This window comes from Arthrobacter mangrovi (assembly GCF_026011795.1).
In the GTDB taxonomy this organism is placed as follows: Bacteria; Actinomycetota; Actinomycetes; order Actinomycetales; family Micrococcaceae; genus Crystallibacter; species Crystallibacter mangrovi.
On sequence record NZ_BRVS01000005.1, the window covers coordinates 225716 to 280880 of the forward strand.

Consider the following 55165-nt stretch of genomic DNA (forward strand, 5'->3'; position numbering starts at 1 on the left):
CGGAGATCTGGTAGGCGGCCACCGGAACCGGGGACATCTCGGCCACGTCGGCCAGGATGTCCAGGTAGCTCATGGCCGGCTTGACCATGACCATGTCGGCTCCCTCCTGCAGGTCAAGCTCGACCTCCAGGATCGCCTCGCGGCGGTTGGCGGGATCCATCTGGTATGTCCGCCGGTCCCCCTTCAACTGCGAATCGACGGCTTCCCGGAAGGGTCCGTAGAAGGCGGACGAGTACTTGGCCGCATAGGCCAGCACGGCGGTGTTCTGCAGGCCGGCCTCGTCCAGGGCCTGCCGGATGACGGCGACCTGGCCGTCCATCATGCCGGAGGGACCCAGCACGTCGGCGCCCGCCTGGGCCTGCACCACGGCCATCCGGGCGTAGACCTCCAGGGTGGCGTCGTTATCGACGGAACCGTCCGGGGCCAGCACGCCGCAGTGGCCGTGGTCGGTGAACTCATCGAGGCACACGTCGCTCATGACCACCAGGTCATCGCCGACTTCGGCCTTGACGTCCGCGATCGCGCGGTTGAGCACCCCATCCGGATCCACCCCGGCGCTGCCCGTGGCGTCCCGCACCTCGGGCACACCGAAGAGCATGATTCCGCCGAGCCCCAGTTCGGCGGCCTCGGCCGCCGCCTTCCGCAGGGTTTCGGGCGTGTGCTGCACGACGCCGGGCATGGACTTCAGCGGCACCGGCTCGCTGATTCCCTCACGCACGAACGCGGGCAGGATCAGTTGCGATGGCTCGACCCGGACCTCGGCGGTCAGCCGCCGCATGGCGGGGGTGGTGCGCAGGCGGCGGGGACGGTGTTGGGGGAAACTCATGAGGCTCCTTCAGCGTCGGTTCGGTCGTTGTTCGAGTGCTGCGGCCAACGCGTCGGCAATGCCCTGCGGCGTGGGCTGGGCGGCCGTCGCCGCCAGCTGCAGGCCCAGCCGCCGGGATTCAGCGGCGGTGCTGTTACCGATCGCCACCAGCAGGAGTTCTTCCGGCAGGTGCGGCGCCACGTGGTGCAGCCGCCGGGCGAGGCTCGGCGAGGTAAGGACAACGGCGTGGATCTCTCCTGCCGCCACCGCCTCCTTGAAGTCCTCCGCGGTGATGGGCTCCGGCCCGGCCTGCGGGTCCGGCGCTCCGGCCGGGGCGAGGCTCTGGGTAATCCGGCGCTCGGGACGGGCCGGATAGTCCACCGTGTGGTAGGCGACCACGGGCAGCACCTGCCAGCCCTTGCCCATCAGCCCTTCGAAAATGGTGTTGGCGGCGAGGTCCGCCTGCGGCAGGAAGACCTTGGTGCGCAGCGACTGCTCGGGCCGCAGCTCGGTGCCCAGCGGCCAGTCCTCCACGAGGCCGACCGCGTCCATGGTGCCCTCCGGAACCAGGTCCACGGCGATGCCTTCGGCCTCGAGTGAGCTTGCCGTGGCCGTACCGACGGCGGCGACCTTCGTATCGCCGATCAGGTCCGGCAGGGTGGTGCCGAGCGCGGCGGCCCGCTGCTTCAGGGCCCGCACGGTAGTGATGCTGGTGAGCACCATCCATTCGAACCGGCCCTGGCCGAGCATCCGCAGCGCCTCGTCCAGCTCCTGCGTGGAGGCGGGCTGCTCGAAGTCGATCAGCGGCATCAGCCGCACCTCTGCCCCGCGCTGCCGCAGCTCGGTGACCATGCCCGCGGCACGGTCCGCGCTGCGCGGGAGGACCACCGTCATCCCGGCGAGCGGCCTCTCCGGGGCCCGGCGCGGCCGGCGCAGCTGCATCGTCAGTGTCCCGCGAGCGGGGTCAGCTCCGCCGCACCCTCGGCCAGCAGGTCCTCGGCCAGGCGGACGCCGAGGTCCAGCGCCGCTCCGGTTCCCTCCGCCGGCGCGTCCATCCGGCGACGCAGCAGGCGCTGCCCGTCCGGGCTGCAGACCACGGCCTCCAGCACCAGCTTCCCGTCCTGCCTGGCCGCGAGGGCACCGATGGGCGCGCTGCAGCCGGCCTCGAGCCGGGCCAGCAGGGAACGCTCCGCCGTCACGGCGAGCCGGGTGGATTCGTCGTCGTACTCCCGCAGGGCCGCCGAGAGCACGGTCTCCGCGGCCGCATCCGCCGACCGGCATTCCACCGCCAGCGCTCCCTGCCCCGGGGCAGGCAGCATGACGGAGGGGTCCAGCAGCTCGGTAATCGTCCCGGTGCGCCCCAGCCGCTTCAGCCCGGCGGCGGCGAGCACGACGGCGTCAAGGTCGCCCTTCTTGCCCTCGACCACCTCGGGACCGTGCATCCCGCGGACGCGGCCGAGCCGGGTGTCCACGTTGCCGCGGATATCGATGACTTCCAGGTCCGGACGGGCGGCCCGCAGCTGCGCCGCGCGCCGCGGCGAACCGGTGCCCACCTTGGCGCCGGCAGGCAGGCCTGCGAGGTCCAGGCCGTCGCGGGCGCAGAGGGCGTCACGGACATCCACGCGCTGCGGATAGGCGGCGATCTCGAGTCCCTCGGCGGCACCGGTCGGAAGGTCCTTCAGCGAGTGGACGGCCACGTCGCAGCGGTCATCAAGCAGCGCCTCGCGGAGGGCGGCGACGAAGACGCCGGTGCCGCCGATCTGCGCCAGCGAGCCCTTCAGCACGTCGCCCTCAGTGCGGATGCGCACGAGCTCGTATCCCAGCGTCCCGGCGGAGGCCAGCGCCTCGGCCACCGTCGTCGTCTGGGTTACGGCCAGGGCACTGCCGCGGGTGCCGACACGGACGTTCATGCTCATTTGGCGCCCGTTCCCACCGTGGAGTCGATGCCTGCCACGGTCGGCTTCTCGCCCCTGCGGTTGGCGCAGCAGTTGGGCATGCACACGTCCATCCACGGGCCGAGCTTGGTCAGCGCGGGACGGTCGGCAATGTTGTTCTCCACAGTGCGTTCGCAGACGAGGTCCACCAGGCCCTCGACGAATCTCCGGTGCACGCCCGGGGTCGGCACGCGCGTGGCGGCGAGGCCCAGCTCGGCGCACGTCTGCAGGGCCTCGGTGTCCAGGTCCCAGACGACTTCCATGTGGTCGCTGACGAAGCCGAGCGGCACGATCACGACCCCCTTGGTGCCCTTGGCGGGCAGCTCCTGGAGCGCATCGTTGATGTCCGGTTCGAGCCACGGGATGTGCGGCGCGCCGGAGCGGGACTGGTAGACAAGCGACCAGTCGGCGCCGGCCGCCTCGGGCACGCGGTCCAGCACCGCCTGCGCGGTGGCAAGGTGCTGCGCAACGTAGGCGCTGCCGCCGTCGAACTCCACGCCCCGCGGCCCCGCGGCCTCGGCGTCGCCGATCGGGATGGAGTGGGTGGCGAACATAATATGGACCGGCGCGTCCGGCTCGCCCTTGGCGGCCAGCTCGGCCCGCACCGTGGCCAGCCCGGCGGCGACGCCCTCGACGAACGGCTCGACGAAGCCGGGGTGGTCGAAGTACTGGCGCACCTTGTCCACCTCGAGCTTGCCGTCCAGGCCGGTCTCGAGCAGGGCCATGCCGAAGTCCTCGCGGTACTGCCGGCAGCTTGAGTAGCAGGAGTAGGCGCTGGTGCTCACGGCGAGCACCCGGCGGTGCCCGGCGTCGTAGGCCTCCCGGAAGGTGTCCGCGATGAACGGCGCCCAGTTGCGGTTGCCCCAGAGCACGGGCAACTCGATCCCGCGCCGCGCCAGCTCGGCCTCCAGGGCCTGCTTCAGCGCTCGGTTCTGCGCGTTGATCGGGCTGATGCCGCCGAACGCGCGGTAGTGGTGGGAGACTTCCTCGAGCCGCTCGTCCGGGATGCCGCGCCCGCGCGTGACGTTGCGCAGGAACGGGATGACGTCCTCCTGGCCCTCGGGTCCGCCGAAGGAGGCGAGGACGACGGCGTCGTACGGCTTCGGCTCCATCCGTCCGTTCGCGTCGACGCCGGCCAGCGGATCGAACGCGGAAGCGTCGGTGCTCACCGCAGCACCTCGGCGATCTCCGCCGTCGTGATCCGGCGGCCGGTGTAGAACGGGATCTCCTCGCGGACGTGGTTGCGGGCCTCGGTGTAGCGCAGGTGGCGCATCAGGTCCACCAGGTCGATCAGTTCCGGGGCCTCGAGGGCCAGGATCCATTCCCAGTCGCCCAGCGCGAACGAGGCCACGGTGTTGGCGCGCACCTGCGGGAAGTCGCGGCCCAGCAGGCCGTGGTCGCGCAGCATCTTCCCGCGTTCCGCCGCCGGGAGCAGGTACCACTCGTACGAGCGTACGAACGGGTAGACGCACAGCCACGATTCCGGCTCTTCGCCGCGCGAGAATGCCGGGCTGTGGTCCTTGGAGAACTCGGCGTCCCGGTGCACGCCCATGGCGGACCAGACGATGTCCGTCTCTTCGAACAGGCCGGTCCGGCGGATGGTGCGAACGGCGGCCTGCAGCTGCTCCGGTTCCGCGCCGTGCAGCCAGATCATCACGTCCGCGTCCTCGCGCATGGCGGAGACGTCGTAGGCCCCGCGCAGCGTCACTCCCTTGTCGCCGAGAGCGGCGACGGTCGAATCGAATTCGGCGAGGGCCGAGTCGGCGATCTGGGCGCCGGAACGCTTGAAGACTGTCCAGAGGGTGTAGAAGAGGGCTTCTTTTTCCGCGGTATCGGCGGCGTTGGTTGACCCGGACGGGGACGTTTCACTCATGCTTAACAGTCTGCCTTCTGAGTAGGTGTTAGTCGAAAACGGCAACTTCTACACATTGTAGAAGAAATTTCAGGACGACGGCGGCTGCGTCGCCAATTCTGCCGCCAGCTGGCGCGAGCGTGCGCGGGCATCGGCGACGACGGCAACCAGCCCGGTCCCGGCCAGCCATGCTCCGGCCACCTGGAGCCGGTGACTGCTGCCCGCGAGCTCGCGCACGGCCGCGACGCGGTCCCGGTGCCCCACTGTGGCGGACGGCAGCGCGCCGGTCCAGCGGACCACCTTCCAGCCGAGGATGTCGGCGTCGATGACGGGCACGCCCAGCAGGGCCGTGGCATCGGTCAGCGCCTGGCGGTAAAGCGCCTCATCGGTCCAGCCCGTGTAGTCCTCGCCGCCGGCCGCCTCCGGGTGCCCGGTGGCCCGGCCGTAGGACAGGCGCAGCACGTGCGTGCCCGGACCGGTTTGCTCGGCGAGCCAGGGCCACTTCGCGGTGGCGTGCGTGAGTGCCTTGGCGCGGACGCCCCGGGTCCCGGCCGCCACCAGCAGGCCCGTCCCGCGCGGCTTCGCGTCCAGCTCCGGCTCGTCCAGCACCAGCGTTACGAGGGCGACGGCGGGTCCGGGTCCCGGCCGGAGGGCACCGAGGCCGGGAAGTTCCGGCGCCAGGAGGTCGACGGCGGTGCCGCCATCAGCGGCCATGACCAGGCCCTCCGCGGTGAACGGGCCGGCCTCCGACTCGACCCGCCACACGCCGTCGCGCCTGGAGACCGCGGACACCTTGGCCCCGGTATGCACCGCGACGCCGTGCCGGGCCAGATCTGCCAGCAGGGCCTCGGTCAGCCGGCCCATCCCGCCGTCGATCCCGGCCACCGCCGAACCGGCCGGAGCCGCGCTGCGCAGGGCGCCCACGGCGGCCTGCAGGGAACCGTGGCTGGCCACGGAGGCGCGCAGGCCGGGGGCTACCGAGTCGACGTCCAGCACGTCCGGGTCCGCCGAGTAGACGCCGGCCGCCACCGGCGCGACCAGCCGTTCCAACACGGTGCCGCCCATCCGGGCGCGGACCAGTTCGCCCAGGCTCAGTCCCTCCTTGGACAGCAGGTTGCCCAGCGGCAGCACCTTGTCGGCCGCGGCGCGCAGTGCCGCCGTTCGGCCGATCGCGGCAACGATGGCCGGGTCCAGCGGGTCGGCGGGGATGCCCAGGATGCCGCTTTTCGGCAGCGGCTGGACGGAATCGGGCAGCTGCAGCCAGGCACCGGCGGGGTCCGGCTGGACCAGTTCCGCCCCCAGTCCCAGCTCGGCAGCCAGATCGGAGACCGTGCGGGTACGGGTGGCAAAGGACTCGGCGCCGGCGTCGAGCAGGAAGCCGGCGACCTCGTGCCGGGTGACGCAGCCGCCGCAGCGCTCGGCGGCCTCGAGCACCGTCACCTTGACGCCGTGCAGGGCCAGTTCACGGGCCGAGACGAGCCCGGCGATCCCGCCGCCGACCACGATGGCAGCCGGCAGCCGGGACTGCTGTGCGCGGTGCGGCATGGCTAGAGTTCCATCCTGTGGATCAGTTCGACGACCCGCGTCAGCACCTCCGGGTCGGTTTCCGGGGGGACGCCGTGGCCCAGGTTGAGGACATGGCCCGGCGCGGCGGCTCCGGCGGCGATCACCTCGCGCACGTGGGCCTCGAGGACCTCCCACGGAGCAGCCAGCAGCGCCGGATCGATGTTGCCCTGCAGCGGCGTGGTGCCGCCCAGGCGCCGGTTGGCCTCGTCGAGGGGCAACCGGTAGTCCACGCCGATGACGTCGACGCCCACGTCGCGCATCGCCACCAGCAGCTCCGACGTGCCGGTGCCGAAGTGGACCAGCGGGGCACCCAGGTCGCGGACGTGGTCGAGGGCGCGGGCCGACGCCGGGGCGACGTGCCGGCGGTAATCCGCGAGCCCCAGCGATCCGGCCCAGGAGTCGAAGAGCTGGCCGGCGCTGGCACCGGCTTCCAACTGGGCCCGGAGGAACTTGCCGGACGCGTCGGCGGCCCAGTCCGTCAGCGCCCGCCAGGTTTCCGGCTCCGCGTGCATCATGGTCCGCGGACCGAGGTGGTCCCGGGAGGGCTTGCCTTCGACCATGTAGGCCGCGAGGGTGAAGGGCGCGCCGGCGAAACCGATCAGCGGCTTGCTGCCGAGCTCCGCCACGGTCAGCCGGACAGCGTCACGGATCGGCTCGAGGGCCGCATCGTCCAGCACCGGCAGCTTGGCGACGTCGGCCGCGGTGCGCACGGGAGCGCCGAGCACCGGTCCGACACCGGGGACAATGTCGACGTCGACCCCGGCCAGCTTGAGCGGAATCACGATGTCCGAGAAGAAAATGCCGGCGTCCACGTCGTGCCGACGGACCGGCTGCAGTGTGATTTCAGCAGCCAGTTCAGGCTTGAGGCACGAGTCAAGCATGCCGATGCCGCGGCGGACCTCCCGGTACTCGGGCAAGGAACGCCCCGCCTGGCGCATGAACCAGACCGGCCGGCGTTCCGGCTTCCCTCCGCGGTAGGCAGTGATCAGGGCTGAGTCCGCGGTGCGGCCGTCCATCAGGGGGTGGGAAGCATTCAAGGTCATACCCCCGATTCTGCCCTGTGGTCAGGCGCCAAAGCCAACGGGGCGGAGCCGGCTGACAGGCGCGGACGAGCACGCTTGGGCCCTCAGTGGCTAAAATCACGGATGAATCCGCCCCTAACGCGGGGTTAACAGGGCATCCTTACAAGATTCGCCGGACCGCCGGCGGCTAAGATGGGAAACGCTGTGGTCTTACTATCTCTCGTTGCGACGCATTCCGATCTGGACCTCGAAACTGTTGCCCGCCTGAGCGCCGGCTCCTCCGAGGTCGCTGCCAACGTGCTCGCAGACGGAAAGCCCGTTTCCGGTGCCGTCGTCCTGGCCACGTGCAACCGCGTGGAGTTCTACTGCGAAACCGGGGCCGACACGGACGTCGAGGCCGCCCGCTCGGCCGTAGTCGCCGAGATTGCCCGCCAGTCCGGACTGGACGAACAGCTTGTCTCCCGCTCCTTCACCACCAACACCGGCCACGACGTGGCCCGGCACCTGTTTTCCGTCGGCGCCGGCCTGGATTCCGCAGTCATCGGCGAACGCGAGATCGCCGGCCAGGTCCGCCGCGCCCTCAACGTCGCCCAGCAGGCCGGCACGGCCAGCGGTGCGCTCGTCAGGCTCTTCCAGACCGCTTCCCGCACGGCCAAGGATGTCGGCGCCCAGACCGCGCTCGGCGGGCGCGGCCTGTCCATCGTCTCCGTCGCGCTCGAACTGGCCACGGACCTTGCGGAGGACCGCGACTGGTCCGGCAAGAACGTCGTCGTCTTCGGGACCGGCGCCTACGCCGGCGCCACCATGGCCCTGCTGCGCGAGCGCTCCTGCGCCAATGTCGCCGTCTACTCGTCCTCGGGCCGCGCCCGGACCTTCACCGCGACCCGTGGCGGCACCCCCTTGACGGAGGAGACCCTCCCGGCCGCGCTGGCCGCCGCGGACGTGGTCATTGGCTGCAGCGGCAGCGACCAGCAGGTCAGCGCCGATCGCGTGGAAGAAGTCCGGCGCGGGACGGACAAGCCGCTGATCGTCATCGACCTCGCCCTGACCCACGACTTCGAGCCGGGTGTCGGCGACCTTGACGGCGTGGACCTGATCACCCTCGAGTCCGTGCGGCTCGCCGCTCCCGAAGAGCAGGCCGAGTCGGTCCACCAGGCTGCCGAGATCGTCACGCACGCCGCCCGCGCCTTCGAGGAGGAGCAGCAGGCCCGCACCATCGACACCGCCATCGTCGCCCTGCGCCGCCACACCATGGCCGTGCTGGAGACGGAGCTGGAAAAGGTCCGCTCGCAGCACGGCTGCACCGGGCCGGCCCGGGAAGTCGAGTTCGCCATGCGGCGCATGGTCAAGCAGCTGCTGCATCTGCCCACGGTCCGGGCCCGCGAACTCGCCGCGGACGGCCGCCAGCACGAATACATCGCTGCCCTTGAGGCTCTCTACGGCATCAGCCTGGGAGAACCCGCCCCGACCGCAGCCGAGGACAACTGCCCGCGCCAGTCCGAGCCGGGCGAGGCCGCGTCGGCCTGACACTGCCATGCCCGGACCGCGCCTGCACCTGGCTACATGTGCCCGGCCGCTGGTCTAGCCTCCGGCTCAAGCCCGCGTCAGTAAACCGCCTTTTCCGGCTCCACGTCCCGCACCCAGGCGAGGACGCCGCCGTCGAGATGGCGCACCTTGGTATAGCCGTGGTCCAGCAACTCCCGCAGCACCTCGGCCGACCTCGCTCCGCTCTTGCAGTGCAGGACCAGTTCCTTGTCCCGCGGCAGCTCCCCCGCCGCCTCGCCGGAAAGGATCCGGCCCTTGGGCACCAGTCTCGCGCCGGGGATGCGCACGATTTCGTACTCCCCCGGCTCCCGCACGTCGATCAGCTCGAAGGACGCACCGCCGTCGTCCCTTGACCGCAGCATCGCGGCAAGCTCGGTCGCGCTGACGGTGTGCCCGGCGTCCACCACCGGGGCCGGGCCCACTCCGCAAAACGCCTCATAGTCCGCCAGCTCGGTAATCGGTTCCCCGTGCGGGTCCTTGCGGACCTTCAGCTCGCGCCAGCTCATCTGGAGGGCGTTGAACACCAGCACGCGGCCCAGCAGCGTCGAGCCGATGCCGGTGATCAGCTTGATGGCCTCGTTCACCATGACCGAGCCGATCTGGGCGCACAGCACGCCGAGCACCCCGCCCTCGGCGCAGGAAGGGACGGACCCGGCCGGCGGGGCCTCCGGGTAGAGGTCGCGGTAGTTCGGCCCGTACCGGTCCCAGAAGACGCTGACCTGGCCGTCGAAGCGCAGGATCGACCCCCAGACGTAGGGCTTGCCCAGGATCGCGGCGGCGTCGTTGACCAGGTACCGGGTGGCGAAGTTGTCCGTGCCGTCGAGGATCACGTCATAGCCTGCAAAGATGTCCAGCGCGTTGCCCGCGTCCAGCCTGGTTTCGTGAAGTACGACGGCGGTGCCCGGATTCAGGTCCAGGATGCTGTCCCGCGCGGATTGGGCTTTGCTCCGCCCCAGGTCCCGCACGGTGTGGATCACCTGCCGCTGGAGATTGCTCGCCTCGACCACGTCGTCGTCGACAATGCCGATGGTGCCCACGCCCGCGGCGGCCAGGTAGAGCATGGCCGGCGAGCCCAGGCCTCCCGCCCCGATGACCAGCACCTTCGCGTTTTTCAGCCGCAGCTGGCCCTGCAGCCCCACTTCCGGGATGATCAGGTGGCGCGAGTAGCGCTGCATCTCTTCCGGGGTCAAGGCTGCGGCGGGCTGCACCAGCGGCGGCAGCGCGACGGATTCCTGCGTGCTCATAGTGCCAATCTACGCGCAGCGGGCAGAATGCGGACAAAAATGAACCCGCCCGCACCTGCCGGGTAAACTTGCCCATTGAGAGCTGATTTACCCGCGAATTGGCGACGCGGCCAAACGCGCGCCGGATAGGTCCGACGACTGTGAGCACTGAATCCCGACCGGCTGCCCGGCCTGCCCGGCTGCCGCGCGAGGAACGGCGCCGCCAACTGCTGCAAGCGGCCCACGAGGTGTTCGTCGCCAACGGCTACCACGGCGCCGCGATGGACGAGATTGCGGAGACGGCCAAGGTCAGCAAGCCGGTGCTGTACCAGCATTTCCCCGGGAAGCGGGAGCTCTACCTCGCCCTGCTGGACCACCACCTCGCGTCGCTGAACGCGATGCTCATGGCTGCCCTGAACTCGACGCCGGACAACAAGCTCCGGGTGCATGCCACGATGGACGCCTATTTCCGCTTCATCGCGCAGGAGAGCCAGGCGCACCGGCTTGTCTTCGAATCCGACCTCAACAACGACCCTGACGTCAGCGGCCGCCTGGAGGATTTCAACGCCCGCCTGGCCTCCGCCATCGCCGCGGTGATCGCCGAAGAAACCAAGCTGTCCGAGGCGGAGTCCACGTTGCTCGGCCGTTCGCTGGCCGGCATGGCGCAGATCAGCGCCCGCTACTGGCTGCAGACCGGCGGGGAGCTGGCGCGCGAGGACGCCGTGGACCTCATTTACCGTTTAGCTTGGCGCGGAATTTCACGTTTCCCGAAGGAAACCTAGGATAGATTTCGACTCGTACGGAACATTCAGCACAGCGTAAGCAGGAGGCAAAGCGTGGAAATCAAGATCGGAATCCAGAACGTCGGCCGGGAACTTGTCATCGACTCTCCGGATACGGCGGACGCGGTCGCCGAGCTGGTTTCCCGCGCGATGAACGGAGGCGCCGAACTGCGCCTGAAGGATGCCAAGGGCAACCTGGTCATCGTGCCCGCCAACGTGCTGGGCTATGTCGAGATCGGCGCCGAGGAACCCCGCCGCGTCGGTTTCGGCGCCCTCTAGGCCTTCCCGGCCGGCGTCATGGTCGAACTGGTCATGCTGGTCCTGGGCGCCGGCGCCATTGGCGCCGTCGTCTGGGCGGCCGATAAGAAGCGCCAGGCCTACGGGGCGCTGGTTCCCGCGGCGGCCGGCATCGTCGCGGCCGTCCTGCTGTGGCTGGTGCTGATGGCCTTCGGCCTCGGCTCCGAGCCCGGTGTCTATTTCCTCAGCTGGCTGCTGCCCCTCGCCGTTGCAGTACCGGCGGCATGGCTTACGGCCTGGTTCCTGGGTCGCCGGCGCACGGCGGCCGACCTGTCCCGGCTGGAAGCGGCGCTGCGAGCCTAGCTGCAGGCTAGCGGGACCAGCCTGCCCCCACTGGCGGCGCCAGGTCCGACGTCGCCGGATCCAGCTTCCGGTCCGCCCCGTCAGGCGCCCTCCGGGCCGTTCTCGTTGTCCGGGTGCTCAGTGCACAGGCAGATGCGGTTGCCGTCCGCGTCAGTGGCAATCGTCCAGGACGGGGCGTGCGCGTCATCCAGGACCCCGCCCGCGTCGGCCGCCGCCGCTACGACCGGCCCGATGTCGCTGAGCGGGTAGTACACATCGAGGTGCAGCCGGGACTCGGCCGGCGTGCCCGTCTGCTGGAACCACACGTTGGGGCCGCGGCCGAACGGGTCGACCAACTCCCCCTGCCAGCCCTCCTTGTACCCCAGCGCCGTCTTCCAGAGGCCGGAGATCTGTTCCGGATGCCTGGTGTCCGCCGCGAGCGCGAAGCTCCGGTACTCCTGCGGACGCGCGTCCGCGCCGAGCCGCTCGGCAAGTTCGCTGAGCGAGGCCGCCGCGGAGATATCCCGGGTGGTGACCTCCCCGCCGGCGTCGTGGGAGGTCAGCCGCAGGAACACACGGTCGTAGCGCCAGTCCAGATCCGGGTGGTGGTTCGATTCCTCCGCCAGGTCCCCCGCCGCCGCGATGAAGTCCAGCGCCGCCCGGCCGTTTTCCAGCTTGTACACCGTCACCAGCCCTCCCTGCCGGTACCGCCAGTGCGGCAGCGTCCGCAGCTGCTGGTCGATCTGTGTCCGGTCCAGAATGTCGTGCGCGCTCATTGTTCCTCCGGCCGCGAGGCTCTCCAGGCTACAGGTCAGGACGGCCGGCGAACGCCGAAGAAGCCAGCGCATGCCGGCGCTTGGGGATCCGCCCGGCCGTTGCGGCCAGCCTACCGGCGATCACGGCGTGTTTGAAGGCCTCCGCCATCCGCACCGGGTCCTGCGCCCGGGTGACCGCGGTCGCCAGCAGGACGGCGTCGCAGCCGAGCTCCATCGCGAGCGCGGCGTCAGAGGCGGTGCCGATCCCGGCGTCGAGCACCACCGGCACGCCGGCCCGCGACACGATCAGCTCAATGTTGTGCGGGTTGAGGATACCCAGTCCGGTGCCGATCGGGGCGCCGAGCGGCATCACGGCCACTGCCCCGAGGAGTTCGAGCCGCCGGGCCAGGACCGGGTCGTCGTTGGTGTAGGCGAATACCTTGAACCCGCGGCCGGCCAGCTGTTCCGTCGCCTCCAGCAGCTCCGCCGCGTCGGGCAGCAGGGTTTCCTCGTCGGCGATGACCTCCAGCTTCACCCAGTCGGTCTCGAGCGCCTCGCGGGCAAGCTCCGCGGTCAGCACGGCTTCCCTCGCGGTGAAGCAGCCGGCGGTGTTCGGCAGGATGCGGATGCCCTGCTGCTCCAGCAGCGCGAACAGCGAGGCACCGGTGCCCGGGCTGTAGCGCCGCATCGCCACCGTGGTCAGCTCGGTGCCTGACGCCTGCAGGGCTGCGCCCAGTCCGTCCAGGCTGGGCGCTCCCCCGGTGCCCATGATCAGCCGCGATCCCAGCGGCTTTCCGTCAATGACCAGCTCGTCCATTCCTAGCCTCCCTGCACCGCGGTGATCAGTTCCACGCCGTCGCCGTCGGACAGCAGCGTGCCCGCCCAGCTTCCCCGCGGAGCCACTTCGGCGTTCAGCGCCACCGCGACGCCCAGCCGTCCGCCGTCGTCCGGTTTACCTTCCGCCGTCAGGCGCCGCCCCGTCGTGGCGGCGACCAGTTCCAGCAGTGTCATTCCCTCGGCGACCGGCTGCCGGTCCCCGTTCAGGGTGATGTTCATCGTTGGCTCCCTTCCATGCTTGTGCTGAAGCGGTCCGGCCGGAACTGCAGCAGTTCCGCGGGCACCGGCAGGCCTTCCGCCAGGTCCGCGCAGACCCTGGCCGCCGCCGGCGCGAGCAGGACCCCGTGCCGGAAGAAGCCCGTGGCGACCAGCAGGCCCGGCACGTCCCCTTCCGATTCGGCCACGCGTCCCAGCAGCGGCGCATTGTCCGGGGTCCCCGGCCGCGCCCGGCAGGTGGTCTCCTCGAGCTGAAGCTCGGCGACCGCAGGCACCAGCGCCTGGGCATCGCGCAGGAGCTGGTAGACGCCGCCCGCCGAGGGGGCGTCCGCGCCGTCCTCGCGCGACGTGGCCCCAATGACCACCGTCCCGTCCTCGCGCGGCACCACATAGACGGGCAGGCCGCGCACCAGCCCGCGCACAGTCAGGCGCACCAGCGGCCGCAGCGCCTGGGGGACCCGCAGGCGCAGGATGTCGCCGTAGACCGGCCGCAACGGCAGCCGCAGGGATGCGGGCAGTCCGTCGAGCAAGGCGGTGCCGAGCCCGTTGGCCATCACGGTCTCGTCCGCGGCAATCCGCGTTCCGTCATCGAGGACGACGCCGGTCACTTCCCCGGTGCCCGACCTCGCCAGCGCGGCGGCGCGGCGGCGCACGATACCGGCCCCGGCCCCGGCGAGCGCGTCCAGCAGCGCCGCGGACAGGGCGCGCGGATCGATCTGGTGGTCGTCGGGGGCGAGGAAGGCTCCGGACAGGGCCGGGGACAGCGCCGGTTCCAGCCGGCGCGCCTCGCGGCTGGTCAGCTGTTCCACCCGCAGCCCCTGGGCCAGCTGCGCCTGGCGCAGGTCCTCAAGGGCCAGCCGGTCGGCCGCGTCGAAGGCCGCCACCAGCGTTCCGGCAGTCTGGTGTCCCGTGCTGCCCAGCCCCTGCAGGAAGTCCGGGTACCGGCGGGCGGATTCCAAGGTCAGCGCGAGCAGCTGCTCCTCCTGGTAGTAGAGCTCGCTGACCGGGGCCAGCATGCCGGCGGCAGCGAAGGTCGCCCCGGACCCGGGAGCCGGGTCGATCACGGTGACGCGGTGCCCGCGGCGCGCTGCCTCCCACGCGATGCCCAGGCCGACGATGCCCGCGCCGACCACGGCCAGATGTTTTTGAACAGCCAAAGTCCGTCATTCCTTCCCTACGCCGGTACGAACCGGATCAGGTTCAACGGTCGGTGCCACGCACCCTCTCAGCCTGTCGGCTCCGGCTCACGAGGCCGGGCGCCGCGGTACCAGGCTCCCGCAGTGTCGCCACCAGTGTACTCACGGCGGGCCGCGCGCCGCGGATGTGACGCACTTACGGATCCGGCGGGGCCGCCGCAAGGTTATGGTTGCAGCTATGGATTTGAGTTCAGCACGGCTGTACCTGTGCACGGATGCCCGTAAGGCCCAGGGCGATTTTGAACAGTTCCTCGACGCCGCCTACGCCGGCGGCGTCGACATCATCCAGCTGCGGGACAAGTCGCTCGACGCGGCCGAAGAGCTCGATCTGCTGCACGCCCTGGCCGAGGTCGCCGCGCGGCACTCGGGGCTGTGGTCGGTCAACGACCGCGCCGACCTCGCTGCCATCGCCGGTGCGCCGGTCTTCCACGCCGGGCAGCGGGACCTGCCGCCCTCCGCGGCGCGGAGCGTCCTGTCCGCAGGTGCGGCCGGAGGGGCGGTCATCGGCCGCTCCACGCACACGCCGGCGCAGGTTCGCGCCGCGCTGCAGGACGCGGACGTGGACTACTTCTGCACGGGTCCTGTGTGGGCGACCCCGACAAAACCCGGCCGGGCCGCCGTCGGCCTGGAACTGGTGGCGGAAGCCGCGGCGCAGGCCGCAGCGGCGGGCTCTGACAAACCCTGGTTCGCCATCGGCGGGATCGGGCTGGACAACATCGCGGAGGTGACCGGTGCCGGCGCCCGGCGGGTCGTCGTCGTACGGGCCATCACGGAGGCGGACGATCCGGCTGCCGCGGCGGCCAAGCTGAAGGCCGCGCTGCCCCCGCTGTGATCAGGCGGTCAGGCCGAGCGCGTTCATCCGGCGGGAATGGTTCCGCGTCAGTTCCGCGAACAGCTCGGCAATGACCGTCTCCTGCGCCCCGGATTCCTCGAACCCCAGCAGGCCGCCCAGGAAGGACCGCTCGATCCCGATCCGCTGGGCCTGGGTCAGCGCCTCGCCGACCAGGCGCCGCCCCCACAGGGCCAGGCGCGAGGCCAGCCGTTCATTGCCCTCGAGGGCCTGCGCGAGCCGGGTGGTCAGCAGCTCCAGCTGCTCCTTGTTCTCCTTGATGCCGGCGACGACCTCGCGGGTCTGCGGGTCGAGCCGGCTCGCTATCGCGCGGTAGAAATCGCCGGAGACAGCGTCGGCTACGTAGGCCTTCATCAGCGACTCGTACCAGTCCCCCGGCCTGGTCCGCTCATGGAAGGCGTCGATCGAGGCCTGGAACGGCAGCATCGCCGTCTGCACGTCGACGCCCATGCGCGCCAGCTCGGCGCTCACCATCTCGAAATGCTCGAATTCAATCACCGCAACCCGGCCGATCTCGGCCCGGTCCCGCAACGTCGGCGAGAAGCGGGCATCGGAGGAAAAGCGCTCGAAGGCCGAGAGCTCCCCATAGGCCATGACGCCGTACAAATCGATGACGTACTGGCGGTGGGCCTCATCCGTGCCGGCCGCGGGCGCGCCGGCCGGCTGCTCTTCGGTGCTCATAGGTTCCAGCGTAGCCTGACCTGCGGCGCCGCCTGAGGATTAGGCTGGGGATGTGCCGTACCCACATCTGGATGCCAAGGTCAACGAATCGCAGCACCTGCTTGCCCGTGTCCTGAAGGAACTGCGGACCGAGCTGGAGCTGCCCGGCCCGTTCCCGCCGTCCGTGCTGGCCGAAGCAGAGCGCGCGGTGTCCGGCCAGCGGCTGCCCCGGCGCGACTTCACGGCACTGGAATTCGTCACCATCGACCCGCCCGGTTCGACGGACCTGGACCAGGCGATGTACCTGGAGCGTGCCGGCGACGGCTACCGGGCCTGGTACGCCATCGCAGACGTTCCCTCGTTCATCGAGCCCGGCGGAGAGCTGGACCGGGCCACCCGGCGCCGCGGGCAGACTATCTACGCGCCGGATGGACGCATCCCGCTGCACCCCGATGCCATCGGCGAGAACGCCGGCAGCCTGCTGCCCGGCGTTGACCGCAGTGCCTACGTCTGGGAGTTCATGCTCGACGGCGGGGCGAATGTCATTCAGGTCTCCCTCACCCGGGCGATGGTGCGCAGCCGAGCCAAGCTCACCTACGCACAGGTCCAGGAGGACATCGACTCAGGGACCGCCCCGGACTACCTGGCGCTGCTGAAGGAGATCGGCATCAAACGCCAGGCCCTGGAACTCGCCCGCGGCGGCGCGAGCCTTGAGCTGCCGGAGGAGGAGATCGCGCACGACGGGCGGCACTACTTCATCCTGGCCCGCCCCGCCCTCCCGGTGGAGGACTGGAATGCCCAGTTGTCCCTCATGACCGGCATGGCGGCGGCGCGGATCATGCTGGCCGGCAAGGTCGGCATCCTGCGCACCATGCCCGCGCCGGACGCCGAATCCGAGGAACGGTTCCGCCGCCAGACCATGGCTTTGGGCCATCCCTGGCCGCGGGACATTGCCTACGGCGAATACCTGCGGGGCCTGGACACATCCGAACCGAAGCAACTGGCCATCATGAACGCGGCAGGGTCCCTGTTCCGGGGCGCCGGCTACACGCCGTTCGACGGAGAACCACCGGCCGAGGATATCCAGGCCGCAATTGCGGCCCCCTACGCCCACACCACCGCACCGCTGCGCCGCCTGGTGGACCGCTTCGTCCTGCTGACCTGCGAGGCCCTGGTCTCCGGGCTGCAGGTCCCGGAATGGGTGCGGCAGGCGCTGCCGCAGCTGCCGGAGCTGATGGCGGCCTCCGACCAGCTTGCGTCAAGGCTGGACCGGGCTTCCCTGGACGCGGTCGAAGCGGCGCTCCTGAGCCACCGCGTGGGCGAAGAGTTCGATGCCGTCGTCATCAGCGCGCGGCAAAACAACCGGCACGGCAACAACGGCTGCAACGGCGGCGGGAACGGAACCGGCAACGGCTCCGGGAACGACTCCGGGAACGTGAGTGGGAAAAGCAACGGCAACGGTTCCGCTGGGAACGGCCGGCGCGACCCGGTCCCCCGCGGCACGATCCAGCTCAGCGAACCGGCCGTGACGGCCCGCTGCGAGGGCGAACTCGAGCCGGGCACATCCGTCCGGGTCCGGCTCATCGAGGCGGATATCGTCAAGCGCTCGGTTCTGTTCGAGCGGGTCGCCGGCTCCTGAACCTAGTGCCGGACGCTCTTGGACTCCGTGGCCGGGTGTCCCCGGACCGCGGCACGACCTGCCGGCCCCCGTTGCCTTCGCCGGCGATTTGCACGTGCCCGGTAGACTGGGAAGCGTAGAACTGGATGCCCGGTCGTTGAATGTTCGAAGACTTTGTAAGTTTCAACTCAACAGATCCCGCCCCTACGCGATTTTTGTTCGCCGGACCGGCCACGGATGGCCTCGGTCCGGTACGCAGTTGTTAGCCCGCGATCGGCTTCCGCTGGACGCGCCTGCAGCGTCCGACAGTTCCTGCATGCCCGCGCTACGCGTGCATGCAGTCGAGCACCGGCCGCGCAGGCGCCTTATCGAACGGTTATGTCATTGAACACTGAAAACCTGGCCGCGGACGAGGGGCAGCTGCTCCACGCGGACAACAGCACCGAAGAGATCGCCGTCGAGGCGACGCTGGCTTCGGACGAACGGCCCCACGAACTGCCGCAGCAGACCTTCGCGGACTTCAATGTCCGTGCCGACATCGTCCGCTCCCTCTTCGACGCCGGAATCACCCACCCCTTCCCGATCCAGGCCATGACCCTGCCGGTCGCCCTGGGCGGCCACGACATCATCGGCCAGGCCAAGACCGGAACCGGCAAGACGCTGGGCTTCGGCATCCCCGCGCTCCAGCGGGTCATCGGCCGCGATGACGACGGCTACGACAAACTGCCGGTCCCGGGCGCACCGCAGGCACTCATCGTGGTGCCGACCCGCGAGCTTGCCGTCCAGGTGGCCCGCGACCTCGAAACCGCCTCCCGGCACCGCAACGCCCGCATTGCGGTCATCTACGGCGGCCGCGCCTACGAGCCGCAGATCGAGGCACTGAGCCAGGGCGTCGAGGTCGTCGTCGGCACCCCCGGCCGCCTGATCGACCTGCACCGGCAGCGCCACCTGAGCCTGAAGAACGTCCGGATCGTGGTCCTGGACGAGGCCGACGAAATGCTGGACCTCGGCTTCCTGCCCGACGTGGAGACCCTGCTCGGCGCTACCCCCGCCGTCCGCCAGACCATGCTGTTCTCTGCGACGATGCCCGGCCCCGTAGTGGCCATGGCCCGTCGCTACATGACACAGCCGACGCACATCCGCGCGGCGGACCCGGACGACGAAGGCATCACCAAGAAGGACATCCGCCAGGTCATCTACCGGGCCCACAGCTTGGACAAGACCGAGGTAGTGGCACGCATCCTGCAGTCCAACGGTCGCGGCCGCACGATCATCTTTACCAAGACCAAGCGCACCGCAGCCAAGGTGTCCGAGGAACTCGTCGACCGCGGCTTCGCCGCTGCGGCTATCCACGGCGACCTCGGCCAGGGGGCCCGCGAACAGGCGCTGCGGGCCTTCCGCAGCGACAAGGTGGACGTCCTGGTGGCCACCGACGTCGCCGCGCGCGGTATCGACGTCGACGACGTCACCCACGTCATCAACTACCAGTGCCCCGAAGACGAGAAGACCTACCTGCACCGCGTGGGCCGCACCGGCCGTGCCGGGAACAAGGGCACCGCCATCACGTTCGTCGACTGGGACGACGTTCCCCGCTGGGGCCTGATCAACAAGGCCCTCGGCCTGGACGTTCCGGAGCCGGTCGAGACCTATTCCTCCTCCCCGCACCTGTACACGGATCTGGACATTCCCGAGGGCACCAAGGGCCGCCTGCCGCGCAACCAGCGCAAGCTGGCCGGCATCAGCGCCGAGGCGCTCGAAGACCTCGGCGAGACCGGCAAGAAGCACACCCGCGGCGGCGACCACAAGCGCAGCGGCGACCGCCGGCGCGGGGGCGAACGCGGCGGTGAGCGAAGCGGAAGCCGGCGTGCCCAGGGCGGACGCGAAGAGACGCGCACGGAAGGTGCAGGCTCGGGCGCGGGCCGCAGCCGCCGTCGTCGTTCCTCCTCCGCTTCCGGCGAGCAGCCCGCCGCGGCAGCCACGCAGGCCGGCGGCTCGGAGGGCGGCAAGCCCGCGGGCGAGGACACCGCTCCCCGCCGCCGCCGGACCCGCACCCGCCGTCGCAACGGCGAAGTTGTGCAGTCCAGCAGCCAGCCCGCCGCCGAGTAGCGGATCGGGACAGGATACGCGCAGTGACAACGGCTTTTGCCGCGCCGGAGGACCCGGTGTGGACGTCGGACGGCGGGAATCTGGTGGTCCAGGCGGACAACGCCGAATTCCTGCCGTCCCTCCCGGATGCCTCCTTCACCATGATCTACGTGGACCCGCCCTTCAACACGGGGCGGGTCCAGCGGAGGCAGCAGACGTCGATGGTGCGCAGCGCCGACGGCGAGGGCGACCGGGTGGGCTTCAAGGGCCGCTCCTACCAGACCATCAAGGGCATGCTGACCAGCTATGACGACGCCTTCGAGGACTACTGGTCCTTCCTCGAGCCGCGGCTGGCCGAGGCATGGCGCCTGCTCGCCGAGGACGGCACGCTCTATCTCCACCTGGACTACCGGGAGGTCCACTACGCCAAGGTGCTCCTCGATGCCCTGTTCGGCCGGGAGTGCTTCCTGAACGAGATCATCTGGGCGTACGACTACGGCGGACGCGCCAAGAACCGCTGGCCGGCCAAGCACGACAACATCCTGGTCTACGTCAAGAATCCGAAGCGCTACTACTTCGACAGCGCCGAAGTCGACCGCGAACCGTACATGGCGCCGGGCCTGGTCACCGCGGAAAAGGCCGCCCGCGGCAAACTGCCGACCGACGTCTGGTGGCACACCATCGTGTCCCCCACCGGCAAGGAAAAGACCGGGTATCCGACGCAGAAGCCCGAGGGGCTGCTGCGCCGCATGGTTGCCGCGAGCAGCCGCCCCGGCGACTGGGTGCTGGACTTCTTCGCAGGTTCCGGGACCCTCGGGGCGGTGGCCGCCGCGGCCGGCAGGCACTTCGTCTGCGTCGACGAGAACCCGCAGGCCATCGACGTCATGGCCCGGCGGTTGGGGCAGGCGGGCCAGGCAGTGCAGGTGCTGCGCTATGGAGCAGGAGCCCAAGTCGCCGAGGCCGATGCGGCGTCCGGCTGCTGAGCCGGGCAAGCCCGCGACGAGCCAAAAGCAGGAGGGCCGGCAGGACGACACCACGGTGTGTCCTGCCGGCCCTCCTGGGTTTAAGCGCTGTTCAAGGCGCCCCTAGATCAGGGTGCGGCCCTCCTGGCGCGCCTCCCGCCAGTCCTTGAAGAAGCCCTTGCAGATGGCGAACAGGGTGGCCGCCACAATCAGCGGCCAGATCAGTACGTACAGGGTCAGGAAGAACGTAGCCATGTTTTCTCCTTACTTTCCGGCCTGGACCGTGGCGGCCTCGGCTGCCTCGGTCTCGGGCCGCTGGTCGAAGTCGCCGATGCGCTGCTTGATCAGGTCGAAGTCGAAGCTGGTGCCGCTGCGGAAGCACATGAAGTAGCAGACCAGGGTGCTCACCGCGTAGGCCACGAGCGAGCCGGACAGGACGGCATAGTCATGCAGGAAGCCGATGGCGAACGGCGCCGCGGCGAGTGCGCCCACCGCACCGATGATCTTGGCGGCCTTGAGTCCGAAGAAGCCGAAGCACATCAGGCCCAGCACGACGCCGATGCCGATCACGGCGACCACGTCGGTCACGATGCCGAGGGCGCCGTCCATGGGCAGCCATTCGAAGCGGACCGGGATGAACGCGGCCAGCGCGACCAGGACCGAGATGGTGAAGGCCTTGTTGGTGACCTTTTCCCAGTAGAAGCTGGCGATCACCGGGAAGACGAGGGCGCCCCAGAGCGCTCCGACGAAGACCAGCAGGTCGAGGATGTTCATCTGCCCGCTGGCGAAGTACAGGGCGGCGGCCGTTGCCACGATCATGGTGATGCGGCCGACCAGCAGCATCGTTTTCGGGTTCGCCTTCTTCTTGCCGGCGACGTTCTGCCCGTAGACGTCGGCCATCATGATGGAGGACAGCGCGGCCAGGTCCGAGTCAGCGGTGGAAGACAGCGCCCCGATGATCATGATCAGGAAAACGCCGATCAGGAGCGGATGCAGGTAGGTCGAGGCCATCTGCGGGATCAGGTTGTTCACGTCGCCGCCGGCGGGAGAAAGGCCCAGGTAGAGCGCCATCACGCCGAGCATGCCGACGCCGATGATGGTGGCACCGTAGCCCACCGTCGCCGTGACAAAGGTCCGCTTGATCAGGTCCTCGCGGACCGCGAACAGCCGCTGGGCGATGGTCTGGTTGCCGATCGCGTAGGCCAGGACGGCGGCGATGTAGGGAGCGCCCTGGTTCAGGAAGGCGTCGCTGGAGAAGAAGTTCGACTGCTGCGGGGTGAGGTTTTGGGCACCCTGCTCGAACATGTCGGGACCGCCCGCGGCGAAGAAGACCGCGGGGATGATGACGACGACGGCGCCGAGCATCGCGACAACCTGGGCGAAATCGGTGAGCACCGAGGCCCGGAATCCGGACCACAGCGTGTAGAGCAGCACGCCGGCGGCGATCACGATGATGCCCTGGCTGAAGCTGAACGGCGAGAGCAGCGCGATCAGTGCGCCGCCCGCGATGAAGTTGGAGGTGAGGCTGATCAGGCTGCCGACGATGTTGGAGCCGGCCAGCATCAGCTGGCTGGAGCGGCCGTGGCGCGCGTACATGACCTCGGCGAGGGTGTGCGCCTTGGGGGCGACCTTGCGGATGCGGCGGCCAAAGGGGTAGATGAACAGGATCATCAGGGCGCCCCAGAGGCCGTAGTGGATCGGCCCGGAGATCCCGTAGGTGTAACCGGCGGTGGCCGACGCGTACATGGACGAAGCCCAGATCCAGGTCGCCGTCATGCTGGCGGCGGAGACACCGAATCCGATCTTATTGCCGGCGGTCATGTAGCCGTCGGCGTTTTCCTTCTTCTTCCCGATGAGAGCGGACATCAGGAGCGTGCCGCCGTAAAACAGCACTAGCAGCAGGATCACAGTCCAACCGCTGAGTTGGTAGAAATCTTCACCAGGCGGTGTCATTCTCTTCCTCTCGGTCATGGACGGCTCGCCGGTCACCGCCCAAATTCAGTGCGCGCCGGCCAGAGGGGCCGATTTGCCATGCGTTGTCCCGGCGGCCCGTCGTCGGGCCGTGGACAGTGTTCAAGAATCCGGCGATGGATTCCAGGCGCGCGATCCCGCCCGGCGCTCAAAGCCAGGCCATGACAAGCCGCATTCAGCGGCATAAAAAAGGCGGCCGAAGATGTCTCCGGCCTGCGTGCAGGAAGCAGCTGGTCTTCAGCCTGCTTCAGGATCAGGATGCTTTCGGTGCCCGGAAACCCGCGGCGTAACGCCGTTCAGGTTGCCCGGGGCAAGCATCGGTCGGCACCCAGCATACCATCAGCCGCCGGCCAGGCCCGGGCTCAGGCCGCGCTGGGCAGGTACGCAGGGGCTCCGCTGCCGATTTCAAGGATGCGCTCCAGGACCGCCGCGGCCGTCACATTCTCGCCCAGCCGGTTCGGTTTTCCGGCCCCGTGGTAGTCGCTTGAGCCGGTCATCAGGAGCCCCTGTTCAGCCGCCAGCCTCCGCAGCCACGCCCTGCCCTCTTCCGGGTTGTCGCGGTGGTCCACTTCGACGCCGTCCAGCCCAGCGTCGATCATTTGGTGGAAGACATCCTCGCCGACGACCCGGCCCCGGTTGGATGCCACCGGATGCGCGAATACTGCCGCTCCCCCGGCCTCTTTGACGAGCTCGACGGCGTGCGCGGGATCCGGGGCGTAGTGCGTGACGTAGTAGCGCGAATGCGAGGTCAGGATGTTGCTGAAGGCCTCGCTGCGGTCCGAGACCACGCCCGCCGCCACCAGGGCATCGGCAATGTGCGGCCGGCCGACCGTCGCCTCGTGCGCCGTCTGGGCGGTGACGTCCGCCCAAGTGATCGGAAAGTCCTCGGCGAGCAGCTCGACCATCCGTTCGGCCCGGGTCAGCCGGGCCCTGCGGGCCTTGCCGATTTCCTCGAGCAGCCCTGCGTGGGTCGGATCGTGCAGGTAGGCCAGGACATGGACACTGATGCCTTCCCTGGTGCGGCAGGAGATCTCCATGCCCGGCACGAGCCCGACGCCCAGGTCCCGGGCCGCCGCCAGCGCCGGCGCCCAGCCGGCGGTGGTGTCATGGTCGGTCAGTGCCACGACGTCCAGGCCGGCGTCGAAGGCGGCGCGCACCAGGTCGGCCGGCGGTTCCGTGCCATCCGACGCCGTGGAGTGGGCATGCAGGTCGATCCTCATCTAACCAATCTACCTGCGGCACCGCCGCGCCCGCAGGCACGGCAGGCCCATCGAAGCTGTTTGGCAGGGCTTGGTGCCGGTGAGACTATGGGTTGGTGAGCACAGACGCCAACGACAGCACCGTACAGCCGGCCTCCGAGGGCCAGCCGCTCGAGGAACGCGGGAACAACCGCTCCCAGCGGCCGGAGTCCCAGGCCTTCAAGGATTTCATGGCAGGGCAGTGGGCCCCGGACACCTCCGCTCCCCCCGCAACGGCGGAAGTCGCGCCCTTTGCCGCGCGCCGCCGTCGCACTCTTTCCCTCAAGTTCACGGGCGAACGCCTGGTCATTCCGGCCGGCCCGCTTAAGGTCCGCTCCAATGACACGGACTACCGGTTCCGGCCGCACTCGGGGTTCGCGCACCTGACCGGGCTGGGCCTGGACCACGAACCGGATGCCGTCCTGGTGATGGAACCCGTCCCTGAAGGGCAGGGAGACGACGGCGGCAACCACCATGCCACCCTCTACTTCCGTCCGCTCGCAGGCCGGGATACGCCCGCTTTCTACGCCGACGCCCGCTATGGCGAGTTCTGGATCGGCCCGCGGCCCACACTGGACCAGCTGCAGAAGCAGCTCGGGATCGAGACGCGGGACCTCGGCGAGCTTGAGGTGGCGATCACCAAGGATGCCGGCGTGGTCAGCATCGGTGGCATGCGCATCCGGCTCCTGCGCGAGGTGGACTTCAACGTCGACGCCCTCGTCGACACGTCCCGGATCAACACCGGCGTGGACCTGGAGGAGTCCGACAACCTGGACGCCCTGCTGGCCGAGGCCCTGTCGGAGCTTCGCCTGGTCAAGGACGAATGGGAGGTCGGCGAGCTGAAAAAGTCCGTGGCCGCCACCGTCAACGGGTTCCACGAAGTCGTCAAGGTTCTGCCCCGGGCCATCACCCACGACCGCGGCGAACGCGTGGTCGAGGGCGCTTTCTTCGCCAGGGCGCGCGAAGAAGGCAACGACCTGGGCTACGACACCATCGCCGCCGCCGGCAACAACGCGACGATCCTGCACTGGATCCGCAACAACGGCCAGGTGAAGTCCGGCGACCTGCTGCTGCTGGATGCCGGGGTCGAGGCCGACTCGCTCTACACCGCCGACGTCACCCGCACCCTGCCGGTCAACGGCAAGTTCACCGAGGTGCAGCGCAGGATCTACCAGGCCGTGCTGGATGCCGCGGATGCCGGCTTCGCCGCGGCCCAGCCCGGCGCCAAGTTCCGCGATGTCCACAAGGCCGCCGTGACCGTACTGGCCGAGCGGCTGGATGAGTGGGGCCTGCTCCCGGTTCCTCTGGCCGAGGCACTCGCCGAAGGCGGCCAGCACCACCGGCGCTGGATGCCGCACGGCACGAGCCACCACCTCGGCCTCGACGTCCACGACTGTGCGCAGGCGAAGCGGGAGCTCTACCTCGACGGCATCCTGGCCGAGGGCATGGTCTTCACCATCGAACCGGGCCTCTACTTCAAGCAGGAGGACCTGGCCGTGCCGGAGGAATACCGCGGCATCGGCGTACGGATCGAGGACGACGTGCTCATGACCGCGGACGGACCCGTCAACCTCAGCGCGGCGCTGCCGCGGGAACCGGACGAGGTAGAGTCCTGGATGGCAGGCATCTACAGCCCCACGGGCGAGTAGCAGCCCCGCCGGCAAACAGGGAAGCCGGGGAACCGTCGGACGACGGTTCCCCGGCTTTTGCACTGGACGTGCCTGCCGACGTGCCGGCCGCCCGTTAGCGCCGTTCGTCGCCTTCGCGGTGGCCATGCTCCGGATCGGCCGCCGGCGTCCCCTGCTGCTCCTGCTCGGGCGGGAGCCGGACTCCGTACTGCGGCCGCCCGTCCGGCAGGTCGGGGAACCGGCCGCGGACCGGGGTCCCGGGTTCGTTCCCGGCGTCCGCCGGCGGCTGGGGCTGGCCCTGCTCTTCCGTGGCGCCGGACGCGTACGGATCATGGCCCCACTGGGCGGGCCGCTGCGGCTGCTGCTCCGGGCGCACGTAACGGCCCTGCTCCGCGCCGGGGTGCATGGCGTGGCCGGGCATCGGCAGCTGGCTGGCCACCCGGCGCGCCTCGAAGATCATGTCGCCGGCCACCACCACGTCGTAGCTGGTCGCGATGATCTGGTTGGTGGAGGTGAAGTCCCGCTTTCCCCGCTGGAAGGCATAGCTGATCACGCTGAACAGTATCCAGAACGCGGCGCCCATGGCCATCGAGGAGAGCACCAGCCCGAAGGTCTGGCCGCCGCCGAAGAGCATCAGCAGCAGGCCCACGAAAAGGCCGAACCAGGCGCCGGTCGCCGCGCCGGTCAGCGCCACGCGAGGGTAGCTCAGCCTGCCGGTCACCCGTTCGACGGACTTCAGGTCATTGCCGATGATGGAGACGTGCTGGACCGGGAACTCCTCATCCGCCAGGAAATCCACCACCTTCTGGGCATCCAGGTACGTGCGGTAGTTGCCTAGCAGCTCGCCCTGGGGCAATTGCTGGCTGGGGTCACGGGATTCGCTACGGCCAAGCATCGACATAAACCTATTCTCCCCTACCGGCGGGTACTGCGCCGGTGGTATCGCCCAAAGTGAACTTGACGGCTGCTCCTCCGGGCCCCGGCAGGCGCCGCCGGGCGCGAGCACGTAGCCTAAGGGAGTGAGCACAAATCCCACCAGAGTCTTCATCGCCAGATTGCTCGGCCTGGACGTCTTCGACCCGCTGGGCGACCGTTTGGGACGCCTGCGCGACGCCGTCGCGCTGGAACGCGGCGGCAAGGCGCCCCAGGTGGTCGGTATTGTCGTCGAGGTCCCCGGAAAGAAGCGTGTCTTCGTCCCGATGACCCGGATCACGTCGATCGATGCCGGACAGATCATCTGCACCGGGCTGGTCAACCTGCGCCGCTTCGAACAGCGCGGCGCCGAGATCCTCATGGTCGCCGAAATGTTCGACCGCCGCGTCACGCTCGCGGACGGCACGGGGGATGCCACCATCGAGGACATCGCGATGGAGAAATCGCGCAACGGCGACTGGTTCGTCTCCCAGCTGTTCGTCCGCCGCGGCTACTCGTCCTCGCCGCTGCGCAGCCTGCGCCGGAACGAAACGCTCATCGTGGATTGGAAGGACGCCCGCCCGGGAGCCAGGACCGAGCCGCAGGCGGCCACCGCCTTCGTCGCCAGCCACGAGGACATGAAACCCGCGGACTTCGCCGACGCGCTGCACGAGATGAGCGACAAGCGCCGCATCGAAATCGCCACCGAGCTGCAGGACAAGCGCCTGGCCGACGTCCTGCAGGAGCTCCCGGACGACGACCAGGTCCAGATCCTCTCCGCCCTGGAGATCGAACGGGCCGCCGACGTCCTGGAGGAGATGGACCCGGATGACGCGGCCGACCTGCTGGCGGAACTGCCGGAGGAGCAGAAGGAAGACCTGCTGCAGCGGATGGAACCGGAAGAAGCCGAGGACGTCCGCCGCCTGATGGAGTACGAGGAGGACACGGCCGGCTCGATGATGACGCCGGTTCCCGTCATCCTGCCGCCCGAAGCCACGGTCGCCGAAGCGCTGGCCCACGTGCGCCGGGAAGAACTCAGCCCTGCCCTGGCCTCGGCCATATTTGTCTGCCGCCCCCCGCTGGAGACGCCTACGGGACGCTATCTCGGCGTCGTACATATCCAGCAGCTGCTGCGTTTCCCGCCGCCGGAGGCCCTCGGCAATATCGTGGACACGGACCTGGAACCCGTCTCCGACCAGGCGGATATCAGCGAAGTGGCCCGCATGCTGGCCACCTACAACCTCAACGCGCTCGGCGTCGTGAATGAAGACGGCAGGCTGGTAGGCGCCGTCACTGTCGACGACGTCCTGGACCACCTGCTCCCGGACGACTGGCGGGCCCAGGATGACACGGACGAGCTGATGCGGAAGGCAGGACGCAATGGCTGAAAAGCAGAACACCACAAGTGGACTGGATGTACCCCGCGAGGCGCGGCAGCGGCTGCTGCCGCGGCTAAAGCCAAACCCCGACGCCTTCGGCCATGCCACGGAGAGCTTCGCCCGCTTCATGGGCACCCCGCAGTTCCTGATGTGGATGACCGTGTTCTGCCTGGTCTGGCTGATGTGGAACACCTTCGGGCCGGAGTCTCTGCGCTTCGACAGCGCCGCGCTCGGCTTCACCGCGCTGACCCTGATGCTCTCGCTGCAGGCGTCGTATGCCGCTCCCCTGCTGCTGCTGGCCCAGAACCGCCAGGACGACCGGGACAAGGTCACCCTGCAGCAGGACCGCCAGCGGGCCGAGCGCAACCTTTCCGACACCGAGTACCTCACCCGGGAGCTGGCCTCGCTGCGCATCACGCTGCGCGAAGTGGCCACCCGTGACTTTGTCCGCAGCGAACTGCGCACGGTGCTGGAGGAACTGCTCGAATCGGAAGAGAAGGACGACCGCCAGCGGAAGCGGAAGAAGAAGGTTTCCGACGCGACGTCCGCGCTGCCGCGGGTCTCGGCGGAGGCCGAAAGCGCATCGGAGAGCTAGGACATGACTGACCAGACCGCCAGCCTGGAGGCGGTGCGCCGTGCGCTGGACACCGTGATCGATCCTGAGCTGCGCCGCCCGATCACCGAACTCGGCATGCTCAAGGACGTGGCCATTGACGACGGCGGCAATGTCACCGTCGAGGTGCTGCTCACCATCGCGGGCTGCCCCCTGCGCGGCACCATCACCGAGGACGTCCGCCGCGTGCTGGAGCCGCTCGCCGGCGTCGCAGGAGTCACGGTGCTGATGGATGTCATGACGCCCGCCCAGCGCAACGAGCTCAAGGACCGGCTCAAGGCTGGCGGCCGGGGCAATCCGTTCGCGGATCCCGCCTCCCTCACCCGGATTTATGCCGTTGCCAGCGGCAAGGGCGGCGTCGGAAAGTCCAGCGTCACCGTAAACCTCGCTTGCGCCATGGCGGCGCAGGGGCTGCGCGTTGGGATCGTGGACGCCGACGTCTACGGCTTTTCGGTCCCCGGGCTGATGGGCATCAACCAGGCCCCCACGCAGGTGGACGAAATGATCCTGCCGCCGGTGGCCCACGGGGTGAAGGTCATCTCGATCGGCATGTTCGTTACGGGCAACCAGCCAGTCGCCTGGCGCGGGCCGATGCTGCACCGGGCGCTGGAGCAGTTCCTGACCGACGTGTACTTCGGCGACCTGGATGCGCTCTTCCTGGACCTGCCGCCGGGGACCGGGGACGTGGCCATCTCCGTCGCGCAACTGCTCCCGGCCTCGCGCCTGCTGGTCGTCACCACGCCGCAGAGCGCCGCGGCCGAGGTGGCCGAACGGGCGGGGTCCATGGCCGCGCAGACCGGCCAGCAGGTGGCGGGCGTGATCGAAAACATGTCCTGGCTGGAGCTGGCCGACGGAAGCCGGCTCGAGGTCTTCGGCTCGGGCGGAGGCCGGACGCTCGCCGACCGGCTGAGCGTTTCCCTCGGCACCGCGATTCCGCTGCTGGGGCAGATCCCGCTGGAGCAGCGGCTGCGCGAGGGCGGGGACAGCGGGCTGCCGATCGTGCTCGACGACGGCGCGGCCGGACGTTCGCCGGCGGCCGTGGCCCTGAGGTCCATCGCGGAGGGCCTTGCCGCCACCCCGCGGGGCCTCGCAGGGAGGTCGCTGGGGATCGCTCCGGCGTAGCGCCGGGGACTGCTCCGGACTACGTTGCCGGGGCAGCTCCGGCCTAGGTTGCCTCGATGTCGAACGGCGCGGGCTGGCCCTGCTCCAGCCGCTCCGCGGCGGCCGGGGTCGGGCGGGAAACGGCCTTGACGGCAGTACCGGCTGCCCCCGCGGCGCCTGCGGCCGTGGCTCCGGCGGACGGCGCCGGCAGGTCATCATCATCGAGCAGTGCTTCCTTGATGATGCGCCGCGGGTCGTACTGCCGCGGATCCAGCTTGCGCCAGTCCATGTCCACGATCTCATCGCCGACTTCTTCGCGCAGCTGCTCTTTCGCGCCGGCCGCCATCCGGCGGACCTGCTTGACGAGCCGGGCAAGCTGCGCCGCATACTCGGGCAGACGCTCGGGACCGAGCACTATAACGGCGATCACCGCAAGGATGATCAGTTCCGTTCCGTTAATTCCGAGCACGATTGAAGATTACCTGTTCGAGCCGCACGGCACCTACTTGGCTTCCTCTGACGGCGAATCCGCCGGCACGACCATCTTGCCCAGGCCGCGGATGATCCTGCTGACCGGATCGTCCAGCACGGTGGGCCGCGGAGTCATGAGGCGGGACTTCTCCGCGATGATGACCTGGCCGACCATGTCGGGCAGGTCGGCCAACGGGGCATCCGACCACATCGTGTAGGTCACGTCGGCCGAGTTCAGCACGACGGTCCAGTTGGGCCCGGCACGCAGCCACATGTCCCGGTCCATTCCGTTGACCGGCCGGAACCCGTCCGCCGCTACCGAGCGCCCCGTTACCGCGTTGACCGGAGCCACCGCACGGGCTGCTTCCGGCGCGGCGGGCCGCGGGCGTTCCACGCTTCGGCGTTGTTCGGTCACTACGACGCTGCCGTCCTCTCCTTCGAGCTCCACCCGGACGGCAGGCTCCCCGGCGATCGTCATGGCCCGGGCCGATTCCAGTTCGTAGCCCAGCCCGGACAGCTGGGGGCAGTTCCAGCCGCTGCGGCGCAGCTGGGCGAGCTCTTCCCTGCCCACTTTTTCTCCGGCAGCCAGGCCCCCAAGGTCCACGGTCGAAGTGCCGGAGACCTGGCCATCCGTCTGTCCGGCCGCCTGCAGGGCAGGCTCCTCGCCGCCGAGGATGTAGGCCGTGCCAAAGGTCAGCATGGCAAAACCCGCCGCGGCTCCACAGATCACCAGCAGGGTCTGCCGCCGGGAGGCACGCTTGGCCGGCGGTTCACCCGCTCCGGCTGCAGCCTTATCCGCCGTGGAAGGGTAATCACCGGGCTCCGCATCCGCCGCGGCGGGTGCATTGAGCAGCCGGCCCGTCAGGTCCGGACCGGGAGCGGGCACATCAAGGGAGCGCAGCCGCTCCTGCAGGGCACGGTGTTCAGCAATCCAGCTCCGGCAGCGTTCGCAGCCGGCCAAGTGGCGTTCGAAACCGGGTCGGCGGTCGTCGGCAAGCTCACCGTTCAGGTAGTCCGCCAAGTCACGTTCGGGATGACGCATGGTGGATTCAGAGCACTCCTGCTATTCGCGGCAGCTTCAGGCGGGAGGCCCGCTTGGCCGCCGGGTCCCGGTGCGCCAGCTTCTCGCGCAGCATGGTGCGCCCGCGGTGGATGCGGGACCGGACCGTGCCGAGCTTGACGCCAAGCGCCTCGGATACTTCGTCGTAGGAAAGTCCCTCGAGGTCGCAAAGGACCACGGCGGCACGGAAGTCCGGAGGCAGCTCCTCCAGGGCAGTCTGGACATCGATATCCAGGTTGTTGAACTCGAAGCTGCGCTCCGGGCCCGGGTCCTTTCCGGGGATCTTGGCCTCGGCGTCCTCGGACAAGCCGTCGAAGCGGATCCGGCTCTTCCGGCGCGCCTGGTCGAGGAAGAGGTTGGTGGTGATGCGGTGCAGCCAGCCGTCCAGCGTGCCGGGCTTGAAGTTCTCCAGGGAACGGAACACCCGGACGAACACTTCCTGGGTGAGGTCCTCGGCGTCGTGTTTGTTCCCGGTAAGGCGGTAGGCGAGCCGGTAGACCTTCGCCGAGTGGTTGACTACCACTTCTTCCCACGTCGGCGCCGTCCAGTCCGCCGCCGGGGCAGGCGCGTCCTGAGGGACGGGTCGGTGCTTGGTCATGGTGTCTCCCCTCGGCGGCTGCCCTGACTCCCCTGCAGGTTCATCCTTTGATCAGCCGGTATCTGCTGGTTTAAGGCGCATGTCCATCCTGCCTCGGAAAGCTGGGAGAATTCTGGTAGCAGGCTCCAAAAAGGACCGTCTGGACTCGGGCCGTATACAGCCCGGGGCGGCCGGACAGTAGGCTAGGCAGGGCCGCAGAAAAACGATCGAGGAAGCGAAGGTAGATGAGCGCAGACAAGCAGACCAGCTGGTCCTACACGGAGGGATTGCCCGCCGAGGATGAGGTGCTGCTCCGCGCCCGCGAACGCTCCCGCGAGCTTGGGGTGGCTTCGGTCAGCCCGGGCGTTGCTGCCGCCCTGACCGTCCTGGCCGCCGGTTCAAAGGCACACACCGTCGTCGAGGTGGGCTCGGGCGCCGGGGTTTCGGGCGTGTGCCTGCTGCGCGGCTTGCCCACCAACGCCGTCCTGACGACGATCGATTCGGACGTGGACCACCTGCGTGCGGCCCGGGAGGCGTACTTGGAGGCCGGCATCCCCAGCAACCGCACGCGCACCATATCGGGCCGCGCGGCAGACGTCCTCCCCCGGCTCACGGACGGCGCGTACGACCTGGTATTCATCGACGCGGACAAGCGCTCGTACCCGCTCTACCTGGACCAGGCCACCCGGCTGCTCAAGAGCGGCGGCATGCTCATCATCAACGACGCCTTGGACCGCGACCGGGTCTCCGACCCGGCCATCCGGGACGACACGACCAACATCCTGCGGCAGGTAGGCAAGGCCGTGCGGGAGAACGAGGCCTTGCTCTCGACCATCCTCCCCACGGGCGACGGGCTCCTGCTGGCCGTCAAGCGGTGAGGTAGGACAGCAGCAGCCGCGTGCCGAAGCCCGTGGCCCCCTTGGTCACCTCGGCATCGTCCGCCGTGGCACGGGCGGGACCGGCGATGTCCAGGTGGACCCAGGGAACGTCCCCGACGAACTCCCGCAGGAAAAGTGCCGCCGTGATGGACCCGGCAGAGACCTTCGAACCCGGCGAGGAAATGTGCGACAGGTCCGCGACGTCCGAATCCAGCGAGAACCGGTACTCCTCCGCCACCTCGGCCAGCGGCATGTGCCAGACCCGGTCGCCCGAGGCCTCGCCCGCTGCTTCGAAGGCTGCCACCAGGTGGGGCTCCGTGGCGTAGAGGGCGGCGTGCCGGCGTCCCAGCCCCATGGACGCGGCACCGGTCAGGGTCGCGATGTCGATCAGTTCGTCCGGAGCCAGTTCTCCGACGGCGTACGCCAGCGCGTCCGCGAGCACCATCCGGCCCTCCGCGTCCGTATTGCCGATCTCCACCGTCGTGCCGCCGTACACGGACACGACGTCCCCCGGCCGGTAGGACGCACCCCCGATGGCGTTTTCCGCCAGCGCCAGCAGCCCGGTAACGCGGTGCCTCACGCCCAGTTCCGCGGCGGCGTTGAGAACCGAAAGCACGACGCCGGCGCCCGCCATGTCCGTCTTCATCGGCACCATCGACTCGCGCGGCTTGAGCGAAATACCTCCGGTGTCGAAGGTGATGCCCTTCCCGACCAGCGCGACGTGCCGGGCGTCCGGGGCCGGGTCCTGCGGAGTGTAGGTCAGCTGGACCAGCCGCGAGCCGTACTGCGATGCGCTGCCGACGGCGAGCAGCCCGCCGAAGCCGGCGGCGGCCAGTTCCGCCTCGTCCCAGATCCGCACCTCCAAGCCGGCGGCATCGGCGAGCCGCACAGCCTGGCTGGCCATCCAGGCCGGGTTCTTCACGTTCGACGGCATGTTGGCGAGGTTCCGGCTCAGCCAGACGGCCCGCCCGGTCGCGGTCGCGGCCGAAACCGCCGCTGCCGACCCGCCGCTGAGTTCGAGTTCGGCGGCCGGCCCCTGGGGCGCCGGCGAGGTTCCGGCCCTCGGCGGCCGGTAGCCGCCCAGCAGGAAACCCTCGATGAACGCTTGCTGCGCCGCCTCAGGCAGTCCGTCCACCACGCTGGTGCGGACCGTACCCGCGCCCAAGGTCGCCTTGGCCAGGGCGGCACCGGCCTTGCGCAGGCTGGGCGGCGCTTCGTCCCCGACGCCCAGGAACACAAGCCGCCTCGGTAGCGTCTCCTCCTGCCGGGGCGCCGTAGCATTCAGGATTTCGCCCGGCTTGCCGGTCACCGAGTGCACCTCGGCCAGCAGGGTGACGTCCACGCCGTACCGCGCCGCCGCCTCCGCGGCACCGCGCCGCGGCTGCGGAGTGGCCCGCTCGCCGTCGCCGGCTGACGAGCCGCCCTGCGCTACCGGCACGACAAGGACGTCCGCCGCCGAGTCCAGGACGGGGGCATGGCTGTCCAGGGCGGGCCGCGGCACGATCCGCGGCATATTGGCCGAAAGCAGGGCCTCCTCCAGCGTGCGGGCGGTTTCTTCCTCCGGCGTCAGGGCTGGTTGCACCACGTTGGCTGCTTCCCTAGCTGGCGACGGCGTCGGTCACACCCAGCAGGCAGTCCCTCAGGTTGCTGGCCTCTTCGGCGTTCAGCTCAAGCACCAGCCGGCCGCCACCGTCGATCGGTACCCGCAGGATGAGGCTGCGCCCCTCCTTGGTGACCTCCATCGGTCCTTCTCCGGTACGCGGTTTCATCGCAGCCATCTGGATATCCCTTCCACCGAGGGGCATCGGTCTTTCGTCCGCGCCCGCCAACACAGCACGGCCGGACCTCGACGATCCGCCGTGCTACAACTAGACCCATTATCGCGTACATCACAAGCCGGCACGAAATCAATGCCGGCCGTGGCGTGCCGCAGTCGTCCCCGGTCAGGGCGGGTAATCACCGCCGCCGGGCAGTTCCGCCCACGACCAGAGCCACGTGACCCACACTATCTGCAAAGCCAGGAATGCCGCCGCGAGGCAGATCCGGTAGGCCCTGCTTCGCGAGGCCATCGACGCCACCAGAGCGAGCGGGAACAGCGGCAGCAGCAGCCGGAAGGTGCTGGTCTGCGGATGCAGGAACACAAACAGGTAGCCCAGGTAGGCCGCGCACCACAGCCGCAATTCGACGCCCATGCGCCGCGCGGTTGCGCTGGTCAGCACCAGCACCGCGGCGATGAGCAGCACGAGCGGCGCGAGGACGCCGCCGATCGGCCCGAAGAGGTCCGTGCCCATGTCGTACCAGGGCTTGAACGGGATGAGATCGGTGCCGCGCCAGGCCGTTTCGGTGTCGGTATAGGCGCGCAGCTCCCCGGTGGCCATCCACGCGACCACGGGCCAGGTGACGGCGCCTGCGCAACTGACCAGGCCCAGCGTCGCGATCCGTACGAATTCCCCAGGATCGAGAGGGTCCTCGGCCCGCAGGCGCAGCCGCCAGAGCAGGTAGAGGCCCAGCATCGCGGCAAACGGGACACCGGTGGGCCTGGACAAGCACATCATCAGGACGACCGGGATGGCCAGCAGGAACCGGCGCCTGATCACCAGGTACAGGCTGCCGGCCAGCAGGGCCAGGTTCAGCGACTCGGCATACGGGACCTGCAGGATCGCGGCGACGGGGAAGACCGCCACGAAGACGGTGCCCCAGAGCGCGGTGGCGTGCACGGCAAACAGCCGGAAGATCCGGTAAATCAGCAGAGCCGCGACGAACCCAGCCACCGTTGCCACTGCCGGGGCCAGGCCCTGCCAAGGCATGCCCGTCAGCGCATTCAGGCCGCGGATCAGCGCCGGGAACAGCGCATAGAACGCCCACTGGTTCTCCAGCGCCCTCCCGTCGAGGCCGCGCGGTATCTCCTCCGGGTACCCCCGCCGGTAGATCTGCTCGTACCACGCGCTGTCCCAGATTCCGATGAAGGACAGGTAGTCCGGGTGGGCGCCGCCCCAGGGGCTCGGGCCCTGCTGGCGCGCCACGGCCAGGAAGACGCAGAAGGAAAAGAGCCGGGCCAGCGCGTAAACGAGCACGACCTGGATCCACCAGGGCCATCCGGCCAGGCGCTTGCTCCAGTGCTGCAACTGGCCGCGCACGAGCGCACGCGGGCCCCGGCGCCCGTCTTCCACGCCGGTCACGATTGTGGTGCCGGCGGCGGGACGTCGTCGTTCTTCCAGTGTTCCTGCCTCCTGAGCTGGGCAATCGTCCTGTCCCGGTCCGCGAGCGCATCGCGAAGCGCATCGAGCACCTGGTCCACCTGGTCCATCCGGTAACCGCGCAGCCCCACCGAGAAGCGGAGCCGTTCGATGTCCTCGGGCACGGGCCGCTCGGGCAGCAGCACGGGAGGCAGCCGGGGATCGGACTCGCTCAGGCCCTCGAGCCTCGCGACCTTCCCGTGCTGCCAGCCTGCTTCCGCCGTCGGAGGCGTGCGGGGGCTGAAACGTCCTGAAACCGCCATGGCCACCGCCCCGGCGGCGGCAATGGCGAGAAAAACCAGGAACAGGCTCACAGCACCATCGTGCCAGATGCGGCCGGGCGCGACCGACTGCTACATCCCGCCGGCGGCAGCGGTTCCGCCACACCGGCGGCGGGGCCTCGCGGCGGGTGTGGCGGGACCGCCCGCGCGGGCTTCACCCTGCATCGGCTTCGCTACATCGACTCCGTCGGCGGCCGGCGGCGGCCATTGCGGTCGGACAGCCCCGCCATGATGTGGTCGACGGCCTCGGCGGCCGTATCCACCACGCTGACCAGGTCCAGGTCGGCCTCGGCGATCATGCCTTCTCCCAGCAGTGTGCTCTTGACCCAGTCGATCAGCGGACTCCAGAACGAGCTGCCGACCAGGACGATCGGGAACGACGTCACTTTCTGCGTCTGCACGAGCACCATGGCCTCGAACAGTTCGTCCATGGTTCCGAGGCCGCCGGGCAGCACGATGAAGCCTTGGGCGTATTTCACGAACATCGTCTTCCGGGCGAAGAAATACCGGAAGTTGATGCCTAGGTCCACCCAGTCGTTCAGGCCCTGTTCGAACGGCAGCTCGATGCCCAGCCCGACGGAGAGTCCGCCGGCTTCGCTGGCCCCCTTGTTAGCGGCCTCCATCGATCCGGGGCCGCCGCCGGTGATGACGGCGAAGTTCTGTTCCACCAGCAGGCGCCCGATCTGCTCGGCAATGTCGTAGTGCACCGTCCCGGGCCGCGTGCGCGCCGAACCGAACACGCTGATGGCCGGACCGAGTTCCGCCAGGGTCCCGAATCCCTCGACGAACTCGCTTTGGATGCGCAGGACGCGCCATGGGTCCGTGTGGGTGAAGTCCTCGCGGTCCCGGGTGTCGAGGAGATACTGGTCCGCCTGCGGGATATCGGCCTGCGAGCGACGCAGCTCCACCGAACCTTTGTGCCGGGCGGGCAGGCGTGCCGCCAGATCCGACGGCAGCGGAAAATCTTGCTGGTTACTCATTACCCAAGGCTACAGATCCGCGCGGCCCAGGCACCTCCTTTCACGATATTTCCCCTGCTCGGCGCGGGCCGGCGGCAGGTTTCTCTTGAATTACGATTCAAGCAGGAAAGGCGAAATGCGTGGCTTGCGCGGAAACGTTCGCTAGATTCAAGTCATGACCAGTGACACCCCCCACAGCCAACCCGTGCCGGCGGCCTCCGGTGCGCCTGCCCCGGCAGCCCGTGAAGGCGCCGGACAGCCGCTGGTGCAGCTCAAAGATGTCAACAAGCACTTCGGCGACCTGCATGTCCTGCGCAACATCAACCTGGAGGTCAGGAAGGGCGAGGTGGTCGTCGTCATCGGCCCCTCGGGCTCGGGCAAGTCCACCCTGTGCCGGGCGATCAACCGGCTGGAAACCATCGACGACGGCGAAATCCTGATCGACGGCACCAGGCTCCCCTCCGAAGGCAAGCAGCTCGCCCGGCTTCGCGCCGACGTCGGCATGGTGTTCCAGTCCTTCAACCTCTTCGCGCACAAGTCCATCCTGGAGAACGTCACACTCGGCCCCGTCAAGGTCAAGGGCACGAAGCCGGCCGCTGCCAAGGAACTGGCCATGAGCCTGCTGAAGCGGGTCGGCGTCGACAACCAGGCGGGCAAACTGCCGGCGCAGCTCTCCGGCGGCCAGCAGCAGCGCGTCGCGATTGCGCGGGCACTGGCCATGAAGCCCAAGGTCATGCTCTTCGACGAGCCTACGTCCGCGCTGGACCCGGAAATGATCAACGAGGTCCTGGACACCATGGTCGGCCTCGCCAAGGAAGGCATGACCATGATCGTGGTGACCCACGAGATGGGATTCGCCCGCAAGGCGGCCGACCGCGTGATCTTCATGGCGGACGGCCAGATCGTCGAACAGGCCACCCCCGAAGAGTTCTTCACCAACCCGAAGAGCGAACGAGCCAGGGACTTCCTCGGCAAGATCCTCAACCACTAAGTCAGCAACTGCGGTCCCTTTCCGGCGCGGAAGGACCATGACGCAAGGAGAAAACATGCGCAAGATGCGTATAGCAATGGCCGCCATGGGCGCTGTTGCCGCTCTCACCCTGTCGGCCTGCGGCGGCGACGGGGGCAGCAGCGGCGGGGAAACGCAGGGCGGCTCGGCCGGCGGCGACAAGATCCGCATCGGCATCAAGTACGACCAGCCGGGCCTGGGATACAAGTCGGGCAACGACTTCACCGGGTTCGACGTCGACGTGGCCAAGTACGTAGCGAACGAACTGGGGTACTCCACGGACCAGATCGAATTCGTCGAGTCTCCGTCCGCCAACCGCGAGAATATGCTCTCCAACGGCCAGGTGGACATGATCTTCGCGACCTATTCGATCACGGATGAGCGCAAGAAGACCGTGGACTTCGCCGGGCCGTACTTCGTGGCAGGCCAGGACCTGCTGGTCAGTGCCGAGAACACGGACATTAAGGGTCCGGACGACCTCAACGGCAAGAACCTCTGCTCGGTCACCGGCTCGACCTCGGCGCAGCGCATCAAGGATGAGCACGCCGAGAACGTCAACCTGCTGGAGCGCCCCGGCTACGCCGAGTGCGTCACCGCCATGCAGAGCGGCCAGATCGACGCCGTGACCACGGACGACATCATCCTGGCCGGCCTCGCCGCCCAGCCGAACTTCAAGGGCAAGTTCAAGGTCGTCGGCAACCCCTTCTCCGAGGAGCGCTACGGCGTCGGCCTGCCCAAGGGCACCGACCAGTGCGCCGACATCAACGCCGCCATCAACAAGATGGTCGAGTCGGGAGCCTGGGAAGAGGCACTGACCGCCAACACCGAGGGCGTGGACTACAAGTTCAACGAGGAACTGAACCCGCCGAAGCCGGGCGACGCCTGCGCCTAAGCCGCTGACGCCGCGGGGCAGGCCAAGCTGCCTGCCCCGCGGCGTGCGCGTCTCTTCCCGATGAAAGGGGATGGACCTCTTGTCCGAATACTTCCAGAGCTACCTGACGGCGCTGGAGACCTATGATGTGGTGGCTGCCCTCTGGGTCAACATCCAGTTGACGTTCTGGGCCTTCCTCTGCGCGCTGGCGCTGGGTACCGTGCTGGCGCTGATGCGGATCTCGCCCGTGCCCAGCTTCCAGTGGGCGGGTGCCGCCTACGTGAACATCTTCCGGAACACGCCGCTGACCATCATCATGACGTTCTGCATCCTGGTGCTCGTCTTCCAGCTGCAGCTGAATCTGTCCGACGATTTCGACTTCAATTTCTTCCTCTGGGCGATCGTCGGCCTGTCGGTGTACCACGCGGCCTTCTTCTGCGAAGCCATCCGCAGCGGGGTGAACACGGTTCCCCTGGGGCAGGCCGAAGCGGCCCGCGCCATCGGGCTGAGCTTCCTGCCGGCGGCCCGCTACGTAGTCCTTCCGCAGGCTTTCCGCGGAGCCATCGCGCCTATGGGCAACACCCTTATCGCCCTGGCCAAGAACACCACGGTCGCCACTGTCGCCTCGGTCCCCGAGGCCGCGGGCCTGATGAAGACCATGATCGAGTTCCGCCCGGATGTCATCATGGCGATCTTCGCGACGTTCGCCCTCGGGTTCGTGGTCATCGTCATCCCGATCGGCCTGCTGACGACCTGGCTCTCGAAGAAACTGGCGGTGGCACGATGACAACCCGGCAGAGCGTACTTTTCGACGCGCCCGGACCTAGGGCCCGGCGGCGCATCATTATCACGAACATCGTGGGCATTCTAGTGTTCCTTGGCGCAGCGCTGTTCGTCCTCAAGGGCCTGTACGACCAGGGGCAGCTGGCCCCGGAGCTCTGGACTCCCTTCCTGACCCAGGAGGTCTGGGAATTCACCATCATTCCCGGCCTGGTCAACACCTTCCGGGCCGCTGCCGCCGCGATCGTGACCTCGGTGGTCTTCGGCTTGCTGTTCGGCGTCGGCAGGCTCTCGCACAACAAGTCCATCGCCTGGCTCAGCGGCATCATCGTGGAGTTCTTCCGGGCCGTCCCGGTGCTGCTGATGATGATCTTCTTCTGGCTCCTGCTGGGCCAGCTGAAGGTCCTGGAGCCGGCGGACATACCGTTCGTCGCGGTGGTTCTTGCGCTGACTTTCTACAACGGGTCGGTCATTGCCGAGCTGGTGCGCTCCGGCGTCCACGGGCTGCCCAAGGGCCAGCGGGAAGCCGCGATGGCCATCGGCATGACCCGCGGCCAGTCCATGCGCAGCATCGAACTGCCGCAGGCACTCGTCGCCATGCTGCCCTCGCTGGTCAGCCAGTTCGTCGTCATCCTCAAGGACTCCGCGCTCGGCTCGATCATCACCTACTCCGAGCTGCTGCGGTCGATGCAGATCTACGGATCATCCGGTCCGATCCTGCAGGCACTCGCCGTGGCCGCCGTCCTGTTCATCATCATCAATTTCACGCTGTCCGGTGTGGCCAACTGGCTCGCCCGGTTCCTGGGCAGCCGCACTGCCGGCAGGACGCGTCCCGTCAGCGCTCCCCCGGTGGCGGCCAAGGCAGGCTGACCGGGAGCATCGATTCGGTCGGCCGGGTGCGGGCGGCGTCCACAGCGGACGCCGCCTGCACCCGCTTAAGCGGCCGTGCTCAGCGGAGCCAGCGGCTCAGCGCCTCCAGGCAGGCCCGAATGGCCTCGGCCGTCACGTGCTCGTTGTCCGTATGGGCCAGCAGCGCGTCCCCGGGACCGAAGTTCACCGCCGGAATGCCCAGCTCGCTGAACCGGGCCACGTCCGTCCAGCCGTACTTCGGCTTCGGCTCCGCCCCGACGGCGGCAACGAACTCGGCCGCGGCCGGGTGCTGCAGCCCAGGCCGCGCCCCCGCCGCCGCATCCGTGCGGACCACCTCGAATCCCTCGAGCAGGCCGCGGACGTAGGCCTCGGCGTCGTCCGGGGTCTTGTCGGGGGCAAAGCGGTAGTTGATCTCGACCACGGCCTTGTCCGGGATCACGTTGCCGGCGGTGCCGCCGTTGATCTTGACCGCGTTGAGGCTCTCCCGGTAGTCGAGTCCGTCCACGGTCACGGTCGCCGGTTCGTGGTTGCGCAGCCGCACCAGGATCTCGGCGGCCGCGTGGATGGCGTTCTGCCCCATCCACGCCCGGGCCGAGTGGGCCGCCTTGCCGACGGTCGTGGCCTCGAACCTGCTGGTGCCGTTGCAGCCGCCCTCCACTGTCCCGTCCGTCGGTTCGAGCAGGATGGCGAAGTCGCCGGCCAGCAGCTCGCGGTGGTTCCGCACGAGCCGGCCCAGGCCGCTGAGCGAGGCTTCGACTTCTTCATGGTCGTAGAACACGTAGGTCACGTCGCGGCGAGGTGCGGTCAGCTGCGCGGCGAGGGCCAGCTGGACTGCGACGCCGCCCTTCATGTCGGTGGCTCCGCGGCCGTACAGCACTCCGTCGTCCCAGCTGGAGGGCACGGTGCCGCGGGACTGCGGCACCGTGGGCAGCGGGACCGTGTCCAGGTGGCCGGCCAGGATCACGCGCTCGTCCCGGCCCAGTTCGGTCCGCGCCAGGATGGCGTCCCCGTCCCGCAGGACGTGCAGGTGCGGCAGGCCGCGCAGCGCCGACTCGACGGCGTCCGCGAGAGCACCTTCGTTCCCGGAGACGCTGTTGATATCGATCAGCGCGGCGGTCAGCTCGGCGACGTCGGAGGTCAGGTCAAGGGCAATGGTCGAAGCAGTCACACCCCTAGCGTAATGGGGCACGCCGGCCAATCCGGCGTCGGTAGACTGGGAAACATGCCTGCGAACAACACTGATTCCGCTTTGCCCCGAACCGCCTACGGCACCGGCCTTGCCAGCGTCGCCGCCAATGGAACGATCCTCGACGTCTGGTACCCCGCCCCGGGCCTCGGAGAGGCCCCCGCCGACGGACCCGACCAGGACCTGAAGGCACTGGCCCAGCAGGAAGACGCGGAGCGTGGCGTGCGCTTCGAGCTGGTCAGCCGCGGCATCGAACTGGATGCCGCGCCCGCCGACACCGCCGACGCCTACCTGCGCCTGCACCTTCTCTCGCACCGGCTGGTACAGCCCAATTCCATCAACCTGGACGGCATTTTCGGCCTGCTCGCCAACGTCGTCTGGACGAACTTCGGCCCCTGCAGCACCGAAAACTTCGAGGCCACCCGCCTCCGGCTGCGCAGCCGCGGCAACGTGACCGTCTACGGCGTAGACAAGTTCCCCCGCATGGTCGACTACGTGCTGCCGTCCGGCGTGCGCATCGCGGACGCCGACCGGGTACGCCTGGGCGCCCACCTGGCAGAGGGGACCACGGTCATGCATGAAGGCTTCGTGAACTTCAATGCCGGTACGCTCGGCACCTCCATGGTCGAGGGCCGTATCTCGGCCGGGGTCATCGTCGCAGACGGTTCCGACGTCGGCGGCGGGGCGTCGATCATGGGTACCCTCTCGGGCGGCGGCAAGGAGCGCATCAGCATCGGCGAACGCGTGCTCCTCGGCGCCAACTCCGGCGTCGGCATCAGCATCGGCGACGACTGCGTCGTCGAGGCAGGCCTCTACGTCACGGCCGGCACGCGCGTGAGCCTGCTGGAAGCCGGCGGCGAGGCGCGCCAGGTCAAGGCCGTGGAACTCTCCGGCGTTTCCAACCTGCTGTTCCGGCGTAACTCCGTGTCCGGCGTCGTGGAGGTCCTGCCCCGCGCCGGGCAGACCGTCGAGCTCAACGCCGCCCTCCACGCCAACTGATTCGGGGGATTTCCGCCTTATGGTTCGTCGCCGACGACGCCGCGCCCTCGTGGTGCTGCTGCTGCTGGTCGCCCTGGTGGCCGGCGGGGTATGGCTCGCCGTGTCGTCGATCCAGCGGTCGGAAATCCTGGTGCGGGAGCGCTGCACGGCCGTGGTCGGTCCGGAGACCTTTGAACTGGCTCCGGACCAGGCCGCGAACGCAGCCCTCATTTCAGGCATCGCGGTCCAGCGCGGCCTGCCGGCCAGGGCTGCCTCGATTGCCTTGGCCACCTCGATCCAAGAGTCGAAACTGCGCAACATCGGACACGGCGACAATGCCGGTCCGGATTCCCGCGGGCTGTTCCAGCAGCGCCCCTCCCAGGGGTGGGGCACTGAGGACCAGGTGATGGACCCGGTCTACGCCACCAACCGCTTCTACGAGGAGCTCGAACAGGTGCCGGGCTACGAGACCATGTCCATCACCGAGGCGGCGCAGAAGGTCCAGCGCAGCGCCTATCCCGAGGCCTACGCCGACCACGAGGGGGAAGGCAAAGCCTTTGCCTCCGCCCTGACCGGGCACTCCCCCGCAGCGCTGAACTGCGTCCTGAAGACACCCGAAAGCGCCGGAGACGCGGCGTCCGTCCAAGAGCAGCTGGACCTGGCATACCCCGGACTCGAGCCGTCGGTCCAAGGCAACGAACTGCAGGTCAGCGCCAACGAGACAACCGGCTGGGCCATCGCGCAGTGGGCGGTGGCCTCGGCCAAGGAACTGCGGATCGAGTCGGTCGCGTTCGCCGGCCTGCGCTGGGAGCGGGCAGCCGGGGGCTGGTCCACCGCCGAAACGCCGTCCGGGACCGTGGTCATCACCCTCGCGGACGCCGCCTCAGCCGCCCGAACCTGAGGCTAGGCGGGAGTTAGACGAGCAGTTCCACCACCGGCTGGACGAAACTGCGGTAGGCCGCCTCGTCTTCGATCAGCTTCTGGCTCAGGATCATCCGGTTCGGTTCCACGTACCAGGCCCGGGCCTCGTGCAGCGGCAGCTCGATCAGCTTCAGTTCGAACTGCCGCGCGTCGCGGCCCAGTTCCATCTCCCGGTCCTGCACCAGCCGGCTGATGAGCTTGGCCCGCCCGCTCGCTTCGCGCTCCTGCGCCGCGCGCTGGTATTCCGCCTTGCGTTCGCGCGCCCACGTCGTCGCGGCCCCGTAGTGGGCCTGCATGACCAACTGCAGGGCGGGGCTGTCATCGAACGCCGCGAAGGCCGGAGGGTCCAAGGCTGTCGCGGCCCCGGTGTCTTCCTTGACCAGGTGGGACCACCAGTCTTCCCACTCCCGCCGCAGCGCGGCCGGGCCGCCGACGTGGGCCGTCAGCTGCCGCGGATCTGCCCGGCGGATGTGGGGTTCGGCTGCCGAAACGGCGGGGGATCCTGCCCCGTCCAGTCCGGCGACATCATGAAAGTACAGGGCCATCAGCATCTGCGCCGAGGTGTCGGCCGTGATGCGCCAGCCCGAGCTGCCGGTGTGCTCCATCGATGAGGGTTCCTTTCCCGACGTCCTAGGTCCACTGTAGACGCAGGCGTTGCCCTCGACCACCGTCAAATATCGAACCGGAGGCGCCAGGAACTAGGCTGTAGCCATGAGGATTCTGGTTACCGGGGGAACCGGCTACATTGGCTCGCACACCACATTGGCGCTGCTTGAGGCGGGGCACGACGTCGTCGTGGTCGACAATCTCGCCAATTCCAGCGAGGAGTCGCTGCGGCGCGTGCAGGAACTGGCCAATCGTACCGCGGCATTCCGCAAGGTGGACCTGCTCGACGCGGACACGCTGGGCGAGGTTTTCGATGCGGAGAAGATCGATGCCGTGATCCACTTCGCGGGGCTGAAGGCCGTCGGCGAGTCGGTGGAACAACCGTTGCGCTACTACCACAACAACGTCACCGGCACGCTGAACCTGCTGCGCTGCATGGAGGCCCACGATGTGCGGACCATCGTGTTCAGCTCGTCCGCGACGGTCTACGGCAATTCCGACCAGGTCCCGCTGACCGAGAAGATGCCGCTGGACGCCACAAATCCCTATGGCCGGACCAAGGAACAGATCGAAGACATCCTGTCCGACCTGGGCGCGTCGGACGAACGCTGGCGCATCGCGCTGCTGCGCTACTTCAATCCGGTCGGCGCGCACGAGTCCGGCCGGATCGGCGAAGACCCGACCGGCGTGCCCAACAACCTGCTGCCCTTCGTCGCACAGGTGGCGGTGGGCCGCCGCGAGAAGGTCCGCGTCTTCGGCAGCGACTACCCGACGCCGGACGGCACCGGTGTGCGCGACTACATCCACGTCATGGACCTCGCGGCCGGGCATCTGGCCGCGCTGGACTACATCGCCGGCCGTTCCGGCGTGCGCCGCTGGAACCTCGGCACCGGCCGCGGTTCCTCCGTCCTCGAGGTCCTGGAGGCGTTCGGCAAGGCCGCAGGCTTCGAGATCCCCCGCGAGCTGACCGACCGCCGGCCGGGCGACGCGGCAGTCAGCTACGCGGACCCCACCGCCGCCCTGGCCGAGCTCGGCTGGTCCGCCCAGCGGTCGCTGGAGCAGATGTGCCAGGACCATTGGCGCTGGCAGAAGGAAAACCCGAACGGCTACGCCGGCTCCTAGCGCGGCCTTAAACGCGTGTGTCCCCCGGACTGCTCCGGGGGACACACGCGTTTAAGGCGATTGCCGCCGTCGTACGCCGGCCAAGGCTCAGCGGGCGGGGTACTGGCGCTCCAGTTCACCCGTGTACAGCTGGCGCGGGCGGCCGATCTTGGTGTGCGGGTCCTTGATCATCTCGCGCCACTGGGCGATCCAGCCGGGCAGGCGGCCGATGGCGAAGAGCACGGTGAACATCTTCTCCGGGAAGCCCATGGCCTTGTAGATGAGGCCTGTGTAGAAGTCCACGTTCGGGTAGAGCTTGCGTTCGATGAAGTAGTCGTCCGCCAGGGCCTTCTCTTCGAGCCGCATCGCGATGTCCAGCAGTTCGTCATTGCCGCCGAGCTTGCTGAGGATCTCGTGGGCCGTGGCCTTGACGATGCGGGCGCGCGGGTCGTAGTTCTTGTACACGCGGTGGCCGAAGCCCATCAGGCGGACGCCGGCTTCCTTGTTCTTGACCTTCTCCATGAAGTCTTCCGGCTGCATGCCCGAGGACTGGATCTGGCGCAGCATGTTCAGCACCGCTTCGTTCGCGCCGCCGTGCAGCGGGCCGAACAGGGCATTGATGCCGGCGGAAACGGAGGCGAACATGTTGGCGTTCGAGCTGCCCACCAGGCGCACCGTGGAGGTGGAGCAATTCTGCTCGTGGTCGGCGTGCAGGATCAGCAGCAGGTCCAGGGCCTTGACCATGACCGGATCCAGCTCGTACGGCTCGGCGGGCAGGCCGAACGAGAGCCGCATGAAGTTCTCCACGAGGTTCATGGAGTTGTCCGGGTACAGCAGCGCCTGCCCGATGGACTTCTTGTGCGCGTAGGCGGCGATGACCGGCAGCTTGGCCATCAGGCGGATGGTGGACAGCTCCACCTGCTCATCGTCGAACGGATCCAGCGAGTCCTGGTAGAACGTGGACAGCGCGCTCACCGCCGAGGACAGCACCGGCATGGGGTGCGCATCGCGCGGGAACCCGTTGAAGAAGCCCTTGAGTTCCTCGTGGAGCAGGGTGTGCCGGCGGATCTTCTGGTCGAAGGCCTCGAGCTCGGAGGGCGTGGGCAGGTTGCCGTAGATCAGCAGGTAGGAAACCTCGAGGAAGCTCGAGTGCTCCGCCAGCTGGTCGATCGGATACCCGCGGTAGCGCAGGATGCCCGCGTCGCCGTCGATGTAGGTGATCGCGGACGTGGTGGCCGCGGTGTTCATGAAGCCGGGGTCGAAGGTGACCGCGCCGGTCTGCTTCAGCAGCTTCGAAACGTCGTAGCCGTCATTGCCTTCTGCCGCCTTGAGCCTCGGCAGGTCAAGCTGGCCGCCGTCATACTGCAGGGTGGCACCGGTCTGCTCTGTCATTGAGTCCCCTTCAGGAGTCGTGGAAACTATCTGCACGGACGCCGTCGAAGTGGCGGCGCTACTATGCACACTCGGATCAAACGCTACCGGCACGGGTGCCCCGATATCTAATCCGGAGGTCACTTTCAGGTTTGCAGCGTGTCAACGCAGCCGTTCGACCGCCGCGTCGATCCGCTCATCGGCCTCGGTCAGGGCGACGCGGATGAAGCCGTTTCCGCGTTCTCCGTAGAAGACGCCGGGACCGACGACGATGCCGAGCTGGGCGAGCCGGTCCACCGCGGTCCAGGTGTCCTCGCCGGTGGTGCCCCACAGGTAGAGGCCCGCTTCCGAATGCTGGACCTGCAGCCCGAAGTCCCGCAGGGCCGGCAGCAGCCGCTCCCGCCGGCTCCGGTACAGGTCCTTCTGGGCCTGCACGTGGGCGCTGTCGTTGAGGGCGGCACGCATCGCTTCCTGGACGGGCCTCGGCACGATCATCCCGGCGTGCTTGCGGCTGTTAACCAGGTTCGCCATCAGGACTGGGTCCCCGGCGATGAAGGCGGCCCGGTAGCCGGCCAGGTTGGACTGCTTGCTCAGCGAGTACACGCTCAGCAGCCCCTCGTGGCTGCCCTGCGCCACCTCGGGATCCAGCACGCTGGGGACGGCCCTGCCGCCCCGGTCCTGGTCCCATTCGTCCCAGCCCAGCTCCGCATAGCATTCGTCCGAAGCGACGACGGCGCCGGCCTCGCGGGCCTGCTCCACCAACCCGCGCATCGACGCGATATCACGCACGATGCCCGTGGGGTTGCCGGGCGAATTGATCCAGACCAGCTTGACGCGCCCGCGCGTGGCGGGGTCCAGCTCGTCGAGCGAATCGGCGGCAACCGGCGTGGCGCCGGCGAGGATGGCCCCGATGTCATAGGTGGGATAGGCGACGGTTGGCCGCACTACGACGTCGTCCTTGCCCAGGCCCAGCAGCAGCGGCAGCCAGGCCACCAGCTCCTTCGACCCGACCGTCGGCATGACGGCCTCCGGGTCCAGGCCCGGCACGTTCCGCCGCCGGGCGTACCAGTCCGCGATTGCCTCGCGCAGTTTCAACGTGCCGTGCGTGGTCGGGTACCCCGGCGAGTCGGCCGCAGCTTTCAGCGCCTCCTGGATGACGGGCGGCGTGGGATCGACCGGCGTACCAATGGAGAGGTTGACCATGCCGTCCGGATGGCGCGCGGCCTTGTCCCGATACGGTTCCATGGCGTTCCACGGGTAATCGGGAAGCTGTAGTCCGAAGCCCATGCGCTCAGTCTTGGTTCTGCGGCGGCAGCGCGGCGATCAGCGGGTGGTCCTTGTGCGTGTTGCCGATCTTGGCGGCGCCGCCGGGCGAACCGAGGTCGTCGAAGAACTCGACGTTGGCCTTGTAGTACTCGGCCCACTCCTCGGGCGTGTCGTCCTCGTAGTAGATGGCCTCGACGGGACACACCGGCTCGCAGGCGCCGCAGTCCACGCACTCGTCGGGGTGGATGTAGAGCGAGCGTTCGCCTTCGTAGATGCAGTCCACGGGGCATTCTTCGATGCATGCCTTGTCTTTGACATCCACGCACGGCTGCGCGATTACATACGTCACGTCCTTGAGCACCTTTCTTGTCTGCTACCCCAAGGGTAGCCCTTCGTCCATTATCTCCCCGCGCCCGGTCCTCGCCTAAACTGGTGGCGTGCCCTCCCCCACCCCGGCCGGATTCCTCCGCGCAGCGGCCCCCGGAACCAGAGTCGTGGTCCGCTATCGGATTCCCGGCGGCCTCACGGATGCCCTCGGCGAGCTGGTTTCCGCTGACGACGGCGAGTGCACCGTCCGCACGAAGCGCGGCGATGTGGTGGTTGACCTGGGAGCCGTGACGGCCGCCAAAGAAGTGCCGCCCCCGCCGCGCCGCCGCAGCCGCAGCGATTGAGGAACATCAATCAGCCGGGCGTTTCTGACGTATGCTGGGCATATGCCAACCGACCAGGATCTGCAGGCCACCGGGCGGGCGCTCAGCTCGCCCGTGCGGCTGCGCATCCTCCGGCTTTGCCTCCACCGGTCGCGCACCAATAAGGAGATCGCCGGGCTGCTGCACCTGAACCCCGCCACGAGCCTGCACCACGTCAGGACGCTGCTGAATACGGGCTTCCTGGAGGCCGAGGAACCGCGCAGGGGCAACCGCGGGGCGCGGGAGGTGCCGTACCGGGCCACCCGCCGCTCCTGGGGCGCCGCGATGCCCGATGCCGCGCCGGTACTGGTGGAGACCTTCCTGCAGGAGATCGACGGGCTGGCGCCGGACGAGATCGAGACGGCCCGCATGGGCATCAAACTGAACGATGCCAACCGGAAAGAACTGATGGACAAGCTGCACGCCGTGCTGGAGGAATATGCGCGGCGGCCGCCCGACGAGGACGGCACCGCAACGTCGATCTTCCTGGCCCACCATGTGGACCGCACCGCGGACTAGCTGGCTCCGGATTAGCGGCCTCCGGACTAGCGGCACCCCTGATTAGCGGCGGGGTTTGAGCGCCCAGGCGGTCACGGCAACCGAGAGGATGACCATGACGGCCAGGCCTATGGTCCAGATCCGGCCCGCGATGGCGACGGCCAGTTCCTTGTCCGCCGACGTGGCGGTGACGATCAGCGGTTCCCCGAACAGCCCGCTGGCCATCAGGCCCACCAGGACGTAGGCGATGATCCCGGTCAGCCCGGCGGCCAGGACGTTCATGGTCCGCAGCCCGACCCAGACCATCACGGCAGCAGCGAAGAGCAGGGCCGCCGCGGCGCCCCAGGGGTAGGCCTGGCCGGCCGTGAACCAGACCTGGCTGTGCAGGTTCGTCCCCACCAGGGCCACCACCAGCCCGCATGCCGCCGCGGTGCCCCAGCCCCGCAACGTTAGCCGCCGCCGTCGTCCGTTTTCCTGTTCCCGCGAGCGGACGGACACCTGGCCCGCAGCCCTCGCGCCCGGGGAGCCCGGGCCGGGCAGCGGGTTAAAGGCGGGAGGCAGCCCGCTCTCGTGTGGATCTGCGGGCTGCCTCTGCGCTGTCACGGAGCCAGCCTATGCCTTGGCGCGGGCGCGGTTGGCCTTGGCCCGCTCATTGGAGTCCAGGATCACCTTGCGGATGCGGATGGCCTCCGGGGTGACCTCGACGCACTCGTCCTCGCGGGCGAACTCGAGCGACTCCTCGAGGGTCAGCGTCCGCGGCGGGGTCAGGTTCTCGAAGCTTTCCGAAGAGGCCGCACGCATGTTGGTCAGCTTCTTTTCCTTCGTGATGTTCACGTCCATGTCGTCCGCGCGCGAGTTCTCGCCCACGATCATGCCCTCATAGACCTCGGAGGTCGGCTGGACGAAGAACGAACCGCGCTCCTGGAGGTTGATCATCGCGAACGGAGTCACCACGCCGGCTCGGTCCGCCACCATGGAGCCGTTGGTGCGGTATTCGATGGGGCCGGCCCACGGCTCGTAGCCCTCCGAGTAGGAGGAGGCGATGCCTGCGCCGCGGGTCTCGGTCATGAACTTGGTCCGGAAACCGATCAGGCCGCGGGCGGGAACCACGAATTCCATCCGGACCCAGCCGGTGCCGTGGTTGGCCATGTTCGTCATGCGGCCCTTGCGGGCGGCCATCAGCTGCGTCACGGCGCCCAGGTACTCCTCGGGGACGTCGATGGTCATGTGCTCCATCGGCTCGTGGACCTTGCCGTCCACGGTCCGGGTAACCACCTGCGGCTTGCCGACGGTCAGTTCGAAGCCCTCGCGGCGCATCTGCTCGACGAGGATGGCCAGCGCGAGCTCGCCGCGGCCCTGGACTTCCCAGGCATCCGGACGCTCGGTCGGGAGCACCTTCAGCGAGACGTTGCCGATCAGTTCCTTGTCCAGCCGGTCCTTGACCTGGCGGGCCGTGACCTTGGCGCCCTTGACCTTGCCGGCCAACGGGGAGGTGTTGATACCGATCGTCATGGAGATCGCCGGATCGTCGACGGTGATCAGCGGCAGCGGCTGCGGGTTCTCCGCATCGGTCAGGGTCTCACCGATGGTGATGTCCTCGATGCCGGCGACGGCGACGATCTCGCCGGGGCCGGCGGAGTCGGCCGGAACGCGCTCCAGGCCCTTGGTGGCCAGCAGTTCGGAGATGCGCACGCTCTTGAGCTCGCCGTTGGCGCGGGCCCAGGCCACGGTCTGGCCCTTCTTCAGCGTGCCGTTGAAGATGCGCAGCAGGGCGAGGCGGCCCAGGAACGGCGAGGCGTCCAGGTTCGTCACATGGGCCTGCAGCACACCCTCGGGATCGTAGGTGGGAGCCGGGATGTGCTCCATGATGGTGGCGAACAGCGGCTCGAGGTCCTCGCTGTCCGGGGCGGTGCCGTCCGCGGGCTGCTCCAGGGAGGCGCGGCCGAGCTTGCCGGAGGCGTAGACCACCGGCACGTTCAGGACGGCGTCGAGGTCCAGGTCGGGAACCTCGTCGGCCAGGTCCGAGGCCAGGCCGAGCAGCAGGTCCATCGATTCCGCGACGACGCCGTCGATCCGGGCGTCGGGGCGGTCCGTCTTGTTGACCAGCAGGACGACGGGCAGCTTGGCGGCCAGCGCCTTGCGCAGGACGAACCGGGTCTGCGGCAGCGGGCCCTCGGAGGCGTCGACCAGGAGCACCACGCCGTCCACCATGGACAGGCCGCGCTCGACCTCGCCGCCGAAGTCCGCGTGGCCCGGGGTGTCGATTACGTTGATTGTGACGTTTTCGCCGTTGGCCGAGGGGCCCGAGTAGAACACGGTGGTGTTCTTGGCCAGAATGGTGATGCCCTTTTCGCGTTCCAGGTCACCGGAGTCCATCACGCGCTCTTCGACTTCGCCGTGCGTGGAGAAGGCGCCGGTCTGGCGGAGCATCGCGTCCACCAGGGTGGTCTTACCGTGGTCGACGTGGGCTACGATGGCGACGTTCCGAAGGTCGCTGCGGACGGCGCTCTGCGTCGACGTGGTGGTTTCAGACATACGTGATGGCTCAATTCAGGTTGAGAACTGGAGAATCCGGCCTGGACGTGGCCGCGCCCTCAAAAAGGGGCATGTACATACTAGCGTCTGAAGGCAAAACGAACCTAATGCGCGCACGCCGGCGGCGCGTACGACGGCGGATGCGCCCCGCCGTCGTACGCCGTACCCCGGGGCCGCGGCCGGGTCAGGCCACCTCCGGCGGCAGTTCCAGCCGGGCGCCCGGAATCGCGGCCAGCAGGTCCCGCGTGTAGTCCTGGCGGGGTGAATCGAACACAGTGTCCGTGCTGCCGGCCTCCACCAGCCGGCCCTTTTCCATGACGCAGACGTGGTCGGCGATCTGCCGCACGACCGCCAGGTCATGGGTGATGAACAGGTAACTCAGGCCGAGTTCGTGCTGCAGCTCGGCCAGCAGATTGAGGATCTGGTCCTGCACCAGGACGTCGAGCGCGGACACGGCCTCGTCGCAGATCACCACTTCGGGGTCGAGGGCGAGGGCGCGGGCAATCGCGATGCGCTGGCGCTGGCCGCCGGAGAGCTCGTTGGGGAACCGGCGCATCACCGAGGCCGGCAGCGCCACCTGGTCCAGCAGTTTCCGGACCTTAGCCTCACGGCTCCGGCTGTCACCGATCCTGTGCACCCGCAGCGGTTCCTCGATGGTCCGGAAGATGTTGTACATCGGGTCCAGCGAGCCGTACGGGTCCTGGAAGATCGGCTGCACCCGGCGGCGGAACTTCAGCAGTTCCCCGCGCGAGAGCCCGGCCATTTCCACCCCGTCGAAGAGGATCCGGCCCGATGTCGGCGCCTCCAGGTTCAGCACCATCCGCGCCACCGTGGACTTGCCGGACCCCGACTCCCCCACCACCGCCGTCGTTGTTCCGCGCTTAATGGCGAAGGAAACGCCGTCGACCGCGGTGAAGTCCGTGGACTTGCCGAACCCGGCCCGGAGCTTGAAGACCTTGGTCAGGTCCTGCACTTCGATCACGTTGTCCGCCGCGGCCGCGGCCTCCTCGACCGGCGGCGCCAGGAGCTCGGCGGAGTCGACCCCCGCCGCGCGTGCGGACTGGATGCGGCGGGAGGACAAAGACGGCGCCGCCTCGACCAGGCGCTTCGTGTACGGGTGCCGCGGATTCGTGAGGATTTCCTGCGCGGCACCCGATTCCACGACCTGGCCCTTGTACATGACCACGACCTTCCGGGCGCGCTCGGCCGCGAGGCCGAGGTCATGGGTGATCAGCAGCACCGCCGTGCCGAGTTCCGCCGTCATCGTCTCCAGGTGGTCCAGGATCTGCCGCTGCACGGTGACGTCCAGGGCGGAGGTCGGCTCGTCCGCGATCAGCAGCTTCGGCCGGCAGGAAAGGCCGATCGCGATCAGCGCGCGCTGCCGCATGCCGCCCGAAAATTCGTGCGGAAACTGCCGGGCCCGCCGCTCGGCGTCCGGGAGCCCCGCTTCGGACAGCACCTTGGCCACGTCGTCAGGGCCGGAGGGCAGCCCGTTGGCCCGCAGGGTCTCCTTGATCTGGGGGCCTATCTTCCACACCGGATTCAGGTTGGACATCGGATCCTGGGGAACCATGCCGATGGAGTTGCCCCGCAGTTCCATGATCCGTTTGGGACCGGCCTGGGTGAGGTCCTCGCCGGCAAACAGGATCCGGCCGCCCGTGACGCGTCCGTTCTCGGGCAGCAGGCCGATGGCCGCCAATGCCGTGGTGGATTTGCCGGACCCGGACTCCCCCACAATGGCGACCGTCTCACCCGGCATGACGGTCAGATGCGCGTTGCGGACGGCCGGCACATCCCCGGTGGAGCTGCTGAAGTTGATGGCCAGATCGCGGATTTCCAGCAGCGGCCCGGTGCTGTTCACTTCGTGGATCGTCGTCATCGTTTCCTGGCTTTCGGATCGAGGGCATCACGCAGGGCATCCCCAAGCATGATGAAGCTCAGCACGGTCACGGACAGCGCGGCGGCCGGCCAGAGCAGGGTCGACGGGTTCGACCGCAGCGAAACCTGGGCCGCGGAAATGTCATTGCCCCAGCTCATTACGTCAGGCGGCAGGCCGATCCCCAGGAAGGACAGGGTGGCCTCGGCCACGATGAAGATGCCCAGGTTGACGGTAGCGACCACGATGACGGGTGCCAGCGCGTTCGGAATGACGTGCCGCACCAGCGCCGCCGGCCGGGACACGCCCAGCGAACGCGCGGCCGTGACGAAGTCCGCGTTGCGCACGGAGATGACGGCGCCGCGGGTAATCCGCGCCACCTGCGGCCAGCCGAACACCACCAGCGTGATCACCACGGTCCAGACATTCCGGTTTTCCCGGAAGAACGGCAGCTGCATGATGATGATCGCGCCGAGGATCAGCGGCAGGGCGAAGAAGACGTCGCCGATCCGCGCAATGACCGAGTCCAGCCAACCGCCGTGGAAGCCGGCGATGGCGCCCAGGGTTCCGCCGATCAGCAGGGTACCGAGGGTCGCGAAGATACCGACCGTCAGCGAGGCCCGCGTGCCGTAGATCAGCCGCGCGTAGACGTCACAGCCCTGGATGGTGAAGCCTAGCGGATGACCCGGGGCGGGACCGCCGTCGGAGTTGGCCAGCTGGCAGTTCGCGTTCGGCTCGGTTTGCGTGAAGAGCGCCGGGAAAAGCGCCACCACGACGATCAGCAAGATCAGGACCGAGGCAATGACGAACAGCGGCTGGCGGCGCAGGTTGCGCCACGCCTCGGCCCACAGGCTGAGTGGCTGGACGTCCTCGGAGACCTTGTCGGTCGCCTGCAGCGGCGTCTCCTCGATCGGGGCGACGTAGTGTTCGATGTAGTCTCTGCGGTGCTCAGGCATAACGGATCCTCGGGTCGAGCCAGGCGTACAGCACATCCACGAGCAGGTTGGCCAGGATGTAGACAAGGATCAGGACGCTGACGATCGACACGATCGTCGGTCCCTCTCCGCGCAGGACCGACTGGTACAGCCGCTGCCCCACGCCGGGCACATTGAAAATGCCTTCGGTGACGATCGCGCCGCCCATGAGCGCGCCCAGGTCCGCCCCGAGGAAGGTGATCACGGGGATCATGGAGTTGCGCAGGATATGTACGACGACGACGCGCGGACGGGACAGTCCCTTCGCGGTGGCGGTGCGCACGTAGTCCGCGTTCAGGTTCTCGATGATCGACGTCCGGGTCAGGCGTATGACGTAGGCCAGGGATACCAGGCCCAGCACGATGGCCGGCAGGATCAGGTCGGACCACCCGGCCTCCGCGCCGACCGTCGGTTTGGCCCAGCCGAGCTTGACCCCCACGACGTACTGCATGACGAAGCCGAGCACGAAGATCGGGATGGCGATGACGATCAGGGAAGCGACCAGGATGGTTCCGTCGAAGAAACGGCCCTTCCTCAGGCCCGCGATTACGCCGAAGATGATGCCGAAGACGGCCTCGAACAGGAGCGCAAGGATTGCCAGCCTGATCGTCACCGGAAAGACCTGGGCGAGGACCTCGGCCACCGGGCGGCCGGAAAAATCATTGCCCAGATTGACGGTCACCAGGTTTTTTAAGTACAGGAAATACTGCACCAGGAAGGGCTGGTCCAGGTTGTACTGCGCCCGCAGCTGGTCGGCGACGGCCGGGTTGACCGCACGGTCGCCGAACAGCGCCTGGATCGGGTCGCCGGGCAGTGAAAAGACCAGGAAGTAGACCAGGAAGG

At 68.7% G+C, this 55165-nt stretch carries 57 protein-coding genes and 1 riboswitch (2 of these 58 cut by a window edge); of the genes, 22 read left to right on the forward strand and 35 right to left on the reverse strand.

Annotated features, from left to right (window positions below; all coding sequences use genetic code 11):
• From hemB to hemE, 7 genes are all read right to left on the reverse strand, one after another.
• On the reverse strand, positions 1-826 hold the 5' portion of the coding sequence (gene hemB, locus AHIS1636_RS07025) for a porphobilinogen synthase (RefSeq protein WP_264795099.1). 158 nt of this gene lie to the left of the window's left edge; 826 of the gene's 984 nt are visible here — the first part of the coding sequence; its start codon is at positions 824-826; the stop codon falls past the left edge of the window.
• 9 nt (positions 827-835) lie between these two features.
• Positions 836-1747, reverse strand: coding sequence for a uroporphyrinogen-III synthase (locus AHIS1636_RS07030; protein ID WP_264795100.1), 912 nt, complete (start codon positions 1745-1747; stop codon positions 836-838).
• A 2-nt stretch (positions 1748-1749) separates the two neighbouring features.
• Positions 1750-2715 carry a hydroxymethylbilane synthase gene (gene hemC, locus AHIS1636_RS07035; RefSeq protein ID WP_264795285.1) on the reverse strand — a complete coding sequence of 322 codons (966 nt, stop codon included), beginning with the start codon at positions 2713-2715 and terminating at the stop codon, positions 1750-1752.
• A 2-nt stretch (positions 2716-2717) separates the two neighbouring features.
• Positions 2718-3851 carry a ferrochelatase gene (locus tag AHIS1636_RS07040; protein ID WP_264795286.1) on the reverse strand — a complete coding sequence of 378 codons (1134 nt, stop codon included), beginning with the start codon at positions 3849-3851 and terminating at the stop codon, positions 2718-2720.
• 53 nt (positions 3852-3904) lie between these two features.
• Positions 3905-4612, reverse strand: a complete 708-nt coding sequence (gene hemQ / locus AHIS1636_RS07045) for a hydrogen peroxide-dependent heme synthase (RefSeq protein WP_264795101.1) — start codon at positions 4610-4612, stop codon at positions 3905-3907.
• Positions 4613-4681: 69 nt separating this feature from the next.
• The gene (gene hemG / locus AHIS1636_RS07050; RefSeq protein ID WP_264795102.1) at positions 4682-6136 is read right to left on the reverse strand and encodes a protoporphyrinogen oxidase; all 1455 of its coding nucleotides are present in this window, start codon (positions 6134-6136) and stop codon (positions 4682-4684) included.
• 2 nt (positions 6137-6138) lie between these two features.
• On the reverse strand, positions 6139-7200 hold the full coding sequence (gene hemE, locus AHIS1636_RS07055) for a uroporphyrinogen decarboxylase (RefSeq protein ID WP_264795103.1): 1062 nt from the start codon (positions 7198-7200) through the stop codon (positions 6139-6141).
• Positions 7201-7383: 183 nt separating this feature from the next.
• On the opposite strand from hemE, the gene AHIS1636_RS07060 reads away from it, so the two are divergent.
• Positions 7384-8706, forward strand: a complete 1323-nt coding sequence (locus AHIS1636_RS07060; RefSeq protein WP_309298584.1) for a glutamyl-tRNA reductase — start codon at positions 7384-7386, stop codon at positions 8704-8706.
• 77 nt (positions 8707-8783) lie between these two features.
• On the opposite strand, the gene moeB is transcribed toward AHIS1636_RS07060, so the two are convergent.
• Complete coding sequence (gene moeB, locus AHIS1636_RS07065) at positions 8784-9968, reverse strand: molybdopterin-synthase adenylyltransferase MoeB (RefSeq protein WP_264795105.1); 1185 nt, start codon at positions 9966-9968, stop codon at positions 8784-8786.
• A 140-nt stretch (positions 9969-10108) separates the two neighbouring features.
• Between moeB and AHIS1636_RS07070 the strand changes: the two genes are divergently transcribed.
• From AHIS1636_RS07070 to AHIS1636_RS07080, 3 genes are read left to right on the forward strand one after another with little or no spacing between them, the layout of a single operon-like run.
• A complete protein-coding gene (locus tag AHIS1636_RS07070; RefSeq protein WP_264795106.1) occupies positions 10109-10729 on the forward strand; it encodes a TetR/AcrR family transcriptional regulator in 621 nt (206 codons plus the stop codon).
• A 54-nt stretch (positions 10730-10783) separates the two neighbouring features.
• Positions 10784-11008: a DUF3107 domain-containing protein gene (locus tag AHIS1636_RS07075; RefSeq protein ID WP_264795107.1), complete on the forward strand. Its 225-nt coding sequence runs from the start codon at positions 10784-10786 to the stop codon at positions 11006-11008.
• 18 nt (positions 11009-11026) lie between these two features.
• On the forward strand, positions 11027-11329 hold the full coding sequence (locus AHIS1636_RS07080) for a hypothetical protein (RefSeq protein WP_264795108.1): 303 nt from the start codon (positions 11027-11029) through the stop codon (positions 11327-11329).
• Between the two features lie 80 nt (positions 11330-11409).
• Here the strand turns inward: AHIS1636_RS07080 and AHIS1636_RS07085 are convergent, their stop codons facing one another.
• The 4 genes from AHIS1636_RS07085 to thiO all read right to left on the reverse strand — a co-directional run bounded on the left by AHIS1636_RS07085 (position 11410) and on the right by thiO (position 14273).
• Positions 11410-12084, reverse strand: a complete 675-nt coding sequence (locus AHIS1636_RS07085) for a 4a-hydroxytetrahydrobiopterin dehydratase (RefSeq protein WP_264795109.1) — start codon at positions 12082-12084, stop codon at positions 11410-11412.
• Positions 12085-12112: 28 nt separating this feature from the next.
• On the reverse strand, positions 12113-12880 hold the full coding sequence (locus AHIS1636_RS07090) for a thiazole synthase (protein ID WP_264795110.1): 768 nt from the start codon (positions 12878-12880) through the stop codon (positions 12113-12115).
• Between the two features lie 2 nt (positions 12881-12882).
• Entirely contained in the window at positions 12883-13119 is a 237-nt protein-coding gene (thiS, locus tag AHIS1636_RS07095; RefSeq protein WP_262105607.1) for a sulfur carrier protein ThiS, read from the reverse strand.
• On the reverse strand, positions 13116-14273 hold the full coding sequence (gene thiO, locus AHIS1636_RS07100) for a glycine oxidase ThiO (protein WP_264795111.1): 1158 nt from the start codon (positions 14271-14273) through the stop codon (positions 13116-13118). Before thiO ends, thiS begins: the two co-directional genes overlap by 4 nt.
• Positions 14271-14405, reverse strand: a riboswitch (TPP riboswitch). It overlaps the preceding gene by 3 nt.
• An 85-nt stretch (positions 14406-14490) precedes the next feature.
• Between thiO and thiE the strand changes: the two genes are divergently transcribed.
• Positions 14491-15144 (forward strand): thiamine phosphate synthase, encoded by a 654-nt coding sequence (thiE, locus tag AHIS1636_RS07105; protein WP_264795112.1) that lies wholly within the window; start codon positions 14491-14493, stop codon positions 15142-15144.
• Here the strand turns inward: thiE and AHIS1636_RS07110 are convergent, their stop codons facing one another.
• Positions 15145-15843 carry a ferritin-like fold-containing protein gene (locus tag AHIS1636_RS07110; protein ID WP_264795113.1) on the reverse strand — a complete coding sequence of 233 codons (699 nt, stop codon included), beginning with the start codon at positions 15841-15843 and terminating at the stop codon, positions 15145-15147.
• A 52-nt stretch (positions 15844-15895) separates the two neighbouring features.
• Here AHIS1636_RS07110 and AHIS1636_RS07115 point away from each other — a divergent pair, with 52 nt between their 5' ends.
• The 3 genes from AHIS1636_RS07115 to AHIS1636_RS07125 all read left to right on the forward strand — a co-directional run bounded on the left by AHIS1636_RS07115 (position 15896) and on the right by AHIS1636_RS07125 (position 20508).
• On the forward strand, positions 15896-17461 hold the full coding sequence (locus tag AHIS1636_RS07115; RefSeq protein WP_264795114.1) for an RNB domain-containing ribonuclease: 1566 nt from the start codon (positions 15896-15898) through the stop codon (positions 17459-17461).
• A gap of 357 nt (positions 17462-17818) precedes the next feature.
• Positions 17819-19546 carry a DEAD/DEAH box helicase gene (locus AHIS1636_RS07120; protein ID WP_264795116.1) on the forward strand — a complete coding sequence of 576 codons (1728 nt, stop codon included), beginning with the start codon at positions 17819-17821 and terminating at the stop codon, positions 19544-19546.
• Positions 19547-19569: 23 nt separating this feature from the next.
• The gene (locus tag AHIS1636_RS07125) at positions 19570-20508 is read left to right on the forward strand and encodes a DNA-methyltransferase (RefSeq protein WP_264795117.1); all 939 of its coding nucleotides are present in this window, start codon (positions 19570-19572) and stop codon (positions 20506-20508) included.
• Between the two features lie 102 nt (positions 20509-20610).
• On the opposite strand, the gene AHIS1636_RS07130 is transcribed toward AHIS1636_RS07125, so the two are convergent.
• The 3 genes from AHIS1636_RS07130 to AHIS1636_RS07140 all read right to left on the reverse strand — a co-directional run bounded on the left by AHIS1636_RS07130 (position 20611) and on the right by AHIS1636_RS07140 (position 23678).
• Positions 20611-20742 (reverse strand): putative transporter small subunit, encoded by a 132-nt coding sequence (locus AHIS1636_RS07130; RefSeq protein WP_264795118.1) that lies wholly within the window; start codon positions 20740-20742, stop codon positions 20611-20613.
• Positions 20743-20751: 9 nt separating this feature from the next.
• Entirely contained in the window at positions 20752-22440 is a 1689-nt protein-coding gene (locus AHIS1636_RS07135; RefSeq protein ID WP_264795119.1) for a sodium:solute symporter family protein, read from the reverse strand.
• A gap of 380 nt (positions 22441-22820) precedes the next feature.
• Positions 22821-23678 carry a PHP domain-containing protein gene (locus tag AHIS1636_RS07140; RefSeq protein WP_264795120.1) on the reverse strand — a complete coding sequence of 286 codons (858 nt, stop codon included), beginning with the start codon at positions 23676-23678 and terminating at the stop codon, positions 22821-22823.
• 95 nt (positions 23679-23773) lie between these two features.
• Here AHIS1636_RS07140 and AHIS1636_RS07145 point away from each other — a divergent pair, with 95 nt between their 5' ends.
• Complete coding sequence (locus AHIS1636_RS07145; protein WP_264795121.1) at positions 23774-25345, forward strand: aminopeptidase P family protein; 1572 nt, start codon at positions 23774-23776, stop codon at positions 25343-25345.
• A 94-nt stretch (positions 25346-25439) separates the two neighbouring features.
• On the opposite strand, the gene AHIS1636_RS07150 is transcribed toward AHIS1636_RS07145, so the two are convergent.
• A complete protein-coding gene (locus AHIS1636_RS07150) occupies positions 25440-26225 on the reverse strand; it encodes a YflT domain-containing protein (RefSeq protein ID WP_264795122.1) in 786 nt (261 codons plus the stop codon).
• 118 nt (positions 26226-26343) lie between these two features.
• On the opposite strand from AHIS1636_RS07150, the gene AHIS1636_RS07155 reads away from it, so the two are divergent.
• The 3 genes from AHIS1636_RS07155 to AHIS1636_RS07165 are packed head-to-tail and all read left to right on the forward strand — an operon-like array spanning position 26344 to position 29350.
• Positions 26344-27624: a magnesium transporter MgtE N-terminal domain-containing protein gene (locus tag AHIS1636_RS07155; protein WP_264795123.1), complete on the forward strand. Its 1281-nt coding sequence runs from the start codon at positions 26344-26346 to the stop codon at positions 27622-27624.
• Positions 27617-28210, forward strand: coding sequence for a DUF1003 domain-containing protein (locus AHIS1636_RS07160; protein WP_264795124.1), 594 nt, complete (start codon positions 27617-27619; stop codon positions 28208-28210). Before AHIS1636_RS07155 ends, AHIS1636_RS07160 begins: the two co-directional genes overlap by 8 nt.
• 3 nt (positions 28211-28213) lie before the next feature.
• On the forward strand, positions 28214-29350 hold the full coding sequence (locus tag AHIS1636_RS07165; protein WP_264795125.1) for an Mrp/NBP35 family ATP-binding protein: 1137 nt from the start codon (positions 28214-28216) through the stop codon (positions 29348-29350).
• Positions 29351-29393: 43 nt separating this feature from the next.
• Here AHIS1636_RS07165 and AHIS1636_RS07170 read toward each other — a convergent pair whose 3' ends face one another.
• The 3 genes from AHIS1636_RS07170 to sigE are packed head-to-tail and all read right to left on the reverse strand — an operon-like array spanning position 29394 to position 31458.
• Entirely contained in the window at positions 29394-29798 is a 405-nt protein-coding gene (locus AHIS1636_RS07170; protein ID WP_264795126.1) for a sec-independent translocase, read from the reverse strand.
• A gap of 33 nt (positions 29799-29831) precedes the next feature.
• Complete coding sequence (locus AHIS1636_RS07175) at positions 29832-30842, reverse strand: anti-sigma factor family protein (RefSeq protein ID WP_264795127.1); 1011 nt, start codon at positions 30840-30842, stop codon at positions 29832-29834.
• Positions 30843-30849: 7 nt separating this feature from the next.
• A complete protein-coding gene (sigE, locus tag AHIS1636_RS07180) occupies positions 30850-31458 on the reverse strand; it encodes an RNA polymerase sigma factor SigE (protein WP_264795129.1) in 609 nt (202 codons plus the stop codon).
• A 224-nt stretch (positions 31459-31682) separates the two neighbouring features.
• On the opposite strand from sigE, the gene AHIS1636_RS07185 reads away from it, so the two are divergent.
• The gene (locus tag AHIS1636_RS07185) at positions 31683-32315 is read left to right on the forward strand and encodes an O-methyltransferase (protein ID WP_264795130.1); all 633 of its coding nucleotides are present in this window, start codon (positions 31683-31685) and stop codon (positions 32313-32315) included.
• On the opposite strand, the gene AHIS1636_RS07190 is transcribed toward AHIS1636_RS07185, so the two are convergent.
• From AHIS1636_RS07190 to AHIS1636_RS07210, 5 genes are all read right to left on the reverse strand, one after another.
• Complete coding sequence (locus tag AHIS1636_RS07190) at positions 32305-33900, reverse strand: leucyl aminopeptidase family protein (protein WP_264795131.1); 1596 nt, start codon at positions 33898-33900, stop codon at positions 32305-32307. The two genes, AHIS1636_RS07185 and AHIS1636_RS07190, sit on opposite strands and share 11 nt — an antisense overlap.
• 13 nt (positions 33901-33913) lie before the next feature.
• Positions 33914-34093, reverse strand: a complete 180-nt coding sequence (locus tag AHIS1636_RS07195; RefSeq protein WP_262105635.1) for a DUF3117 domain-containing protein — start codon at positions 34091-34093, stop codon at positions 33914-33916.
• 165 nt (positions 34094-34258) lie between these two features.
• Positions 34259-35485, reverse strand: coding sequence for a putative hexosyltransferase (locus AHIS1636_RS07200; RefSeq protein ID WP_264795132.1), 1227 nt, complete (start codon positions 35483-35485; stop codon positions 34259-34261).
• 5 nt (positions 35486-35490) lie between these two features.
• A complete protein-coding gene (locus AHIS1636_RS07205; protein ID WP_264795133.1) occupies positions 35491-35865 on the reverse strand; it encodes a DivIVA domain-containing protein in 375 nt (124 codons plus the stop codon).
• A 140-nt stretch (positions 35866-36005) separates the two neighbouring features.
• Positions 36006-36812, reverse strand: a complete 807-nt coding sequence (locus AHIS1636_RS07210) for an LOG family protein (RefSeq protein ID WP_264795134.1) — start codon at positions 36810-36812, stop codon at positions 36006-36008.
• Between the two features lie 154 nt (positions 36813-36966).
• On the opposite strand from AHIS1636_RS07210, the gene AHIS1636_RS07215 reads away from it, so the two are divergent.
• The 4 genes from AHIS1636_RS07215 (at position 36967) to AHIS1636_RS07230 (ending at position 40321) form a co-directional block, all read left to right on the forward strand.
• Positions 36967-37782, forward strand: a complete 816-nt coding sequence (locus tag AHIS1636_RS07215; protein WP_373875797.1) for an amino acid ABC transporter ATP-binding protein — start codon at positions 36967-36969, stop codon at positions 37780-37782.
• A gap of 55 nt (positions 37783-37837) precedes the next feature.
• Positions 37838-38692 carry a glutamate ABC transporter substrate-binding protein gene (locus tag AHIS1636_RS07220; RefSeq protein ID WP_264795135.1) on the forward strand — a complete coding sequence of 285 codons (855 nt, stop codon included), beginning with the start codon at positions 37838-37840 and terminating at the stop codon, positions 38690-38692.
• Between the two features lie 70 nt (positions 38693-38762).
• On the forward strand, positions 38763-39458 hold the full coding sequence (locus AHIS1636_RS07225; RefSeq protein ID WP_264795136.1) for an amino acid ABC transporter permease: 696 nt from the start codon (positions 38763-38765) through the stop codon (positions 39456-39458).
• Positions 39455-40321 (forward strand): amino acid ABC transporter permease, encoded by an 867-nt coding sequence (locus AHIS1636_RS07230; protein WP_264795137.1) that lies wholly within the window; start codon positions 39455-39457, stop codon positions 40319-40321. The genes AHIS1636_RS07225 and AHIS1636_RS07230 overlap by 4 nt, the downstream gene beginning before the upstream one ends.
• 79 nt (positions 40322-40400) lie before the next feature.
• On the opposite strand, the gene dapE is transcribed toward AHIS1636_RS07230, so the two are convergent.
• Positions 40401-41489, reverse strand: a complete 1089-nt coding sequence (gene dapE / locus AHIS1636_RS07235; RefSeq protein WP_264795138.1) for a succinyl-diaminopimelate desuccinylase — start codon at positions 41487-41489, stop codon at positions 40401-40403.
• Between the two features lie 54 nt (positions 41490-41543).
• Between dapE and dapD the strand changes: the two genes are divergently transcribed.
• Positions 41544-42506 carry a 2,3,4,5-tetrahydropyridine-2,6-dicarboxylate N-succinyltransferase gene (gene dapD, locus AHIS1636_RS07240; protein WP_264795139.1) on the forward strand — a complete coding sequence of 321 codons (963 nt, stop codon included), beginning with the start codon at positions 41544-41546 and terminating at the stop codon, positions 42504-42506.
• A gap of 19 nt (positions 42507-42525) precedes the next feature.
• A complete protein-coding gene (locus AHIS1636_RS07245) occupies positions 42526-43386 on the forward strand; it encodes a hypothetical protein (RefSeq protein ID WP_264795140.1) in 861 nt (286 codons plus the stop codon).
• 13 nt (positions 43387-43399) lie between these two features.
• Here AHIS1636_RS07245 and AHIS1636_RS07250 read toward each other — a convergent pair whose 3' ends face one another.
• Positions 43400-44011: a hypothetical protein gene (locus tag AHIS1636_RS07250; protein ID WP_264795141.1), complete on the reverse strand. Its 612-nt coding sequence runs from the start codon at positions 44009-44011 to the stop codon at positions 43400-43402.
• A 106-nt stretch (positions 44012-44117) separates the two neighbouring features.
• On the opposite strand from AHIS1636_RS07250, the gene galE reads away from it, so the two are divergent.
• Positions 44118-45134 (forward strand): UDP-glucose 4-epimerase GalE, encoded by a 1017-nt coding sequence (galE, locus tag AHIS1636_RS07255; RefSeq protein WP_264795142.1) that lies wholly within the window; start codon positions 44118-44120, stop codon positions 45132-45134.
• A gap of 87 nt (positions 45135-45221) precedes the next feature.
• Here galE and AHIS1636_RS07260 read toward each other — a convergent pair whose 3' ends face one another.
• The 3 genes from AHIS1636_RS07260 to fdxA all read right to left on the reverse strand — a co-directional run bounded on the left by AHIS1636_RS07260 (position 45222) and on the right by fdxA (position 48099).
• On the reverse strand, positions 45222-46505 hold the full coding sequence (locus AHIS1636_RS07260) for a citrate synthase (RefSeq protein ID WP_264795143.1): 1284 nt from the start codon (positions 46503-46505) through the stop codon (positions 45222-45224).
• A gap of 141 nt (positions 46506-46646) precedes the next feature.
• Positions 46647-47771, reverse strand: coding sequence for a succinyldiaminopimelate transaminase (gene dapC / locus AHIS1636_RS07265; RefSeq protein ID WP_264795144.1), 1125 nt, complete (start codon positions 47769-47771; stop codon positions 46647-46649).
• A gap of 4 nt (positions 47772-47775) precedes the next feature.
• Complete coding sequence (fdxA, locus tag AHIS1636_RS07270; RefSeq protein ID WP_262105652.1) at positions 47776-48099, reverse strand: ferredoxin; 324 nt, start codon at positions 48097-48099, stop codon at positions 47776-47778.
• 88 nt (positions 48100-48187) lie between these two features.
• Here fdxA and AHIS1636_RS07275 point away from each other — a divergent pair, with 88 nt between their 5' ends.
• Both AHIS1636_RS07275 and AHIS1636_RS07280 read left to right on the forward strand, forming a co-directional pair.
• A complete protein-coding gene (locus tag AHIS1636_RS07275) occupies positions 48188-48421 on the forward strand; it encodes a putative acetyltransferase (protein WP_264795145.1) in 234 nt (77 codons plus the stop codon).
• 42 nt (positions 48422-48463) lie between these two features.
• Entirely contained in the window at positions 48464-48958 is a 495-nt protein-coding gene (locus AHIS1636_RS07280; protein WP_264795146.1) for an ArsR/SmtB family transcription factor, read from the forward strand.
• A 42-nt stretch (positions 48959-49000) separates the two neighbouring features.
• Here the strand turns inward: AHIS1636_RS07280 and AHIS1636_RS07285 are convergent, their stop codons facing one another.
• The 5 genes from AHIS1636_RS07285 to AHIS1636_RS07305 form a co-directional block, all read right to left on the reverse strand.
• Positions 49001-49540 (reverse strand): hypothetical protein, encoded by a 540-nt coding sequence (locus tag AHIS1636_RS07285; protein ID WP_264795147.1) that lies wholly within the window; start codon positions 49538-49540, stop codon positions 49001-49003.
• A 9-nt stretch (positions 49541-49549) separates the two neighbouring features.
• On the reverse strand, positions 49550-51472 hold the full coding sequence (typA, locus tag AHIS1636_RS07290; protein WP_264795148.1) for a translational GTPase TypA: 1923 nt from the start codon (positions 51470-51472) through the stop codon (positions 49550-49552).
• Between the two features lie 184 nt (positions 51473-51656).
• Positions 51657-53351: a dipeptide ABC transporter ATP-binding protein gene (locus AHIS1636_RS07295; RefSeq protein ID WP_264795149.1), complete on the reverse strand. Its 1695-nt coding sequence runs from the start codon at positions 53349-53351 to the stop codon at positions 51657-51659.
• Positions 53348-54304 carry an ABC transporter permease gene (locus tag AHIS1636_RS07300; RefSeq protein WP_264795150.1) on the reverse strand — a complete coding sequence of 319 codons (957 nt, stop codon included), beginning with the start codon at positions 54302-54304 and terminating at the stop codon, positions 53348-53350. Before AHIS1636_RS07300 ends, AHIS1636_RS07295 begins: the two co-directional genes overlap by 4 nt.
• Positions 54297-55165, reverse strand: partial view of an ABC transporter permease gene (locus tag AHIS1636_RS07305; RefSeq protein ID WP_264795151.1) — the 3' portion only. 58 nt of this gene lie beyond the right edge of the window; the window shows 869 of its 927 coding nt (coding positions 59-927); the start codon falls outside the window, past its right edge; the stop codon is at positions 54297-54299. Before AHIS1636_RS07305 ends, AHIS1636_RS07300 begins: the two co-directional genes overlap by 8 nt.

Excerpts from the sequence above, each read along its gene's own strand:
- AHIS1636_RS07135 (WP_264795119.1), bottom strand. The coding sequence starts at position 22,440 with ATGACACCGCCTGGTGAAGATTTCTACCAACTCAGCGGTTGGACTGTG.
- AHIS1636_RS07300 (WP_264795150.1), bottom strand. The coding sequence starts at position 54,304 with ATGCCTGAGCACCGCAGAGACTACATCGAACACTACGTCGCCCCGATC.
- AHIS1636_RS07280 (WP_264795146.1), top strand. The coding sequence starts at position 48,464 with ATGCCAACCGACCAGGATCTGCAGGCCACCGGGCGGGCGCTCAGCTCG.
- dapD (WP_264795139.1), top strand. The coding sequence starts at position 41,544 with ATGCCTGCGAACAACACTGATTCCGCTTTGCCCCGAACCGCCTACGGC.
- thiE (WP_264795112.1), top strand. The coding sequence starts at position 14,491 with ATGGATTTGAGTTCAGCACGGCTGTACCTGTGCACGGATGCCCGTAAG.
- hemE (WP_264795103.1), bottom strand. The coding sequence starts at position 7,200 with ATGACCTTGAATGCTTCCCACCCCCTGATGGACGGCCGCACCGCGGAC.
- AHIS1636_RS07120 (WP_264795116.1), top strand. The coding sequence starts at position 17,819 with ATGTCATTGAACACTGAAAACCTGGCCGCGGACGAGGGGCAGCTGCTC.
- hemC (WP_264795285.1), bottom strand. The coding sequence starts at position 2,715 with ATGAACGTCCGTGTCGGCACCCGCGGCAGTGCCCTGGCCGTAACCCAG.
- AHIS1636_RS07215 (WP_373875797.1), top strand. The coding sequence starts at position 36,967 with ATGACCAGTGACACCCCCCACAGCCAACCCGTGCCGGCGGCCTCCGGT.
- AHIS1636_RS07260 (WP_264795143.1), bottom strand. The coding sequence starts at position 46,505 with ATGACAGAGCAGACCGGTGCCACCCTGCAGTATGACGGCGGCCAGCTT.
- AHIS1636_RS07160 (WP_264795124.1), top strand. The coding sequence starts at position 27,617 with ATGGCTGAAAAGCAGAACACCACAAGTGGACTGGATGTACCCCGCGAG.
- AHIS1636_RS07130 (WP_264795118.1), bottom strand. The coding sequence starts at position 20,742 with ATGGCTACGTTCTTCCTGACCCTGTACGTACTGATCTGGCCGCTGATT.
- AHIS1636_RS07245 (WP_264795140.1), top strand. The coding sequence starts at position 42,526 with ATGGTTCGTCGCCGACGACGCCGCGCCCTCGTGGTGCTGCTGCTGCTG.
- hemQ (WP_264795101.1), bottom strand. The coding sequence starts at position 4,612 with ATGAGTGAAACGTCCCCGTCCGGGTCAACCAACGCCGCCGATACCGCG.
- galE (WP_264795142.1), top strand. The coding sequence starts at position 44,118 with ATGAGGATTCTGGTTACCGGGGGAACCGGCTACATTGGCTCGCACACC.
- AHIS1636_RS07175 (WP_264795127.1), bottom strand. The coding sequence starts at position 30,842 with ATGCGTCATCCCGAACGTGACTTGGCGGACTACCTGAACGGTGAGCTT.
- AHIS1636_RS07040 (WP_264795286.1), bottom strand. The coding sequence starts at position 3,851 with ATGGAGCCGAAGCCGTACGACGCCGTCGTCCTCGCCTCCTTCGGCGGA.
- AHIS1636_RS07110 (WP_264795113.1), bottom strand. The coding sequence starts at position 15,843 with ATGAGCACCGAAGAGCAGCCGGCCGGCGCGCCCGCGGCCGGCACGGAT.
- dapC (WP_264795144.1), bottom strand. The coding sequence starts at position 47,771 with ATGGGCTTCGGACTACAGCTTCCCGATTACCCGTGGAACGCCATGGAA.
- AHIS1636_RS07165 (WP_264795125.1), top strand. The coding sequence starts at position 28,214 with ATGACTGACCAGACCGCCAGCCTGGAGGCGGTGCGCCGTGCGCTGGAC.
- AHIS1636_RS07030 (WP_264795100.1), bottom strand. The coding sequence starts at position 1,747 with ATGCAGCTGCGCCGGCCGCGCCGGGCCCCGGAGAGGCCGCTCGCCGGG.
- AHIS1636_RS07185 (WP_264795130.1), top strand. The coding sequence starts at position 31,683 with ATGAGCGCAGACAAGCAGACCAGCTGGTCCTACACGGAGGGATTGCCC.
- typA (WP_264795148.1), bottom strand. The coding sequence starts at position 51,472 with ATGTCTGAAACCACCACGTCGACGCAGAGCGCCGTCCGCAGCGACCTT.
- AHIS1636_RS07250 (WP_264795141.1), bottom strand. The coding sequence starts at position 44,011 with ATGGAGCACACCGGCAGCTCGGGCTGGCGCATCACGGCCGACACCTCG.
- AHIS1636_RS07085 (WP_264795109.1), bottom strand. The coding sequence starts at position 12,084 with ATGAGCGCGCACGACATTCTGGACCGGACACAGATCGACCAGCAGCTG.
- AHIS1636_RS07230 (WP_264795137.1), top strand. The coding sequence starts at position 39,455 with ATGACAACCCGGCAGAGCGTACTTTTCGACGCGCCCGGACCTAGGGCC.
- AHIS1636_RS07295 (WP_264795149.1), bottom strand. The coding sequence starts at position 53,351 with ATGACGACGATCCACGAAGTGAACAGCACCGGGCCGCTGCTGGAAATC.
- hemG (WP_264795102.1), bottom strand. The coding sequence starts at position 6,136 with ATGCCGCACCGCGCACAGCAGTCCCGGCTGCCGGCTGCCATCGTGGTC.
- AHIS1636_RS07210 (WP_264795134.1), bottom strand. The coding sequence starts at position 36,812 with ATGAGTAACCAGCAAGATTTTCCGCTGCCGTCGGATCTGGCGGCACGC.
- AHIS1636_RS07220 (WP_264795135.1), top strand. The coding sequence starts at position 37,838 with ATGCGCAAGATGCGTATAGCAATGGCCGCCATGGGCGCTGTTGCCGCT.
- AHIS1636_RS07080 (WP_264795108.1), top strand. The coding sequence starts at position 11,027 with ATGGTCGAACTGGTCATGCTGGTCCTGGGCGCCGGCGCCATTGGCGCC.
- thiS (WP_262105607.1), bottom strand. The coding sequence starts at position 13,119 with ATGAACATCACCCTGAACGGGGACCGGCAGCCGGTCGCCGAGGGAATG.
- AHIS1636_RS07090 (WP_264795110.1), bottom strand. The coding sequence starts at position 12,880 with ATGGACGAGCTGGTCATTGACGGAAAGCCGCTGGGATCGCGGCTGATC.
- AHIS1636_RS07195 (WP_262105635.1), bottom strand. The coding sequence starts at position 34,093 with ATGGCTGCGATGAAACCGCGTACCGGAGAAGGACCGATGGAGGTCACC.
- AHIS1636_RS07140 (WP_264795120.1), bottom strand. The coding sequence starts at position 23,678 with ATGAGGATCGACCTGCATGCCCACTCCACGGCGTCGGATGGCACGGAA.
- moeB (WP_264795105.1), bottom strand. The coding sequence starts at position 9,968 with ATGAGCACGCAGGAATCCGTCGCGCTGCCGCCGCTGGTGCAGCCCGCC.
- AHIS1636_RS07225 (WP_264795136.1), top strand. The coding sequence starts at position 38,763 with ATGGACCTCTTGTCCGAATACTTCCAGAGCTACCTGACGGCGCTGGAG.
- sigE (WP_264795129.1), bottom strand. The coding sequence starts at position 31,458 with ATGACCAAGCACCGACCCGTCCCTCAGGACGCGCCTGCCCCGGCGGCG.
- AHIS1636_RS07150 (WP_264795122.1), bottom strand. The coding sequence starts at position 26,225 with ATGTCGATGCTTGGCCGTAGCGAATCCCGTGACCCCAGCCAGCAATTG.